This is a genomic window from Pseudomonas sp. DC1.2, assembly GCF_034351645.1.
Taxonomy (GTDB): domain Bacteria; phylum Pseudomonadota; class Gammaproteobacteria; order Pseudomonadales; family Pseudomonadaceae; genus Aquipseudomonas.
The window spans coordinates 407,157-464,562 of record NZ_CP133782.1; the positions used below are offsets into that span (position 1 = coordinate 407,157).

Consider the following 57,406-nt stretch of genomic DNA (forward strand, 5'->3'; position numbering starts at 1 on the left):
GTGCCACCATCCTCAGCAAGGCGCGTGATCTACCGACCTTGCGTCAGGAGGTCAGCGAGATGCGCGCCAAGATGCGCGATAACCTCGGCAGCAAGAGCACGGCGGCCGGCACCGGGGCAAATGCCTTCGAGGCCATGGCGCCGTTCGATCTCAAGCAAGACGCCGGAGGTATCGTCGATATTGAATTTATGGTGCAATACGCGGCCTTGGCGTGGTCACAACAGCACCCGTCATTGCTGCGCTATACCGACAACATCCGCATTCTGGAAGGGTTGGAGCAGGAAGGGCTGATGTCCTTCGATGACGCTCACCTGCTGCGCGAGGCCTATAAAGCCTACCGCTCCGCCGCCCACCGGCAGGCCCTGCAGAAGGACGCCGGGGTGATCGCGGGCGACCAGTTTGCGGATGAGCGACGGCAGGTATTGCGGATTTGGCGTGAGCTGGGATTGAGCTGAACCCCGGTAGTTGCAGCGACGAGATTCAAAGGTGGAAGCGAGCCTGCCGCGAAAGCGCAGTGACAGTCGACATTTATGTTGAAGGTGATGAACTCATCGCGAGCCAACAGACTCCCACAGTGATTCTTGAGGCGGGGAGGCGTATGCCTCCCCGGTTCGTTTTTGGAAACCACATGAAAATTCTGATCGTAGGGCCCAGTTGGGTCGGTGACATGGTGATGGCGCAGACACTGTTTCAGTGCCTCAAACAGCGCCATCCGCAATGCGAAATCGACGTGCTGGCCCCTGAGTGGAGCCGGCCGATTCTTGAGCGCATGCCCGAAGTGCGTCAGGCCTTGAGCTTCCCGCTGGGCCACGGTGCTCTTGAGCTGGCGACCCGTCGGCGCATCGGTAAATCCCTGGCCGGCCAATACGATCAGGCGATCCTCTTGCCTAACTCCTTGAAGTCGGCGCTGGTGCCGTTCTTCGCCGGCATCCCTAAACGCACGGGTTGGCGCGGCGAGTTTCGCTACGGTTTGCTCAATGATGTGCGCCGGCTGAATAAAGAACGTTATCCGCTGATGATCGAGCGCTTTATGGCCCTGGCTTACGAGCCGGGTGCCGAACTGCCGAAGCCTTACCCGCGTCCGGCCTTGCAGATCGATCCGTTGACCCGTGAAGCGGCCATGGCCAAGTTCGGCCTGGCCCTTGATCGCCCGGTGCTGGCGCTGTGTCCGGGAGCCGAGTTCGGCATCTCCAAGCGTTGGCCTTCCGAGCACTACGCCAAAGTCGCCGAAGCGAAGATTCGCGAGGGCTGGCAGGTGTGGCTTTTCGGTTCGAAAAACGATCACGCGGTCGGGGAAGAAATTCGCGCGCGGCTGATTCCTGGCCTGCGTGAAGAATCGGTGAACCTCAGCGGCGACACATCCCTGGCTGAGGCGATCGATCTGCTGTCTTGCGCCGACGCGGTAGTCTCCAACGATTCCGGACTGATGCACGTGGCTGCGGCGTTGAACCGCCCCTTGGTGGCGGTGTACGGCTCGACATCGCCGGGCTTTACGCCGCCGTTGGCCGAGCACGTCGAAGTCGTGCGCCTGGGCATAGAGTGCAGCCCTTGCTTCGACCGCACGTGCCGCTTCGGGCATTACAACTGCCTGCGTCAACTGATGCCGCCGATGGTGACCGAAGCCTTACAGCGGTTGCAGGGCACTGTAGTCGAGGTCAATTAGCTTGCGGGTACTGTTGATTAAGACCTCCTCGCTGGGCGACGTGATTCATGCGTTGCCGGCGTTGACCGACGCGGCGCGCGCGATCCCCGGCATCACATTCGACTGGGTGGTGGAAGAAGGCTTTGCCGAGATTCCGACCTGGCACCCGGCCGTGGGCAAAGTCATTGCGGTGGCCATCCGTCGCTGGCGCAAGAACATCTGGCAGACCCTCAAAAGTGGCGAGTGGAAGCGCTTCAAGCAAAGCATCCGCGCCTCTAAATATGATTTGGTCATCGACGCCCAAGGCTTGTTGAAAAGTGCCTGGTTGACCCGCTACGTAAAAGCTCCCGTCGCCGGGCTGGACAAACACTCCGCACGCGAGCCGATGGCCGCACGTTTTTACTCCCGCCGTTTGGCCGTGGGCCGTGGGCAGCATGCGGTCGAGCGGGTGCGTCAGTTGTTCGCGTTGGCCTTGGGTTACGACTTGCCTAAAGGTCTCGGTGATTACGGGCTGAACATTGAGCGTCTGGTGGAACTGCCGCGCAAGAATCCCTACGTGCTGTTCCTCCACGGCACCACGTGGGACACCAAGCATTGGCCGGAGTCCTATTGGCGTGAGTTGACCGAGCGCGTCGGTCACCTCGGTGTTGCGGTGAAGTTGCCGTGGGGCAACCCGATTGAAAAGGCCCGTGCCGAACGCATCGCCGCCGGCTTTCGGCACGTTGAAGTGCTGCCGAAACTGAACTTGGCGGGTGTTGGCAAAGTATTGGCCGGCGCACAAGCTTGCGTCGCCGTGGACACCGGCCTCGGCCATCTGGCCGCGGCGCTTGATGTGCCGACGCTGTCGCTGTTCGGGCCGACCAATCCCGGCCTCACCGGTGCTTACGGCAAAGCGCAGATTCACCTCGCCAGCGACTTTTCCTGCGCGCCGTGCCTGCAAAAGAAATGCACCTACCAACCGACGGCCCAAGATGCCCGTCAATTTGACTTGAAACGCGAGTGGCCCCTGTGCTTCACGCGTTTGAATCCCCAGCGTGTCGCCAGCCGACTGAGCACGTTGTTACTGGCTGAGGAGCAGCGCTGATGCAATTGGCTTTTGTCTTATATAAATATTTTCCGTTTGGCGGTTTGCAGCGCGATTTCATGCGCATCGCCCTGGAGTGCCAGCAACGCGGTCATCAAATTCGCGTCTACACGCTGATCTGGGAGGGCGAGGTTCCACCGGGTTTCGAAGTGCTGGTGGCGCCGGTCAAGGCGCTTTTCAACCATCGACGTAACGAAAAACTCACCGAGTGGATGAAGGCCGACTTGGCCAAGCGTCCAGTGGACCGCCTGATCGGCTTCAATAAAATGCCGGGTCTCGACGTTTATTACGCTGCCGATGGCTGCTATGAAGACAAGGCGCAGAATTTGCGTCACTCGCTGTACCGTCTCTGGGGCCGTTACCGGCACTTTGCCGAGTACGAACGCGCGGTGTTCGCCAAGGATGCAAAGACCGACGTGCTGATGATTTCCGAAGTCCAGCAGCCGCTGTTCATCAAGCATTACGACACGCCGCTGGCGCGCTTCCATTTGCTGCCGCCGGGGATCTCTCAGGACCGTCGAGCGCCGGCCAATGCCGCCCAGATCCGTGCTGAATTTCGTCGTGAGTTCAACCTCAAAGACGATGATTTACTGTTGGTGCAGATCGGCTCCGGGTTCAAGACCAAGGGCGTTGATCGCAGCCTCAAGGCCCTGGCCGCGTTGCCTGGCGAACTGAAAAAACGCACCCGGCTGTTTGTAATCGGCCAGGACGACCCCAAAGTATTCCAGTTACAGAGCGCCACTTTGGGCCTTGGCGACAACGTGACATTCCTCAGGGGCCGCAGCGATATTCCGCGTTTTCTGCTGGGGGCCGACCTGCTGATCCATCCGGCATACAACGAAAACACCGGGACAGTGTTGCTTGAAGCCGTGGTGGCCGGGTTGCCGGTGCTGGTGAGCGCTGTGTGTGGTTACGCCCACTACATTGCCGAGGCCGATGCTGGCCGGGTATTGGACGAACCCTTCGATCAGGCGCAGCTCACGCAGTACCTGAGCGACATGTTGAATGACGCTCAGGCAAGGGCGGCCTGGAGCCGCAACGGTCTGGCCTTCGCTGAGACGGCCGACCTCTACAGCATGCCGCAGCACGCGGCCGATGTGATTCTGGCGGAGCATGCTCAATGAAGTTGATGCTGGCTGAACCGTTCAAGAGCCTTTGGGCCGGACGCGATGCGTTCACCGAAGTCGAGGACCTCAAGGGCGAGGTTTACCGTGAACTGGAAGCGCGCCGCACGCTGCGCACTGAAGTCAACGGGCATGGTTTTTTTGTGAAGATCCACCGTGGCGTCGGCTGGAGCGAGATCTTCAAGAACCTGCTCACCGCCAAGCTGCCGGTGCTTGGCGCGGGCCAGGAGTGGAAAGCCATTCAGCGGCTACAGGAGGTCGGCGTGCCGACCATGACCGCTGTCGCCTATGGCGAGAAGGGCCGCAACCCGGCGGACCAGCACTCGTTCATCGTCACCGAAGAGCTGGCCCCGACTGTCAGCCTTGAAGATTTCAGCATCGACTGGGTCAAGCAGCCGCCCGAGCCCATGCTCAAGCGAGCACTGATCGCCGAGGTCGCGCGCATGACCGGCATGATGCACCGCGCAGGCGTCAACCACCGCGACTGCTACATCTGCCACTTCCTGTTGCACACCGATAAACCGGTGCTGGCCAATGACTTCAAGCTGTCGTTGATCGACCTGCACCGCGCCCAGACCCGTGCGGCAATTACTCGCCGCTGGCGGAACAAAGACCTCGCCGCGCTGTACTTTTCGGCACTGGATATCGGCCTCACACGACGCGACAAGCTGCGTTTCCTCAAGGGTTACTTTCAGCAGCCACTGCGCCAGATTCTGGCGCAAGAAGCGTCGCTGCTGGCCTGGCTCGAAGGCAAGGCCAACAAACTTTATGCCCGTAAACAGCGATACGGGGACGCGCTCTGATGGCGGGTTGGAACCTGGAACCTGCTTACCGTGATTTGGAACAACAGTTCGGCAGTCTCGATGCAGTGTTTGCGCTGGAGGGCGAACTGCTGGCCCAGGATCCGCTGTCCGAGGTCATTCGTGTGCAGTTCGATGACGTCAACTATTACGTCAAGCGCTACTTGAGTGCGGGTAAAGGTTTGCGGCGCTATGTGGGCAAACCTCGGGTGAGGGCCGAATGGCAGAACCTCAAGCGTTTTGCCACATGGGGCATTCCGACCGCCGAAGTCGTGGCCTGGGGGTTGGAACGTCGTGGCGCAGCTTATGATCGTGGGGCAATGATCACCCTGGAGCTACCGGGGACAGAAGATCTGTCGGCGCTGGCTGAGCGTCGTGACCCGAAACTGGCAGATCGTAGCTGGGTCAATGACATCAGCCGACAATTGGCTGCTTATACCCGGACCATGCACGACCAGCGCTTCACCCATAACGATCTGAAGTGGCGCAACGTGCTGATCGACGACGCCGCCAGGCTATTCCTGATCGACTGCCCCAATGGTCATTTCTGGCGCGGCTTCTGGCTCAAATACCGGATTACCAAAGATTTGGCTTGTCTCGATAAAGTGGCCAAATATCACCTGTCAGCCACCCAGCGCCTGCGCTTCTATCTGCAATACTGCCAGCGCGCTCGGCTCAACATGACCGACAAACAACGCATTCGGCACGTGGTGAAATTTTTTGAGGGACGCGAATGACTGATTTTCTGGCCGCGGAAGACCGTGCGCTGCTTGAGCGTCATGAGCTCGGTACGTTCGACGCCTTGTGGGTCAAACAGCTTGAGGCGGTGGATGAGCCCAACACCGCTGACGGCGGCTGGAGCAGTGTGTTTCGGTTGGACCTTGAAGGCCATGGCTACTACCTTAAGCGTCAGAGCAATTACCTGACACGCACCCTTAGCGCACCGCTTGGCGAGCCGAGTTTCTCCCGAGAATTTCGCAACATCAGCCGTTATCGGGCGCTGGGTATTCCAGCGCTGCAAGCGGCGTTTTTCGGTCAGCGCAAGGTCAATGGTGAGTTCCGGGCGATTTTGCTGACCCGTGCGCTGGACGGCTGGGACGATCTGGATTCACTGTTGCAGCGCTGGGCCCGCTTGAGTGCGACGCAGCACACGGCGATCTTGCAAGCCTGTGGGCAACTGGCGCGGCGCCTGCACGGTGTGCGTCAGGTTCACGGCTGCTTCTACCCCAAACACATTTTCCTCCAGGCCAGCGGCGATGGTTATCAGGCGCAGTTGATCGACCTGGAAAAGACCCGTCCCTTGCTGTTCGGTCAGCGTGACCGGATCAAGGACCTGGAGCCGCTGCTGCGCAGGGCGCCCGAGTGGACCGATGCCCAGTTGCGCGAGTTGCTATCAGCCTATCTGGCTCAACCGCAGGACAGCTCGCGAGTGCGCAGCTGGGTCTCGCGGCTGACTGCACGGCGCAGTCAAAAGGAGACGCGCTGATGCGTTTGTCCGAACTGAAAAGTGCCGGCCGGACCCCGAGCCTGCCGCTGAATATTTCCTTGGCCGATGCGGCGGGGCCTGCGGAGCTCCAGCTGTTAAGCCTGTTGCGGGTGTTGCCGGGGCAACGCTATGTCGGTGCCGGCGTCTGGCGTGGCCGGCCGGTGCTGGCCAAATTGTTGGTGGGTAGCAAGGCCGCGCGGCACTTTCAGCGCGAGCTGGACGGTGTTCGTTTGCTCGCCGCACAAGGCCTGACGACGCCACAGTTATTGGCTGACGGCCTCAAGGACGGCGAGGGTGGCTGGCTGCTCTTTGACTTCCTTGAGGGCGCCGAAAGCCTCGGAGATGCCTGGAGCCAGGTCGAGTATTTGCCAATGCTGGCGGATGAACAATCTGCGGTACTGGGCGATGCTCTGGGTGCGATTGGCCAGTTGCACCGCAAAGGCTTGTGGCAGGAAGACCTGCATCTGGACAACTTGCTGCGTCAACGTGGCCGCTTGTATTTGATCGATGGCGCCGGAATCTGCGCCGAGACACCGGGTCAGCCACTGTCGCGCCCCAAGGTACTGGAGAACCTCGGTGTGTTTTTCGCTCAGTTACCCAAGTCTCTTGAGCCGTTCACCGAAGAGTTGCTGGTGTATTACCTGTTGAGCAACGGCGAGCACGCCTTGCCCATGGAAGCTTTGCAGAAGCAGATCGATAAGGTGCGTCGCTGGCGCTTGAAGGACTTCCTGATCAAGTGCGGCCGCGACTGCACGCTCTTCGGCGTTCGGCGCGGGGCGTTTGGCTTGCGGGCGATTCGTCGCGAGGAGGAAGCGGCAATGCTGCCGGTGCTGGAACAGGCCGATGCCTTGCTTGATCAGGGCCATTTGTACAAGACCGGCGGTGCGGCAAGTGTCGGAAAGGTTGAGGTGGCCGGTCGCACGCTGGTCATCAAGCGCTACAACATCAAGGGGTTTGCCCACTGGCTCAAACGCTTCTGGCGCCCCAGCCGCGCCTGGCACTCATGGCGTGAAGGCAATCGCCTGGCGTTTCTCGGCATAGCCACACCCAAACCGCTGGCCTTGCTGGAAAAGCGTTTTCTGTGGCTGCGCAGCCGGGCGTATCTGGTGACCGAGTACCTGCCTGGGCCTGACATCATCGAGCGTTTTGCGCCTTACGTTGAGGGCGGGGACGCGCCCGAAGCTGAGTTGCTCGCGCTGGATCATTTGTTTGCCGAGTTGATTCGCGAGCGCATCAGTCATGGTGATTTCAAAGGCCATAACCTGTTCTGGCAGCAGGATCGCTGGGCGCTGATTGATCTGGATTCAATGTGTCAGCACGGCTCGGTGGGCAGCTTTGCTCCGGCGTATGCGCGGGATCGGGCGCGCTTTATGCGCAATTGGCCTGAGAGCAGTGCGCTGTATCAAGTCATTGATCAGCGTCTACCTAAAGACATCACCAACGCTGCTTGAGTCGGGCCTTCGGGCCTATTGCGAGCAGGTTGCGCCCACAGGGATTTGGTGTTGAACGTCCATTGGGTGTTCGACGCCAATCAACGGTGTGAGCGAGTCTGTTCGCGATGCAGGTGCTCGGTCCTTCAGTGGATTAAGGCGCGGCAAATAGCGCTGGGTCATTCCCGCCATCTTTACGCTATAATCCCGCCCTTTAGCTGTCTCTCGCCCCTTGCGAGGGCACATTAATTTTTGAGGCGCAGTGCGCCTGAATGCAGACTAAAGAGGCTAGACCCCTGTGGCATTGACGATTCTTGGCCTGTCCGGCGCCCTTAGCCATGATCCTTCCGCAGCCTTGTACATCGACGGCAAGCTGGTGGCGGCGGCGGAAGAAGAGCGCTTCGTTCGCGATAAACATGCAAAGAACCGCATGCCCTACGAATCGGCGAAGTTCTGCCTCGAACAGGCCGGTATCAAGCCGTCCGACGTTGATGTGGTGGCGATTCCTTTTGCCCCTATCAGCTTGTTCGGCAAAGCGCGCTGGCATTACGCCAAGCGTTACTGGTATGCCCCGGACCGTGCGCTTGACGCGATCCTGATGGGCAATCGCCGCTACAAGCGCTATCGCAACAAGATCGTGTTCTGCCTGGAACAACTGGGCTTTGACCCGAAGAAAATCAAGATCGAGCCGGTCGAGCATCACCTGGCACATGCCTCCAGCGCTTACCACTGCTCCGGTTTCAAAGAGAAAACCGCGATCCTCGGTATCGACGGCAAAGGTGAGTACGCCACGACCTTCTTCGGTTACGGCGAGAACGGCAAGATCCACAAGATCAAGGAATTCTTCGATCCTGACTCCCTCGGCGGCCTGTACGGTGCGATCACCGAGTTCCTCGGTTTCGAGATGCTCGACGGCGAGTTCAAGGTCATGGGCATGGCGCCATATGGCGATCCAAGCAAATACGATTTCTCGCGTTTGGCTTCCTTCGAAAACGGCGAGCTGGTGATTAACACGGACTACGCCAACGTCATCGGCCTGCGTCGCTACAAAGAGAAGGGCAAAGGTTTCTACTTCTCGCCGAAGCTGATCGAGTGGTTGGGTCCGAAGCGTGAAGGCGATATCGCTGACGAGCCTTACATCCATTACGCCGCCAGCATGCAAGCGCTGTTCGAAAAGATCTCGCTGCAGATGATCGACCACTACCTGGGCGACGTGCTCAAGGAAACCGGCAAGTTGGCCTTCGCCGGTGGCTGTGCGTTGAACGTCAAGCTGAACCAGAAAATTATCGCCCGTGACGACGTCACCGAGCTGTTCGTGCAACCGGCGTCCGGCGATGCCGGCACCGCGGTCGGCGCGGCGGCTTACGTGTCCCATGCCCGTGGCGTGCCGGTCGAGAAGATGGAACACGTCTACCTCGGCCCGTCGTACAGCAACGAAGACGTGATCGCCGCGTGCGCCCGTCACCCAAGTAAGCCAACCTGGCGCAAGCTCGAGAACATGCCGGAAAACATCGCCAAAATCATGGTCGATGGCAACCCGGTGGCGTGGTTCCAGGGACGCATGGAGTTTGGTCCGCGCGCCTTGGGTGGTCGTTCGATCATCGGTTGTCCGAGCGCCACTGGCGTGGCTGACCGTATCAACCACCAGATCAAGTTCCGCGAGCGCTGGAGGCCTTTCTGCCCGTCCATGCTCGACACCGTCGCGCCGCAGATGATCAAGATCGATCACCCAGCGCCGTTCATGACGTTCACCTTTGAAGTGGCTGAAGAGTGGAAGGCCCGCGTGCCGGAAGTTGTGCATGAAGACGGCACGTCTCGGGCTCAGGTGCTCAAGCGCGAATACAACCCGCGCTATTACGACATGATGAAAGCGCTGGAAGTGCTGACCGGTAACGGCGTGTCGCTGAACACCTCGCTCAACCGCCGTGGCGAGCCGATGATCTGCTCGCCGACCGACGCACTGAACATGTTCTTCGGCTCGGACCTGCAGTACCTGATCATGGAAGACATTCTGGTGGTCAAAGAGGGTGCGAACGCTTATGACACGCTCGGCTGAACGCCATGTGCTGCAGTTTTGTCACGGCTATGACGGGCCGTTCCTTGACTGCGCCCGGCAATACGCCAGCCTGTTCGCAGGGACCGGATATCGGGTGACCACGGTCTTCTTGACCGGGGCCGCCGATGCCGAAGTCGCCGCGGGTTGTGCTTCTGATGAAGTGCTGTTCATGGAATACAGCTCCAAGGCTATTCGTGGATTGAAGCTGGGGGCCATCGGTGATCTGCGCAAGATCGCCGCCTCGCGCAATTTCAGTTTCTGCATCGCGCACCGTTTCAAGCCGACCTACATTGCCCTGCTCGGCACTTCGCTGCCGGTGATGGGTGTGCATCACGCGTTTGGCGATTACAAGCGCCGCACTCGCACACTGTTCGCGCATATTTTTCGCAAGCGCTTGAGCCTGCTTGGGGTTTCCGATGCGGTGCGCGACGACCTGCGGCGTTGCCTGCCGAAATGGTCAGAGGCGCGTATCCAGACGCTCTACAACCGTATCGATGTGCAGGCGTTGCAAGTCACTCAGGTATCGACCCGTGAGGCTCGGGAAACCCTCGGCCTGGCAGCAGACGCCTGGGTGGTCGGTAATGTTGGACGCCTGCACCCCGACAAGGACCAGGCTACGCTGCTGCGCGGTTTCGCCATGGCGCTCTCAGGGTTGCCGGCCAACAGCCAATTGGCGATTCTCGGCACCGGGCGCCTGGAGCAGGACCTTAAGTCACTGGCGCTTGAACTCGGCATTGGCGACCGAGTGTTATTTCTGGGTCAGGTGCCCGAGGCTCGGCGTTACTTTCGCGCCTTCGATGTGTTTGCCCTGAGTTCCGATCACGAACCCTTCGGTATGGTGCTACTCGAAGCCATGGCTGCCGGCGTACCTTTGCTCGCCACCGCATGCGGCGGCGCGAAGGAAGTGGTTGAAGGTGTCGGCATCTTGTTTCCGTTGGGTGATGCCGAACACATGGCTCAGGGACTGCAACATCTGGCGGCGATGGATCAACAACAACGTCACCAGTGCGCCGAACTGATGCTTGATCGCTTGCGTGAGCATTTCTGCGATCGGGCGGTGCGCGATACTTTCTGGCGTTTGCCGGCCGTTATCGATCTGGCGCCGAGGGGCTGATGCTCAAGCGATTTCAAGGCTGGCGCGAGCGTGGCTGGGTGCCGGTTGACGCTTCGACTTATGCACAGGCCTGGGCCCGATTTGGCGGCAGCGTCGCGACGCACCCGCTAGTGGTCGAGCGCTTGGCGCAGTTGGCGGGTATTGCCGTGCGCTACTTGGCCTGGGAGCAGCACGGCGAACTCAAAGCCGCGATCCCGACCTGGGGCCGCGACCTGGCGCTGTCCAAAGACGTGCTCAAACGCTGCGGAAAAAAAGGCCTGTTCGACCTCGGCAATGCCGAATTGATCCTGCCGGCCGCGGCCGATGCCCAGGCGCCCTTGCGTCACCGTGGGCGCTATCTGTCGGCACTCAACGAAGGCCGTTTTACCGGCATCAAGTTACAGGCCGAGCAGTTGGCCATGGCCCGTACTCCCGAAGAACTGTCGAAGAAGTTTCGCTACAACCAGCGCCGTGAGCTGCGTTTGCTGGAAGAAGCGGGCGGGGTGGTACGCCCGGTCAGCGAGTTTTCCAGCCGTGAGCTGGCGGCGATTTACTGCGACCTGTTCCTGCGCCGTTGGGGCTTTACCGCTACCGGTGCGGCGCACATGGGCGAGGTGATCGAGCTGCTGCGTGAGTTCCTGATCGGCTCGGTGATTTTCCTCAATGACGCGCCGATTGCGATTCAGTTGGTCTACCGCGTCGAAGCGCCGCAGTGGATCAGCGTTGAGTACATCAATGGCGGCGTGGACCCTCAAAACCGCGAGTTCAGCCCTGGCAGCGTGTTGAGTTTTCTCAACACCCAAAGCGCTTGGGAGCAGGCGCGAGCCCTGGATAAACCCCTGAGGTTTTCCTTCGGTCGCGCCGACCGTGAATACAAGGACCGCTGGTGCAATCCTGTGCCGGTCTTCACCGTATGAGCCAACCCATGAGCCGCAAACAGCTACTGCTCAAGCGTCACCGTCGCAACAAGCGCATCGGGCTGCTGATCGCGCTGGCGCTGCTGATTATCGTCGGCGTGCTGGTGGCCTGGTGGTTGCCGCTGGTACTTGCGGTGTTGGGGTGGGTCGCCCATGAGGCGTGGTTTGCCGATCACTTGTTCTATTCGCCGAAAGACGACTATCAGTACCGTTTTGCGCCCTACACCCAGCAGCCTAAGGTTCATCTGGTCGGCGAGCACCTGCGGTTGGATGAAGGCGTCATGCTGGTCGACGACGCCACGCTGATCCTGGCGTTGCGGGTAAAGAGTACTTGGCTGGGGCGCTTTATCGACCCGGTGGTCGAGTTGCTGGGAGGGAATCACCCGGACCGGCAAACCTTTGAACGTGGTGTCAACGGCTTGCGCTACCTGAACCTCAGTGGCCAGGCGCATGTCTTGTCGAAAGGTGAGCTGCGTTTGCGCGGGCGTTTCTGCCGATTGCTCGGCGAGCCCGTGCTCTGGGCCTTCGAACAACCGGATTATCACCGTCAGCGGGTGATGGTGATCGCGCCGCACGCCGATGACGCCGAGTTGGCGGCGTATGGTTTGTACAGTCAGGCCGACGAAGCCTGGATTGTGACCCTGACCGCAGGCGAGATTGAAGCCGAGCACTATCAGCAGATGGGTTTGAGCCAAGTTGAAGCGGCGCGGCTCAAGGGCCGTTTGCGAGCCTGGGACAGCATTGCCGTGCCGCGTTGGGCCGGTGTGCCGCAATCCAACTGCGTGCAGTTGGGCTATTTTTGCCTGCAATTGGCGGCCATGCAGGCCGCGCCAACTCAGCCGATGGGGTCGCGCGAAGCGCAGTTGGGCGACACGCGACTGTTCCGCCAGTTGAACCCGTTTACCCTGCCCGGCGATGCCGATGGTGCGCCGACCTGGAACAATTTGTTGGCCGACCTGCGTGAATTGCTGTTGCGAGCACGCCCTGACGTGATCGTACTGCCGCACCCGACCCTCGATCCGCACCCTGATCACATTTGCGCCCAGCAAGCGGTCGTTGAAGCGCTAAGAGGACTGGAGTGGCAGCCGACCTTGCTCGGGTACGCCAACCATCTGCACGACAATGACCGCTGGCCGATGGGCGATGCCGGCCAGGGGGTCGCGCTGCCGCCTGCGTTCGATTCGACGGTGATGATGCAGCCCTGCTGCCTGTCGCTTTCAGTGGAATTGCAGCGTGACAAAGCGATGGCGCTGGGCATGATGCATGACCTGCAACCACCGATGCCGTTCAAGCGTCGTTTGCGTCGGATGATCCAGCGGTTGCTGGCGCGCAGGCAGCCATCTCTTTATGGCGAGAACGAGTTTTTTCGCAAGGCTGTCCGGCGTCATGAGCTTTTGTGGCTTTTGAATTATGGTGAAATACTCCGCCAGGCAGAACTGAAACACAACGCGGCTTAGCATGGCCGGAAACTTTGCATCAGCAGTGAGTATTCTGTGACCAACACGTGCCCGCGTATTCTTTTCCTGATTCCTTTTTTCGGCAAATGGCCGTTCTGGATGCCTTTCTATCTGGAAAGTTGCAGACGCAATCCAAACATCGACTGGCTACTGTTCAGTGACTGTGGCGTCCCCGAGAATCTTCCGCCCAACGTGACCGTCGAGGCCCTGTCATTCAGTGACTATTGCGCCTTGGTGTCCCATCGGTTGAACATCGACTTTCAACCGACTGCCGCCTACAAGCTTTGCGACATCAAGCCAGCCTTGGGCCATATTCATGCCGATCGACTGCAAGGCTATGATTTCTGGGCGTTCGGCGATATCGACCTGGTGTATGGAGACTTGCGCCATTATTTCCCCTCGGACCGGTTGGCTGGTTTTGACCTGTTTTCGACCCATGAACGGCGCGTCGCAGGGCACCTTTGCCTAATGCGTAACACTGCTCGCAAGCGTGAAGCGTTCAAGCAGATCAAGGGTTGGCAACAGCGCTTTACCGATCAGGAACATCACGCGTTGGATGAGGGCGCATTCAGCCGTATCTTCATTTGGCGCAAAAATTTCCCCAAACCGTTGTTTAACCTGTTGGGCAAGTTCAATTCGTGGCGCCGCAGCAGCGAGTTCACTGAGGCCTTTAGCACCCCCGGTGGTTGCATCAAGTGGCATGACGGCACGGACAATTTCCCCTGCCGCTGGTATTGGCGGGACGGTTTTTTGAGTAATGATCGCGATGGCGATCGCCAGTTTCCGTATTTCCACTTCGTTTGCTGGAAGCGCAACGAGTGGTCTCGGTTGCCCCACCCCGACCCTGCCGAGGTCAAGCGCATCGCCGCTGAACCGGCCTGGGTCATCGATGCTACTGGTTTCCACCAGGGAGAGTTATGAGTCAGCGGTCAAAGGTGCTGCAGTTGCAGCCTGACTACAACGTAAAAGCCCATGATTTCGCCGACCTTGCCGAGCAAATCGTCAAGGCGTTGCCCAGTGATCGCTATGAAGTGACCGCCGCGTTTTTGCGGGGCAAGCCAGGCCCTGGCGAAGCCGTGAGTCGTGCCGGCCGCTCGGTCTATTTCGAGTTTTCTGACAAGTCGCTCAAGGGCATGCGCCTGCGGGCAATGTGGCAGCTCTATAAGTTCTGCCGTGCAGAAAAATTTGACGTGGTGATCTGCAACCGATTCAAACCGGTGAACATGATGCTCATGCTCAACCGTTGGTTGAAGGTGCCTCTGTGCATTGGCATCTCTCACGGTTTTGGTGAGTACGACCGGTTTTACCGGCGTCGCCAGACCCAGCGCCTGATTGATCGTCACTGGCGCTTCGTCGGCGTATCGCCGGCGGTCAAACAGTACCTGCTGGACTGTGGTTGTGGCTTCACCGACTCAAACACTTACGCAATCACCAATGCCATCGACATCGAACAGGCCGAAGGCTTGCAGCACAGTCGTGAGCGGGCCCGCGAGTTGCTGGGTATCGACCCGTCGGTAAGGTTGATCGGCGCACTGGGGCGGCTGGTGCCGGTCAAGGGTCATACCTATCTGTTGCAGGCCTTTGCCGCACTCAAGGACAAGTACCCGAACACTCAATTGGCGATCATTGGAGCCGGGCGCGAAGAGTCGCGTCTGGCTGCCGAGATCGAACGCCTGGGCCTAAGTGGGCGGGCGCATCTGCTGGGGTTCAAGGACATTGCTTTGCAGTACATCCGTGCGTTCGACATTTGGACCATGCCGTCCCTGGCTGAAGGCTTGGGGCTGGCGCTGCTCGAAGGCATGAGCGGGCACTTGCCGGTGATCGCCTCGAACGTGCCGGCCATGTTGCCGCTGATTGGCGGTGCGGGCGGCTTGGCGATAACACCCGCCGATGTACCAAGCCTGGTAACGGCGCTGGATCATTATCTTGGGCTGTCGGATGACGAACTCCGGGCCAAGGGCGAGCAGGCCTATCGTTATCTGCAGGAGCAGCACGACATCGAAGTCTTCCGCCAGGAATATTTGAACCTGATTGACTCAGGCCTGGACCAAGCCCGCAAGGAACAGCCATGAGCGACGCGCAACCCCTCGTCACCGTCATCATCGCTTCGTACAACCATGGTCCCTATATCGAGGAAAGCATTCTCAGCGTCCTCAACCAGACCTATCGGAACATCGAATTACTGGTCATCGATGACGGCTCCAGTGATGACAGTGTCGAGCGCATCAACGTGTTGCAGGCGCAGTACGGGTTTGATTTCCGGGTGCAGCAGAATCAGGGATTGACCAACACCCTCAACGGCGCGATTGCCCGCTCGACGGGCAGCCTGGTCGTACCGTTCGGTTCCGACGACATCATGCTGGCGGAGCGGATTGCCATTCAGGTGGCGTATATGAACGGCAAACCGGAGGTCGGCATCTGCGCGGGCAACATCGAGCTGATCGATGCCGAGGGCAATCTGTACCCTGAGAAGCGGCAGCGCCGCGATGTACCGTTTCGTCGTCTGGACTTCGATGACATGTTTCTTGAGCGCAAGCCCTATCCCCCGGCACCGACCCTGATGATCCGCCGCGAAGCGCTGGAGAAGGTGGGCGGTTTCGACCCGAACATCCGTCTGGAAGATCTGCTGATTGAACTGAAAGTCACCCGCGCCGGTTACTTCATCGACGGCCTGAATGTGCTGATGGCGCGCTATCGCAAACACGCCACCAACTCCTATAAAAACCACCGTTTCATGATCGATAACATCCTGCGCTCCTACGCATTGTTCAGCGACCATCCGCTGTACGACGAGGTGCGTTACAAGTTTCTCAGCTCCATGTTCCTCAAAACCTCCAACCGTGACCGCACGCTGGCTCGCGAACTGTTGGCACAGATTCCGTTCAAGGCCTGGAACAAGAAAACCTGGCGCGGTTTGGGGCGGTTGTATTTTTCGCCATTGGAAAGAGATTGAGGTATGGGTTGGATTCAACGGTATCGGGAAAAACGCGCTAAACGGGCGATTCGCACGTTGCCGAAAATCGAGCGCGGGGCGGCGCGTTTCAAACTGTTATATCCGCAGTACACCTTCGGCCGTGGCAGTTATGGCGTACCGCACGTCCATGACTGGAAGGAGGGTTCGACGCTGAGCATCGGCGCGTACTGTTCGATCGCTGAAGGCGTGCAGATCTTTCTCGGTGGGCATCACCGTGATGACTGGGTGACCACTTTTCCATTCCCCGCGATGGTTGCTCAGGCCTCGCACATCGGTGGTTACAGCGGCACCAACGGCAATGTAGTGATTGGCAACGATGTGTGGCTCTGCTCCAACAGCACCCTGTTGTCGGGCGTAACGGTGGGGGATGGCGCAATCGTTGCCGCAGGGTCGCTGGTGACTCGCGATGTCGAGCCCTACGCAGTGGTAGGCGGTAATCCCGCGCGCTTCCTGCGTTGGCGCTTTCCGGAAGAGCAGCGATTGCTGCTCCGTCAGAGCGCCTGGTGGGACTGGCCAGAGGCTGAGTTGTATGGCTTGGCCGACAAACTGTGCAGCGATGATATCGACGGCTTTATCACGTATGCCCGACAGCGGCAGGGCTAATAATCGTGCTGCTTTATTGCGCGATTTTCCCCGACAGATTTTTTTGATTGATCCTTCTTTGACGTATCCACAGCAGCGTTTTCTTGCCTGCGTTGATACCCGGCTTCTCGATGTAGAGAAATGTCAGGCTGCTGACGATGATCAGCAGGCAGGCGCATAACGCCATCAAGGGCAGGAATGTCCAGGTTTCGCGGGTATCGATCGGCAACAAATGGGGCAAGCGCTGCACCAGCAGCCAAAGCAGGAAGCCGTGCAGCAGGTAGGTGCTGTAGCTGATTTCGCCGAGCCAGCGAATGCTCGGCGGCTTCAGGGCTCCGAACAGGTTATTGCCTGATGCCACGATGACGAAAAACCCCGAAAGTAGCAGCAGCGGTATCAGGTCGAACGCACGGTTGAAGGCGGTAAACGCAATGACCAGCGCCAGCAAGGCGATGACCCCGGCCCACTTCGTCTGGCCCCACGCTACAAGTAGTGGGCGACGAACCCAGTACGCCGCCGCGATGCCGCCGAGGAAACTGGCCAGGAAGTGTTTTTTCAACGAGTGGTCCCAGCCCATCAACTGGTACAGAGCGTAGATGCCGATCAGGCAGAGCACGACTTGCAGCCAATGGCGGCGATAAATGAACACGCACGCGGCCAGGGGCAGCGCCAGATAGAAAAACACCTCGTAAATCAGTGTCCAGGTAACGTTGGAGATCAGCAGGCCGGTGCGCGGATACAGGTTGACGTCAGGCCGCTCGAACGTCAGCCAGCCTAAAAACTGCCCAATAATGCGGAGGCCAGGCTCCTTGAGTTCCCAGTTTTGCAGTTGGAATACGGACAAAAACACGATCAGCATCAGTGGCAAATACAGCGGGTAGAGACGAAACAGGCGCGATACCGCGAATGCCAGCCAGTCGTGATCACGGCGCTGGGTCAGCAACCGGCTCCAGAACAAAAAGCCAGTGATCATGAAAAACAGGGCAACGCTGCCCTGACCGAGTTGGGCGTAGAAATTACTCGGAGGGAAATCGATGACACCGGTGCGTAAAAAGATCCAGGTAATGATCGAGTGATGCACGAATACGCCGAAGGCCAGATAGCCGCGCAGGCCATCGATGCTGGCATAGCGGCTTTCACCGGAATGTTTCAGGTGTCGGGCGATTTTCGGAACGGCGCGCAATAGCAGCGCAGCGGTGACGATGGCCAGCAGGTACGCGACCAGCGCAATAAGCGGATTGGTTTCGCTCATCCGTGTGCCTGAGCCGTATGACTGGCGGCCAGTACTTGCCTGTGCAAATTGTTGACTGCGGATTTTGACGCCATGACGGCATAGCCCTGGAGCAGCGCTTCAAAATGTTCTTCGAACAGCCAGCGTCGGTCCTCTGTGTAGCGTTGCATATGGCGCAGATTGCGTTGGCGCAGGGACAAGCTCAAGGGCGATGGGTAGATGTGCAGGTCGGCGAGATCAATCAGGCCGAACTCGCCATCGCTCAGTACCAGTACGTTACCCAGGTGCAAGGAGCGGAAGTAAACGCCTTGCTCATGCAGTTGCGCGATGAACTTGCCGAAACGTTCTACCAGCGCCTGACGCACTGCCGGAGCGGTAATGCCTTGCAGAACCTGGCGCAGGGTGTGGCCTGGCAGCGGTGAGTAATGCACGGCGCTGCTGCCGTCTTGAAGACGGTAAAGGTCAAGAATTTGCGGTGTCGGAATGCCTTGCGCGCGCAACTGCTCGCTGTTCGCGGCAAAGCGCTCCGAGTAGGGGTTGAAGCGGCCTGAGGTGTACCAGCGGCGGCGGCGGAACAGCTTGAGAAAAGTACCGTCGTTCAGGCGCAGGACCTTGGGCCCCAGGCCATCCTCTTCAATCACTTGAGCATTGGCCGTCATCTGCTGCACAGCGTTAGGCGTCAATATTTTGATCGGCATGGCCTGCGAGCGGGCGGCGCGTTGCTTGATGGTCAGCGCGGCAATCAGGGCCAGAGGAATCCACAGCAGGAACCAGTGCTCCTTGGGCCGTGAGAGGATACCGCCACCTTCGGTCAGGCCTGCGCCGATACCAAATACCAGCCAGGTCGATGCCATGATAAAGAGTGGTTGCAGACGATGGCGCCAACTGCTAAGCAGGGCCCAGGCTTGAAAAAACAGCCAGGGGATCAGGCCGAAAATACCCACGTAATAGAGCACGCCCAGAGCGAAGCTGTGAGGCTCCTGCAGGGTATAGCCGATGCCGGGATCGAGGTGCAGGTCCGCGTTGAAGCCATGACCAATCCACGGGTGATCGGCAATTTGCTGCAAGACCAGTTGCCAGATTTCAAAGCGATAAGAATCACCGCGTTCGATGATCATGTGTGAAAACACCACGGCGATCGCGGCGCCACCGACAAACAAGCTGCCCAGCAGCACCAGCGAGCGTCGGTTCCAGCAAGTGAAGCTCAGCCATAGTGCCGCCATCGTCAGGGCGACCAGAGGGGTTCTGGAGCCGGTGGCGATCACCGCCGTAAACATGATCATCACCGCCGGAATACTGAGCCAGAGTATTTTTCGACGTTTGCAGGTCATGCTTAGGCTCAGCCAGTAAGTACAGAAAAAGCCAAAGACGTGGGAGCTGAGCAGTGGGTTGTCAAACGCGCCGCCGCCGATCAAGCGCAGGCCCGGCTGATAGACATGGTCGAACATCAGCAGGTTGTAGACCGACGCAATCAGCCCGACGATCGCGGCGCTGAACAGCAAGGGCTGGACGATTTCGCCGCGATAGCGCACCAGCAGGTAGGACCCGACGAACAGCAGCAACGTGTGCAATGCCGGCTTGAACTGGTTGAGCGCGCCCTCTTCATCGGGTGGCCCCCAAGCCAAGCTCAGCATGGCCCAGACGACGAACAGCAGCAGCGCTATCACTACCGGCTCGCGCAGCAACACCTTGATCTCGCGCGGGTGCAGGCACAGGGCGATCAGCGATGGAATGCTGAAAAGGCCATAAAACAGTTTGTGGTGAAGGCTGCGTCCCGGCAGAAAGAACAGGGCGCACAGAAGCACGAAATAGCCGAGTGGAAGAATCCACAGACAAATGAAATCGAAGGTTCGATTGGAGGCACTGTTGAGACCGCTGAGTTGCATGTTGAGTGATTCAATCCTGAAGTTGATCAACCATTTCGGTTTGATGGCTATTTGGTGCTTGTTAACCCGCCTAACAATAACAGCCTTTAGCTGATTGCCAGAACCCTGGAGAAGCTGTGCTAAAGTCAGCGTCCTTTTTATCGACATTCGCGTGATATGACCGACTCCAGTCTCTCCGCAAGCCCCTCGAGCTTGAAAATCTACTTCCGTTTGCTCGGCTATGTCCGGCCGTATATCAGTCTGTTCCTGATAAGCATTGTCGGCTTTCTGATTTTTGCCTCGACGCAGCCAATGCTCGGCTACATCCTCAAGTACTTTGTCGATGGGCTTTCCAACCCTGAGGCCGTGCTGTTTCCGACGGTGCCTTACCTGCGAGACTTGCAGCTTCTGCAGGCGGTGCCGCTGCTGATCGTGTTGATCGCAGCATGGCAGGGGCTGGGATCTTATCTGGGCAACTACTTCCTGGCCAAGGTTTCCCTTGGGCTCGTTCATGACCTGCGGGTGCAACTGTTCAATAATCTGTTGGTTTTGCCCAATCGGTACTTCGATAAGCATAACTCGGGTCATCTGATTTCACGTATCACCTTCAACGTGACCATGGTCACGGGGGCGGCCACCGATGCGATCAAAGTCGTCATCCGTGAAGGCATGACGGTGATCTTCCTCTTCGCTTCGCTGTTGTTCATGAACTGGCAGCTGACGCTGGTCATGATTGCGATCCTGCCGTTGATCGCCATCATGGTGCGCACCGCGAGCAAGAAATTCCGCAAACAAAGCAAAAAGATCCAGGCGGCCATGGGTGATGTGACTCATGTGGCGTCGGAAACCATTCAGGGCTACCGCGTGGTGCGCAGCTTCGGTGGCGAACTCTACGAAGAGAAGCGCTTCTTCGAGGCCAGCCAAGGCAACACCGACAAGCAACTGCGCATGACCCGAACCGGGGCTATCTACACGCCGCTGCTGCAACTGGTGATCTACACCGCCATGGCAGTGTTGATGTTTCTGGTGCTGTACCTGCGTGGTGACGCTTCCGCGGGTGACATGATTGCCTACATTACGTTGGCCGGTCTGCTACCTAAGCCGATCCGTCAACTCTCAGAAGTCAGCTCGACCATCCAGAAAGGTGTGGCCGGTGCCGAGAGTATTTTCGAGCAGTTGGACGTCCCGCCAGAAGTCGATACCGGCACCATCGAACGTGATGCGGTCAGCGGTCGTCTGGACGTGCGCAATCTGAGCTTCACCTACCCGGACACTGATCGTAAGGTGCTCGACGACATCAGCTTCTCGGTCGAACCAGGACAAATGGTTGCGCTGGTGGGGCGCTCGGGCAGTGGCAAATCGACCCTGGCCAACCTGATTCCGCGTTTCTATCACCACGATAAGGGCGAAATCCTTATCGATGGCGTTGAGGTGGAGCATTACAAACTGCTCAACCTGCGTAAGCACATCGCCCAAGTGACCCAGCATGTGACACTGTTCAGCGATACGGTGGCCAACAATATCGCCTATGGCGATTTGGCCGGCGCGCCTCGTGAAGACATCGAGAAAGCGGCAAAAGACGCTTATGCGATGGACTTCATCGCGCAGTTGCCAGACGGCCTGGATACGCAGGTTGGTGAGAATGGCGTATTGCTTTCCGGCGGTCAGCGTCAGCGTTTGGCGATTGCCCGGGCACTGCTGAAAAATGCACCGTTGCTGATCCTCGACGAGGCCACCTCTGCTCTTGACACTGAGTCCGAGCGCCACATTCAGGCGGCATTGGATCAGGTTATGAGTGGTCGCACGACCCTGGTGATCGCGCACCGATTGTCCACCATCGAGAAGGCAGACCTGATTCTGGTGATGGATCAGGGCCGAATTGTTGAACGTGGTACACATTCTGAGCTTCTTTCGCAGAACGGTTATTACGCTCGTTTGAACGCCATGGGCATTGATGCTCCGGCTGCAGGCCTTGCCTGACGGGCTTCGAGGGTGAGCCCAGCTCACCCTCGCGCGCTGCCGGCGTGCAATGCGCTCGGTGGTTTGTATCAAAAAACTTACTCTTCTTGACCAACCTTGAATAAATCTTCGCATCGCGCTTGCTAAAGTCATTTCACGAATCTTTGGCATGAGTCGAGGGGACAACCCCTTCGTGCGGGTATTGCGATGTTGCAACGTTATCTATGGAAGCTTTTGCCCAAGTCGCAGCGTGCTTTTCTGCTCGATCGCCTATCGGTCGTGGATCGGCAGGCGGTCAACAAGTCGCTGTCTGCCAACGTGCGCTTTGCGCAGGCATTCAAGCAGCATGAGTGCCTGTTCATTCATGTCCCCAAATGTGCCGGGAGCAGCGTATGCGAAGCCCTGTTCGATGGCTGGCGGCCTGGGCATCTCCCGTTGTATTGGTACGAGCACCAATTTCCCGAGCAATATGCAGCGAGCTTCAAGTTCGCCTTTGTTCGCGACCCCCTCGAAAGGGCCTACTCGGCTTACGCGTTCCTGCGAAGTAACAAGCTGGGCTCTCGCGATCAAGCGGCGCAGAAATTGGTCAGTCACTACCGTGATTTTGACGATTTCGTTGCTCGCTGGCTGCACCCCGAGACCATCCACCGACAACTGCATTTCGCAGCGCAAACGGACTTTCTCACCGATTCGCTTGGGCATCTTGCCCTGGACTTCATGGGTTATCACGAGCATCTGGAGCGCGACTTTGCGCATGTCTGCGAGCAGTTGAGGCACCCTGTGGTACTGCCTCATATCAACAGCTCACAGCATCGTCACGCTGAGCTTGCCCGTGATTTCTGTACGGTTCGGACCCGCCGCCTGGTTAGGCGGGTGTATCAACGTGACTACGAGATGCTTGGTTATGAATAAAGTCCTCCCGATGTTCCCGCCTATGCCCGATATCCGCCCCTACGGCCTGTCGCTGTCGAATGAGGCCCGGGCCGCGATCAAGTCGCAGCGTCCGCGTTGTATCTGGCTGACCGGCTTGTCCGGGTCCGGCAAGTCAACGCTGGCCAACGCCCTTGAGGTGCAGCTCAATCAGCGTGGGCTTCACACGTTTTTGCTGGATGGTGACAACGTGCGTGCCGGACTGTGCAGCGATTTGGGCATGGGGGCGCAATGCCGCCGGGAAAACATCCGGCGCATGGCCGAGGTGGCGCGCCTGATGGTCGATGCCGGGTTGATTGTGATTGTCGCGGCGATTTCACCGTTTCGTGTCGAGCGTGATACAGCACGTCGTTTGTTTGCCGAGGGTGATTTCATCGAAATCTATGTGAGCACGCCGTTCGAGGTGTGTGCGCAACGTGACACCAAAGGTTTGTATCAAGCAGCGCTACAAGGTCGGATCAAGGATTTCACCGGCGTCGACAGCCCTTACGAGGCGCCGCTGGCGGCAGAATGCGAGATCGACACCCAGAACCTGAACCTGGAAGAAGCCTGCGCGCGGCTCTCGGCGGTTTTACTTAACAAGTGAGTAGAAACCCCAGTCTATTCATCCTGTTGCAGGCGCTGCGCAAGCCAGCGCCAACCCTGTGTTAATATCGCGGCCCTGTTCATTTTGTATGTGGGTTGCTCCATGAAGTTGTCCATGCCGCGATTCGATCAAGCCCCTGTCTTGGTGGTCGGCGATGTCATGCTCGACCGTTACTGGCATGGTGGTACCTCACGGATTTCCCCTGAGGCGCCGGTGCCGGTGGTCAAGGTCGAGCAAATCGAGGACCGCCCGGGCGGCGCAGCCAACGTTGCGCTGAACATTGCCGCCCTAGGGGCTCCGGCCTTGCTGGTCGGTGTGACCGGCGATGACGAAGCCGCCGATAGCCTGGCTAATAGCCTGAAGGGTGCCGGTGTACGTGCCTTTTTCCAGCGCATCGCGCATCAGCCGACCATCGTCAAGCTACGGGTCATGAGCCGTCACCAGCAATTGCTGCGTATCGATTTCGAACAGCCTTTCGCCACGGACGCGCTGGCACTGGGTGCGCAAGTCGATGAGTTGCTCGAAGGCATCAAGGTCCTGGTGTTGTCCGATTACGGCAAGGGAGCTTTGAGGAATCATCAGATTCTGATCCAGGCCGCCCGTGCCCGTGGCATTCCAGTGCTGGCCGACCCGAAGGGCAAGGATTTCTCGATTTACCGTGGTGCCAGTCTGATCACGCCCAACCTCAGCGAGTTCGAAGCCATCGTCGGCGGGTGTGCCGATGAGCACGAGCTGGTGAGTAAAGGCGCAACGTTGATGCATGATCTCGACCTCGGCGCCTTGCTGGTGACCCGTGGTGAGCACGGCATGACCCTGCTGCGCCCCGACCATCCGGCGTTGCATCTGCCCGCTCGTGCCCGCGAAGTGTTCGACGTGACCGGTGCTGGTGACACCGTCATTTCGACCCTGGCGGCAGCGATTGCTGCCGGTGAAGAACTGCCCCACGCAGTGGCCTTGGCCAATCTGGCGGCGGGCATCGTGGTCGGCAAACTCGGCACGGCAGCCATCAGTGCCCCTGAGTTGCGTCGCGCCATTCAGCGCGAAGAAGGTTCTGAACGCGGCGTGCTGGGCTTGGAGCAGTTGCTGCTGGCGGTCGACGATGCGCGTGCGCACAAAGAGAGAATCGTTTTCACCAACGGTTGCTTCGACATTCTGCATGCTGGCCACGTGACCTACCTTGAGCAGGCGCGTGCCCAGGGTGATCGCCTGATCGTGGCCGTCAACGATGATGCCTCGGTCAGTCGTCTGAAAGGGCCAGGTCGTCCAATCAACAGTGTCGACCGGCGGATGGCCGTGCTGGCGGGGCTGGGCGCGGTGGACTGGGTGATCAGCTTCGCTGAAGGCACGCCGGAAAACCTGCTGCGCGAGGTCAAGCCGGACGTACTGGTCAAGGGCGGGGATTACGGGATCGACCAAGTGGTCGGTGCGGACATCGTCACCGCTTATGGCGGGACGGTGAAAGTGTTGGGGTTGGTGGAAAACAGCTCCACGACCGCGATTGTCGAGAAGATCCGCAATAACTGACTGATATGATCGTTCCTACGCTCAAGCGTAGGAACGGTCGATCAAGAGCTGATTTTCTTGCGCGGTACGATCTTTTTCAGTAGTTGCGTGGCTTTCCCACGTAGCCGCGCCAAGCCTGAGTCTTTCCCCGGCGGCGCCAGCCCTTGCTGGCGCACCCAGTCCTTCCAGCGAATCCGCTCATCGCGCACCAGCCAACCTTCCTGCTGGGCAAAACTCTCTGCCAAGTACAATCCCCGCGTACTTGCCGGGTACAACTGATCTTTTTTCAAGGTATAGAGTTCGGCCATCGGCTGCCCGTCCTGCAGGGGCATCAAGTACAAGTCCGGGCGCTTGCGATCAAGCCGTGCCACCAATTGGTCGCCTTCCAGTCGTTCATCGACATGGAACAGGCTCAGGGATTTGGCTTCCTTCGGTACATCCAGGCGCAAGTCGTAGATCAATTGAAGCGATGCGGTCGGCAAATGCACGTAAGCCCTGGGACGCTCGATCAATTGCATGTTGGCGCAACGCACCGGTCGCGCCGAGCCCGAGAGCGGTGACAGGCGAAACGGCAGCGCTTCGCGGTAATGCAGCGCGGTCGAGTAGGGCGCTGGCAGCCACGTGTCGTTGAAGCGGCCGCTGAGCCAGCCTTCCGGGGTTTCCAGCAGGCACTCCTCAGCAATCTCCTGGATTGCCGTGTGCAGTGGCAGGTTCAGTTCATGGGCGGGTACGTAGCCGGAAATAAGCTTGAGTACCACGTCGCCGCGATCTTGACGCCGTTGGCGCACTAACACCCAGTAGTCGCGATTCTGCCAGTGCAGGGTCAGACGCACCGACACCCCAAGGTTTGCCAGCTCAAGGGCAAATCGTTCGTTGTCGGGCACCGTCACGGGACGGCGCCGTTGCAGTGTTTGAGAAAAATTAAGCGGCATCCCGACGCTTTGATAGCTCAGGCCTTCTGGCGTCGCTTCGACATGTAGCGGCAGGGTCTTGAAGTTGTTCGGGTTCTTTCTTATGAGCGTACGCGGCATGTCGGCTCCTGCTTAAGGCCGCGTGGGCGGCATCAGTTTCTACGTAGGACCCTGGCAACGGTCGCGACGTTATGGGCGAGGTGCAGCGGATTGATGGTCCCGACAATAGCACTGGCAACACCCGGATGTTCAAACAACAACTCGAAGCTGGCACGCACCGGATCCACGCCGGGGCTCAGGCAGACATGACCGCTGGCCAGTGCTTTCTTGACCAGGATGGCTTTACCGTGAGCCGCCGCGTATTCAATGACCGGCCTCTCGTTCTGCTCGTTGAGATTGTAGGTGACCATGGCGCAGTCCCCTTGTTCCAAAGCTTTCAATCCACCTTCGACGGTTTTTCCGGAAAAACCGAAGCCGCGAATCTTGCCCGCGCATTTTAACTCGGCCAGCGTCGCGTAGACCTCGCTGTCATTGAGAACCGCCAGATCGTTTCCGTCAGAATGCACCAGCACCAGGTCGATAAAGTCTGTCTCCAGGCGTTTCAGGCTGCGTTCCACCGACAGGCGTGTGTGTGCGGCGCTGAAATCGTGGCGGGACTGACCGTCGGCGAACTCTTCGCCGACCTTGCTGACGATCACCCAATCCTGGCGCTGACCACGCAACAACGGGCCGAGTCTCTCTTCGCTGCGGCCATACGCCGGTGCCGTATCGATTAGGTTGATGCCCATTTCCTGTGCGAGTTTGAGCAGTCGGCGGGCGTCATCGTCATCAGGGATCTGAAAACCGTTGGGGTACTTCACGCCTTGGTCGCGGCCGAGTTTTACCGTGCCCAGGCCCAATGGCGAAACCATCAAGCCAGTGCTACCCAACGGGCGACGTAGTTCGTGCAGGGTCGGCTGGCTCATGGCAGCAGTTGCTCCCAGGCCGGGATGCCCATCGGTGGTTTTGGCAGGTCGTCGGGTAACGGCGCCAGAGGGGTTGGCTGGATGCCGTCGCGGGTAAGGCTGGCGATTACCCGGTCGGCGAAGTCCGGCGCGAGGGCGAGTTTGGTCGGCCAGCCCACGAGCAGCCGACCCTCCTCGGCAAGGAACGCGTTGTCTGGACGGCTTAGGCCTGATTGCAACGGCTCGGCCCGATCGACGCGCAAGGTCGCCCATTGCACCGTGCTCAGGTCGATCCATGGCAGCAACTGGCTGAGCTCTTTTTGCGCGGTGGCGATTTGCTCCGCTGGCTCGCGGGCTACGCCTTCGGCTTCGGCGATGTCGCCGCCCAAGTACCAGACCCACTGGCCATCGGCCGACGGGTGGGTGGTCACGGTCATGCGCGGCTTGGTACCGCCCCCCAGGCAATGGGCGTACAGCGGTTTCAGGCTTGGGCCTTTGGCGATGATCATGTGCAAGGGACGGCGTTGCATGGCGGGTTGGCTCAGCCCCAATGTTTCGAGCAGCGCCGCTGTGCCGGCGCCGGCGCTGAGGACGATGCGCTGGGCTCGAATCGGGCGTTTATCAACCGTCAGCCCGACCAGAATCCCGCCTTCCAGTAGCGGTTCGATCTGCTGCCCGGCGAGCAAGCCATCGCCCGCCAGGTCTGCGAGGCGCTGGATCAGGCTCGGCACGTCGACCACTAATTCGGCCAAACGATAGACCTTGCCCTTGAAGCGCTTGTCTTGCAGAGCTGGCGGCAGCTGGTCGCCCTTGACCTGATCGACGCGGCCGCGCACTGCCTTGCTGGCGAAGAAGCTGGTGAGGTTGCCGGCGAGCGTGCCGGGGGACCAAAGGTAATGCGCTTCGGACAGCAGGCGCACCCCTGACAGGTCCAGCTCGCCATCGCCGTCGAGGGCTTCACGCCAGCGCCGTGGCATGTCGGCGATGGCTTCCGAGGCGCCCGTCAGCGCGCCGTGCAACGCGTACTTGGCGCCGCCATGGATGATGCCCTGCGACTTCACGCTCTGCCCGCCGCCGAGACTGGCGCTTTCCACCAACACGGTCGAAAAACCCTGGCGACGCAGACGCGCGTTAAGCCAGAGGCCGGCGACACCAGCGCCGACAATCAGAACGTCGGTGGAAATAACGGATGGCATGCAACGACCTCAGTGTTCAAGACGAGGGCGCAGTATACAGACTCGATGCGGAGGGGATTTGTCAGTGATCAAACTGTGGCAGCGAGCAGGCTCGCTCCCACAACGGATTGCAGGCAGTTAGTGCCCCGCAGTTTTTGAGAACAGTTGGATCACTACCACGCCCAGAACAATTAAGCCCATCCCCAACATGGCCGGTACGTCCAGCTTCTGCCCATAGATGAACAGCGCCGCGATGCTGACCATCACAATCCCCATGCCCGCCCATACCGCGTAAGCCACGCCCACAGGGACGGTGCGCACCACCAGGGTCAGCATCCAGAACGCGATGCCGTAACCGATGATCACCAGCGTCAGCGGCAGCGGGGTGCTCAAGCCCTTGACCGCTTTCATCGATACAGTCGCCATTACTTCGGCGCAGATGGCGATGGCCAAGTAGTAGTAGGCGGTCATGGGTCAATCCTCAAATATTGCGTTGCGTGGTGAGGTCGGCATTTTAGCGATTAACCAAGTGCGGTAAAGTCATTACCTATCTTCCATAGAGATAGGTTGCGTCATGAGCGTGCAATGGAGTCTGGAACACCTGCGCCTGTTTGTCAGTGTCGCGGAGCGGCGTTCGTTTTCCGCCGTCGCGCGGGATCAGCGCAAGGCGCAGTCAGCGATCAGCAGTTCGATTGCGCTGCTGGAAGATGACTTGGGCGTGAGCCTGTTCGACCGCAGCAGCGGCCGTCAGCCGAAACTCACTGAGGCCGGCGCTGCATTGTTGGAGGAGGCGCGAGAAGTGTTGCGCCAGTGCGAACGCCTGAACGGCCGCGCACTGGCGATGATGCGTGGCCAGGAAGCTCGCCTGCGCCTGGCACAGGATGAGGCAATGCCTTATCAGCCAATCATTGAAAGCTTCGAAGCGCTTGCCGAGCAATTCCCCAGTCTGGAAGTGCAGTTGACCAGCGCCGCCCAAGGCGATGTGGCGCGTAAGTTGGTGGAGCGCCAGGCCGATCTAGGCTTGCTGTTTTATCACGACCAGATACCTGAGGCGCTTGAGCGCCGGGTGCTGGGTAGCGTCGAGATGGTCACGGTGTGCGGCGTCGGGCATCCGTTGGCGACGCAGCGTGCGGTGGACTGCCAGCAACTGGCGCAGCATCGACAGTTATTGATGTCCACTCAGTCCAGCGTTTATCCCGGCAGCGAGCCTGCCAGCCCGCAGGTTTGGCGGGCTGACAGTTTCTACGTGATGGCCGAATGGCTAGTGCGTGGCCTCGGTTGGGCCTGGCTGCCGCGGCACGTGGTGCAATACCCGGCCTATCAGGGCCTGATGGTCGAACTGGCCAGCGAGTGGACGCCGCCAGCGCTGGTGGTGGAGCTGGTCTGGCGGCGCGATGAGCCCTTGGGCCCGGCCGCGCGTTGGCTGGCGGAACGTTTTGCTGTGCATTTGCAGGCGATCGGCTTAAAAACCGATAAACTCCGGCGCCATGAATAGAACTCTCTATACCGCACTGTTTTATCTGGGGCTGCCATTGGTAGTGATTCGGCTGTGGCTGCGCTCGCGCAAGGCGCCGGCGTATGCCCAGCGCATTGGCGAGCGGTTTTCCCTCGGGCTACCGGCGATGAAGCCGGGCGGCCTCTGGGTACACGCGGTGTCCGTGGGCGAAAGCATTGCTGCCGCACCGATGATTCGTGCCTTGCTGCAACGTTATCCACAGTTGCCGATCACAGTGACCTGCATGACGCCGACGGGCTCGGAGCGTATTCGGGCGCTGTTTGCCGATGAGCCGCGCGTCCAGCACTGCTATTTGCCTTACGACTTGCCCTGCGCTGCGGCGCGATTCCTCGATCGGGTCCGGCCGAAGCTGGCGGTAATCATGGAAACCGAACTGTGGCCCAACCATATCCACCAATGCGCCAAGCGCGCGATTCCCGTGGCGTTGGCCAATGCGCGATTGTCCGAGCGTTCTGCCAAAGGCTATGGCCGCTTTCATAAACTGACCCAGCCAATGCTGGCGCAGATGAGCCTGTTCGCGGTACAGACCGAGGCCGAGGCACAGCGTTTTCGCTCGCTCGGGGCACGGGCAGAAGCGGTCGAAGTGACCGGCTCAATCAAATATGACCTGACCATCGACCCGCAACTGCTCCAGCGCGCCGCCGAGCTGCGTGGCCAGTGGCAAGCGCTGGAGCGCCCGGTGTGGATTGCAGCGAGTACCCACGAAGGGGAAGACGAAGTGGTGCTGGCGGCGCATCGTCAGCTACTCGCCAATCATCCCGATGCATTGCTGATCCTGGTGCCGCGCCACCCTGAGCGTTTCAACGCGGTGTTCGAACTGTGCAAGCAACAGGGATTTGCCACGGTGCGCCGCTCCACGGGCGACGCGGTGATCGCGAACACTTCGGTGCTGTTGGGCGACACCATGGGTGAGTTGCTGTTTCTTTATGCCTTGGCCGACAGCGCCTTTGTCGGCGGCAGCCTGGTGCCGAACGGCGGGCACAACCTGCTGGAACCGGCTGCGCTGGCCAAACCGGTATTGAGTGGCCCGCACGTGTTCAACTTTCTTGAAATCGCCGCGCAGTTGCGCAACGCCGGGGCGTTGGTCGAGGTCGAGGATGCAGAAAGTCTAGCGGTGGCGGTGCAGCGGTTGTTCGAGTTGCCGCGTGATGCGCAACGGATGGCCGAGGCGGGGTTGAAGGTGATGCGCGCCAATCAAGGCGCGCTGCAACGGTTGCTGGACGGGTTGGGGCGTTTGATCGACAAGGCATGAGCCTGGCGCCTCAACGTCTGGCGGTTAAGGCCGGGCTTTGAGTTGTTCCGCTGCCGCCTTGGCCAGGTCCGGTGGGAGAAAGTCCTTGTCCGGGTTGTAGTCGGCCTTGAGGTAGCGGGTCAGGTCCTGCAAATCGCCGGGGTTCAACGTGCCGGCTGCCTGCTTCAAACGCAGGTTGTCGAGGATGTAGTCGTAGCGCGTGTTGTTGTAGTTACGCACCGAGGTGTACAGCTGACGCTGCGCATCAAGTACATCGACAATGTTGCGCGTTCCTACCTGATAACCGATTTCGGTGGCTTCCACCGCGCTCTGGTTGGAAATGATCGACTGCTTGCGCGCCTGCACCTGCTCGACGTCGGTGTTCACCGCACGGTGCAGGTTGCGGGTGTTTTCCACCACCTGACGGCGCAGGCCTTCACGCTGTTGCTCACTCTGATCCAGGCGCGAATAGGACTCGCGCACTTGTGAACTGGTGAGGCCGCCGCTGTAGATCGGGATATTCAGTTGCAGCGCCAGCGTGCGCTGCTCGACATTGCCGCCGTAAGGCTGGCCAAAGGCATTCGGGTTGGCGAAGCCCAGCGCATCGTTGTCACCTTTCTCATACTTGGCCACGGCGTCCACGGTTGGCGCATGGCCGGCCTTGCGTTGCTTGAGGGTTTCTTCAGCGGCGCTGACCGCGTAATTACTGGCCAGCAGATTCAGGTTCTGTTTGGCCGCGGTGTCGACCCAGGCCTTGGCGTCGTTAGGCGTCGGCGGCAAGATTGGCAGCGTATGGACGATCCCCCAGATCGAGTTGTACTGGCGGTTGGTCAGGGTAATCAGCGCTTCGAACGCGTCATCGACCTGGCGCTGAGCGAGAATCCGGTTGGCGCGGGCGGTGTCGTAACTGGCCTGCGATTGCAGCACGTCGGTCTTGTCCGACAGGCCCACATCGAAGCGTTCGTTGGACTGGTCGAGCTGACGCTTGAACGCGGCTTCTTCAGCTTTGGTCGAGGCCAGGTTGTCCTGGCTGCGCAGCACGTTGAAGTAGTTTTCGGCGGTTTGCAGGATCAGGTTTTGTTCAGTGGCCGAGAGTTGCAGCGCAGCTTGTTCGTTGACGTCCTTGGCGGCCTGGAATTGGAACCAGCGGTCTGCTCGAAACAGTGGCTGGGACAAGGTCGCCTGGTAGGAGTGGGCGCTGCGGTTGGCGATGGCCGAAGGTTGATCTATCGAGGTGCGCACATCGGCCACTTCGGCACCGCCAGAAATATTGGGCAGCAACCCGGCGCGGGCTTGTGGCACGACTTCTTTTTGCGCGCCATATTGAGCGCGGGCAGCCGCCAGGTCGGCGTTGTTGTCCAGCGCTTCTTGATAGACGCTGACCAGGTCGGTTTTGGTCGATAAGGGCGCTTCTTCTGCCCAGGCCATTCCATTGGACGCACAAGACACGGCAAGGGCCAGTGAGAGTTTGCGCAGCATGAGGCCATCCCTAAAAATTACACTGATAATTTGAGCGCCAAAGGTACGGCGCTGTGTCGTACAGCGTCAAGGCGCGGCGTAGCGAGTGTAGTTGCGCACGCAGGCGGCAACAATCCTGTAATTACGCCATTCATCATGGCGTTTGCCGCGGTGTTGGCGTTCTTGAGCCGTTGTGTCTAGACTGGCCGGGTTCTTGTCGGGGTGCCTTGCTATGAGGCTGAGATCGAATAATTTCGGATCCCGTTGAACCTGATCAGGTTAGCGCCTGCGTAGGGAACAAGATTTCTCGTCACCCGGCGAGTCCTCTTGTGCTTCGTCCGGGATGTTGTTCGACAATCGAACACCCCTCGAGTACAGAGCACAGCACGGCTGGTTTTCCCTGCGCCCGTGCGTCCATTCGATTACAGGTTCGCTCCGACAAAAATCCACTGCCTGGATGTGTTCGGAGAGCCCGTGATGACGATAAAACTAAAAAATACGACGAACCTGAGTGACTCTGCCCAAGTCGATCAACAATCGGTTCAGCCGTTTACCCGCTCGCAAAAAATCTATGTTCAGGGTTCCCGCCCGGACATCCTCGTGCCCATGCGCGAAATCAGCCTTGATGTGACCCCGACCGACTTCGGCGGTGAGATCAACGCGCCGGTCGTTGTGTACGACACCTCGGGGCCCTACACCGACCCCAACGTCATCATCGACGTGCGCAAAGGCCTGGCCGATATTCGTTCGCCGTGGATCGAATCCCGTGGCGATACCGAACGCCTGAGCGGCCTGAGTTCGAACTTCGGCCAGGAACGTCTCGCCGACGCCGAGCTGACCAAGCTGCGTTTCGCTCACGTCAACAACCCGCGCCGAGCCAAGGCCGGGGCTAACGTCAGCCAGATGCACTACGCGCGCAAAGGCATCATCACCGCCGAGATGGAATACGTCGCCATCCGCGAAAACATGAAGCTCGAAGTGGCCCGTGCCGCTGGGTTGCTGGACGTGCAGCACGCGGGTTACAGCTTCGGCGCCAGCGTGCCGAAAATCATCACCCCTGAATTTGTCCGTGACGAGATCGCCCGTGGTCGCGCGATCATTCCGGCCAACATCAACCACACCGAACTGGAACCGATGATCATCGGCCGTAACTTCCTGGTGAAGATCAACGGCAACATCGGTAACAGCGCGCTGGGTTCGTCCATCGAAGAAGAAGTGGCGAAACTGACCTGGGGCATTCGCTGGGGTTCGGATACGGTCATGGACCTGTCCACCGGTAAACACATCCACGAAACTCGCGAGTGGATCATCCGCAACTCGCCAGTACCAATCGGCACGGTGCCGATTTATCAGGCGCTGGAAAAAGTCGACGGTGCGGCCGAAGACCTGACTTGGGAGCTGTTCCGCGACACACTGATCGAGCAGGCCGAGCAGGGCGTTGATTACTTCACCATCCACGCCGGCGTGTTGCTGCGCTACGTGCCACTGACCGCCAAGCGCGTCACCGGCATCGTTTCGCGTGGCGGTTCGATCATGGCCAAGTGGTGCCTGGCGCACCACCAAGAGAATTTCCTCTACACCCATTTCGAAGATATCTGCGAAATCATGAAGGCCTACGACGTCAGCTTCTCGCTGGGCGATGGCCTGCGTCCGGGCTCGATTGCCGACGCCAACGACGCCGCACAATTCGGCGAGCTGGAAACCCTCGGCGAGCTGACCAAGATTGCCTGGAAGCATGATGTGCAGTGCATGATCGAAGGCCCGGGCCACGTACCGATGCAGTTGATCAAAGAGAACATGGACAAGCAGCTGGAATGCTGTGACGAGGCGCCGTTTTATACCCTCGGTCCGTTGACCACCGACATCGCGCCGGGCTACGACCACATCACCTCCGGTATCGGTGCGGCGATGATCGGCTGGTTTGGTTGCGCGATGCTTTGCTACGTCACGCCGAAGGAACATTTGGGCTTGCCGAACAAGGATGACGTTAAGACCGGGATCATCACCTACAAGATCGCCGCTCACGCGGCGGACTTGGCCAAGGGGCATCCTGGCGCGCAGATTCGCGACAATGCTTTGAGCAAGGCGCGCTTCGAATTCCGCTGGGAAGACCAGTTCAATCTGGGCCTCGATCCGGACACTGCACGCTCATACCACGATGAGACCCTGCCGAAGGACTCGGCCAAGGTTGCGCACTTCTGCTCGATGTGCGGGCCGAAATTCTGCTCGATGAAAATCACCCAGGAAGTCCGTGAGTACGCGGCCAACCAACGGATTGAAACGGTCGATGCCGAAGTCGCCAAGGGACTGGCTGAGCAGGCTGAGCGGTTCAAGCAGGAAGGCAGCCAGCTTTACAAGAAAGTTTGATCTGACCCGAAAGGGTGGGGCCTGAAAAGGCCTCTTCGCGAGCAGGCTCGCGCCCACACAGGATCTGTGTTTTTTACACCGTCCCTGTGGGCGCGAGCCTGTTCGCGAAAGCGATCAATACAACAACAAATGTCCCTCTGAGATAACACCCTTGAGCATTCAAACCAGCACTTACTCCCCTGATATCGCGGTGCCCACCGACAAGCGTGTGTTTGGCGGCCGTGATCTGTTTTCCCTGTGGTTCTCCCTCGGCATTGGCCTGATGGTGTTGCAGACTGGCGCTTTGCTCGCTCCTGGCCTGGGCCTGTCGGGTTCATTGCTGGCGATTTTTCTCGGCACGCTGGTCGGCGTGCTGCTGTTGGCAGCGGTTGGCGTGATCGGTAGCGACACGGGCCTTTCGTCCATGGCGGCGCTCAAACTGAGCCTTGGCAAACATGGCGCGAGCCTGCCGGCGGTGCTCAACCTGTTGCAACTGATCGGTTGGGGTTCGTTCGAAATCATCGTCATGCGTGACGCCGCCAGCCTGCTCGGCGCCCGTGCGTTCAGCGAAGGCAGTCTGTTGACCAGTCCACTGCTCTGGACCCTGGTGTTCGGCGCACTCGCCACCCTGCTCGCCGTCAGCGGTCCCTTGACGTTCGTGCGCAAAATCCTGCGCAAATGGGGCATCTGGCTGCTGTTGGCAGCGTGCCTCTGGCTGACCTGGAATCTGTTTTCCAAAGCCGACCTGGCTGCGTTGTGGGCCAAATCCGGTGATGGTTCGATGCCGTTCGCCGTGGGTTTTGACATCGCCATCGCCATGCCGCTGTCGTGGCTACCACTGATTGCCGATTACTCACGTTTTGGCAAACGTGCGAAAAATGTCTTTGGCGGCACTGCGCTGGGTTTCTTCATCGGTAATTTCTGGCTGATGAGCCTGGGCGTGGCGTACACCCTGGCGTTCGCGCCGAGCGGTGAAGTGAATGCCTTGCTGCTGGCATTGGCCGGTGCCGGTCTTGGGATACCGCTGCTGCTGATCCTGCTGGACGAGTCGGAAAACGCTTTTGCCGACATTCATTCGGCCGCCGTGTCGAGCGGGATTTTGTTGCGCTTGAAAGTCGAACACCTGGCCTTGGCCATCGGCGTGATCTGCACACTGATTGCGTGCCTGGCGCCTTTGGCCCAGTACCAGAACTTTCTGTTGTTGATCGGTTCGGTGTTTGCACCGCTGTTCGGCGTGGTGCTGGTGGATCACTTCATCCTGCGCCAACGCAGGCGCCAAGTGGCTTCAGCGGCGCTGCGCTGGCCGGCGTTGCTCGCCTGGCTGGGCGGGGTGACCACTTATCATTTGCTGGCTAATCTGTATCCAGACATCGGCGCAACCCTGCCGTCTCTGGTACTGGCAGGGCTGCTGCAGTTTGTGCTCGGTCGAGCCTTCAGTGACGGCCGGGAAACAGCTCAGGCTTGAGAATGCCGTTCAGGCGTGTGTAGGGGATGGTCAGTTCGATATTGCCCAGCGCGTATGGCGCAATGGTGCTCACGTCGTACTTGAGCAGTACCCCTGCGGACGTCAGCGCCACGTTTGGGGTTTTCTGGAACGGCCAGGTCTTGATGTATTCCTGTTCCTGATCGAGGCGGGTGGCGATCAGCCAATTGTTGTGCGTGACCCGCGCCGCCTTCCAGAGCATCTCCTCCTGCCCCGGCAGCAACATGTCCGCCACACTCAACACTTTGTGCTGCTGGCGCGAATAGTTGATGAAACCACGGCCGGGTTTGCCGTGTTCTTCGCCGGTGTCCAGGTAACTGGCCAGCTCAATGATCACCAAGCCGTCATGCTGCTCCCGTACTTTGGCTTGCAGGTAGCTGCCGTAACGCGGGGCGGCATCGCGCAAAAACTGTTCGCGGTAGGCTGCCAGCGTCGGTGCCACGGGGGCATCGGGCGACGTGCGGGTCATTTGCAGCAGGCGTTTTTCGACGATGCCATCCAGCGCAGGCTCGGTCGGGAAGTGCAGGGTATCGATGTTCACCAGCGGGCAGTCCGGGGTGGTGCAGCCCGGTTTCAGCTGTTCCGAGGCGTCGTTGGTGGAGGGCAACGGCGTCAGGTAATTGGGTTGGAACAGGCTCTGGCAGGCACCCAGAGTCAAAGCAATTGCGGCCACTGAGGCGATTTTAAAAAGCGACATGGGCGTCCTTCATAAACCAGGGGAAGACGAAAAGTTACGGCTTCGACTCTCAACGAAGCCGTCCGTTCGCCACTGCGCTAATTAGAGATGTTTACAGTCGCGCCGTCTATCCCGCTGACAGGAAAGGGGCTGCATCAAACGTTGCGAGCGCGTTAGGATGGCGCGAAGTCGAGGTTGGAGCCTCGTATTGGATTCGCCGTAAACGAGGATGTTCATGACTGATTTTGCCAACGCTGTTCCGACCACCGTTGATATCGTTAGCCGGGAAACCTGCTTCAAGGGTTTCTACAAGCTTGAGCGTGTGGTGCTGCGCCACGAACTGTTTGCCGGTGGCATGAGCCGCGAGATCAACCGCGAAGTGTTCGTTCGGCACGATGCCGTGTGCGTGCTGCCTTACGACCCGCAGCGCGATGAAGTGGTGCTGATCGAGCAATTTCGCGTCGGGGCCATGGGCAAGACCGACAACCCGTGGCTGGTGGAACTGGTCGCTGGTCTGATCGACAAGGACGAAGAACCGGAAGAAGTTGCTCACCGCGAAGCGCAGGAGGAAGCTGGGCTGATGTTCGGGGCGCTGTGGCCGATGCTCAAGTATTTTCCGTCGCCGGGTGGCAGTAACGAATTCGTGCATTTGTACCTGGGGCGCTGTGATACCAATGGAGTAGGGGGGCTGCATGGACTGGCAGAAGAAGCGGAAGATATTCGCGTGACGGTCTGGGCGCTCGAAGATGCCCTGCAGGCCGTGCGCGATGGACGAATTGCCAACGCGGCCAGCATCATTGCTTTGCAATGGCTTGCTTTGAACCGTGCTGAAGTGAGGGGGTTATGGTCGTAAACAAGCTGCGCGATCGCTATCGGGTGGACCTCGTGGGGCTACAAGCTTCCTGCGAGGCGAATTACGCGCGACTGATGCGATTGCTGCCTGACATGCGCAACGAGCCAGCGGCTCGGCGCATTGCGGTGACTCAGGGCGACCAGATGCTCGGCGTCCTCGCGCTGGAAGTCCTGCAGGCCTGCCCTTACACCACCACTTTGCAGGTGCGTCAGGAGCACAGCCTGCCTTGGCTGCCGGTGCCACAACTGGAAGTGCAGGTCTACCACGACGCGCGCATGGCCGAAGTTATCAGTGCCGAGCATGCGCGACGCTTCCGGGGCATCTATCCTTACCCGAATGCGGCGATGCACCAGCCGGATGAAAAAGCGCAGCTCAATCTGTTCCTGGGAGAGTGGCTGAGTCATTGCCTGGCCTGCGGGCACGAGTACGCAGTGGTTCGCTAAGTGGTCCCGTTGTGAACTGCGTCCGGTTCACAGGTTTCCTCTTTTGATCGTCCCCCAGCATAATTGCGGCACCTACCCATTTTCGTGATCCAGCCCTGGGAGAACGCCTTGCCGAGCGTATCCACATTGACCACCGCCGACACGGCGTTGCTGGTGCAACTGTCCGACAGTCACCTGTTTGCCGAAGCGAACGGCACGTTGGTGGGCATGAATACTCGTGACAGCCTGCAAAGCGTTATCGAATTGGTGAAGCGTCAGCAGCCGCAGATCGACTTGATTGTGGCCAGCGGCGACCTGTCTCAAGATGGAACGCTGGAGTCTTATCAGCAGTTTCGTGACATGACGCAGCACATCGATGCCCCGGCACGCTGGATTCCGGGCAATCACGACGAGCCCCACGTCATGGCTGAAGCCGCAGTGCAGAGTGCGCTGCTGGAACCGGTGGTGGACATCGGCAACTGGCGAATCACGCTGCTCGACTCGGCGGTGTCGGGCTCGGTGCCAGGGTATTTGCAGGATGAGCAGTTGCAGTTGTTGGCGCGCGCCTTGAGCGAAGCGCCCCAGCGGCATCATTTGGTGTGCTTACATCATCACCCGGTGTCGATCGGGTGCGCGTGGATGGAACCTATCGGTTTGCGCAATCCTGAGGCGCTGTTTGCGGTGCTGGACCGGTTCCCCCAAGTGCGGGCGGTGTTGTGGGGGCATGTGCATCAAGCGTTCGATCAGTTGCGTAATGGCGTGCGGCTGATGGCTTCGCCTTCGACGTGCATTCAGTTCGAGCCGGGCAGTGAGCATTTCAAGGTGGGCGAGCAGGCACCGGGGTATCGGTGGTTGCGGTTGTTACCGGATGGGCAACTGGAGACGGCTGTGGAGCGGGTGACCGGCTTCGACTTCAAGATTGATTACGCGTCGGGCGGCTACTGATGGATCAAGCGTTCGGCCTCTCGATCTCGCCCTCCGCAACGCCCCGGCAATTGGCGTTATGGCGAGGGTGGAATAACCGGGTTCGTCGGTATCGGAGCGCCTAACCCAGAATAGGCCGTCTCCAGCCATCGGCTATCCCCGATTTCTCAGACTCCCTGTAAACTGCGGCTCTTTGCCCGACGCACAGGGAGCTCAAATGTCTGGTTCGATCCTTTATATCCACGGTTTCAACAGCGCCCCGGCCTCGAAAAAGGCCTGTCAGTTGATTAATGTGATGGACCGTCTTGGCTTGAGCGATCAGTTGCGAGTGCCGGCCCTGCACCACCACCCGCGTGAGGCCATCGGTCAGCTGGAGCAAGCGATTGGCGAACTCGGTCGGCCTCTGCTGGTCGGCAGCTCACTCGGCGGCTACTATGCCACTCACTTGGCCGAGCGCCATGGCCTCAAGGCCCTGCTGATAAACCCTGCCGTCAGTCCGCATCGCCTGTTTGACGGGTATCTGGGGGCGCAGAAAAACCTGTATACCGATGAGACCTGGGAACTGACCCACGACCATGTAACGGCCCTGGCCGATCTGGAAGTGCCGGCGCCCCAGGATCCTCAGCGCTATCAGGTGTGGTTGCAGACCGGCGATGAAACGCTGGACTACCGCTTCGCCCAGCAGTATTACCGGGCCTGTGCCTTACGCATCCAGGCCGGCGGCGACCATGGTTTCCAAGGGTTTGCCGAGAAATTGCCGGCCATGTTGAGTTTTGCCAGCATCGGCGCCGATGTGTATCAGTCGATCGATTTCACCGCACTGTGAATCATTGCCCCCTATTTCACGAACACTGACGACGAGACCCCATGGCCACTCCCAGCGCTAGCTCTTATAACGCAGACGCCATCGAAGTCCTCTCGGGCCTCGACCCGGTGCGTAAGCGCCCCGGCATGTATACCGACACCAGTCGGCCGAACCACCTCGCCCAAGAAGTCATCGACAACAGCGTCGATGAAGCCTTGGCTGGGCATGCGACGTCGGTGCAGGTCATCCTGCACGCCGATCACTCCCTGGAAGTCAGCGATGACGGCCGTGGCATGCCGGTGGATCTTCACGCCGAAGAAGGCGTGTCTGGCGTTGAGCTGATCCTCACCAAGCTGCATGCGGGTGGTAAGTTTTCCAACAAGAACTACCAGTTCTCCGGCGGCCTGCATGGGGTGGGTATTTCGGTGGTCAACGCCTTGTCGACCGAAGTCCGGGTGCGCGTAAAGCGTGATGGCAACGAATATCAGATGACCTTCGCCAATGGTTACAAGGCCACCGAGCTGGAAGTGATCGGTACCGTCGGCAAGCGCAACACCGGCACCAGTGTGTTCTTCGCGCCGGACCCGAAATACTTCGATTCGCCGAAATTTTCCATCAGCCGTCTCAAGCATGTACTCAAGGCCAAGGCCGTACTGTGCCCTGGGCTGCTGGTCAGTTTTGAGGACAAAGCCACCGGCGAGAAAGTCGAATGGCATTACGAAGATGGCTTGCGCTCCTACCTGGTCGACGCGGTTACTGAATTCGAGCGCCTGCCGGACGAACCGTTCTGCGGCAGCCTGGCCGGCAATAAAGAAGCGGTGGATTGGGCGCTGCTGTGGTTGCCGGAAGGCGGCGAGAGTGTGCAGGAAAGCTACGTCAACTTGATCCCGACGGCTCAGGGCGGTACGCATGTCAACGGTTTGCGTCAGGGCTTGCTCGACGCCATGCGTGAGTTCTGTGAATTCCGCAGCTTGCTGCCGCGCGGCGTGAAGTTGGCACCGGAAGACGTGTGGGAGCGCATTGCGTTCGTGCTGTCGATGAAGATGCAGGAGCCGCAATTCTCCGGTCAGACCAAAGAGCGCCTGTCGTCACGCGAAGCTGCGGCATTTGTCTCCGGTGTGGTCAAGGATGCTTTCAGCCTGTGGCTCAACGCCAACCCGGAAACCGGCATGCTGCTGGCGGAACTGGCGATCAACAACGCCGGCCGTCGTCTGAAGGCCAGCAAGAAAGTTGAGCGCAAGCGCGTCACCGCGGGGCCGGCGCTGCCGGGCAAACTCGCCGACTGCGCCGGGCAGGACCCGATGCGTTCCGAACTGTTTCTGGTGGAAGGTGATTCCGCTGGCGGCTCGGCCAAGCAGGCGCGGGATAAAGAGTTTCAGGCGATCCTGCCGCTGCGCGGCAAGATTCTGAATACCTGGGAAGTGGACGGCAGCGAAGTGCTGGCCAGCCAGGAAGTACACAACATCGCCGTCGCCATTGGTGTCGATCCAGGCTCGGCGGACATCACCCAACTGCGCTACGGAAAAATCTGCATCCTCGCCGACGCCGACTCCGACGGTTTGCACATCGCTACGTTGCTGTGCGCCTTGTTCGTCCAGCATTTCCGTCCGTTGGTGGATGCCGGCCATGTGTACGTCGCCATGCCGCCGTTGTACCGCATCGACCTGGGCAAAGAGATTTATTACGCCCTGGACGAAGCCGAGCGCGATGGCATCCTCGACCGACTGGTGGCTGAGAAGAAACGCGGCAAGCCGCAGGTCACCCGATTCAAAGGCTTGGGTGAAATGAACCCACCGCAATTGCGAGAAACCACCATGGACCCGAACACTCGGCGTCTGGTGCAGTTGACGCTGGAAGATTACGACGCTACCGCAGAAATGATGGACATGCTGCTGGCGAAGAAACGCGCCGGTGATCGCAAGTCCTGGCTGGAATCCAAAGGCAACCTGGCCGAGGTTCTAGGCTGATGCGTTTCGGCTTTGCCTTGGCGTGTGCGTTGCTGCTGACGTCGCTTGGGCTCTGTGCCGAGCCGGCGCCGCAGTTGCGCTTGGTGTCCGAGCATCCTGTGGACGGTATGCGCGGCGGCAATTTGTCGGGTCTGGCCCTGTGCGGTAAGGACCTGTGGGCAGTGTCTGATCGCGACGATGATCAAATTTATCGCCTCGACACCACCGACACGGTCTGGAAAGCCGAAACTGTGCGCATCGAGGTACCGCCCGTACCTGACAGCGGCTTGCCCTTGGGGCTGAGTTCGCGTAACTGGGCTGCGTCTTTCGTGCGCGGTGGCGATCTGGATTTCGAAGGCATTTCCTGTGACAACGCCGGTAATCGCTACATTGTCAGCGAAGGCCACGCGGCCGTGCTGCAAGTGTCGCCGCACGGGACTGCGTCGTGGCTGAAAATATCGCCGATGCTGGTTCGCGAAGCACGGGCCAGCGGCATGCTTTTGCAATTCAATGCGCTGTTCGAAGGCTTGGCGATCAACCCGGCGGGCGATGAAATGTGGCTCGCCGCCGAGCGTCAAAGTCGTGGTTTGCTGCGGATCAAGCGCAAACAGACCGTGTGGGACTGCGACGGTGGCTGCGTGCTGTTGAGCGAAGCCGGGCTGGAAATGCAGCCGGCACAGTTTCCCAATGCTAAAGCCGTGCCCAGGGATTTTTCCGATTTGTCCTTGTTCAACGGCAAGCTGTTTACGCTTGAGCGCAATGCCTATCAGATCTGTCGCCGCGACCCGCAAACGGCCAAAGTAGAGCGCTGCTGGTCCTACGCCGTCGAGTTGCTGCAGGAAAAGCGTCGTTACTCACAGAGCTATGGGCTGGAAGAGGCGTTGGTCATCGACGCTGACGGTGCCTGGATTGGTGTCGACAACAATTTCGGTGCCCGCGCCGATGGCGAGGCCCGGCCGATTGTCTGGCGCTTCGCCGCGCCGCAAGGTGGCTGGAGCGCCAAACCGTGAGTCAACAACCACCAGGTAAGCGCGCCGGCCGGGTGTTCATGATCTTGGCCTGGTGTGCGGCGTTGTTTTTGGCGACGCGGTTTTTCGGGCAGTGGGAAGACCGTCAGCAAAACCCTAATGCGGTGGTCAGCTCACAGCAGGGCGAAGGGTATGTCGAAGTGAAACTGGTCGGTAACCACCAGGGTCATTTTGTCGCCAGCGGCCATATCAACGGCCAGCCGGTGGATTTTATGTTGGACACCGGGGCGACCGATGTGTCGGTCCCGCAGGAATTGGCCGAACGGCTGAAACTGGATAAAGGCTTTGGGGTGACCCTGAGCACGGCCAACGGTTTGAGCCAAGGTTATCGAACCCGCATCGACCGGTTGCAACTGGGCGATATCGTGCTGCGTGATGTTCGCGCGCTGGTCGCGCCAGGCCTGGAAGGCGATCAAGTGCTGCTCGGTATGAGCGCATTGAACAAACTTGAATTTACCCAGCGCGGTGGCACCATGCTGCTGCGCCAGACCACGAAATAATGAGGCCCGCATGAGCGACTCCCTTGATCTCAGCCTGGACGGTGTAGAGCGCCGGTCACTGGCTGACTTCACCGAAAATGCCTACCTCAACTATTCCATGTACGTAATCATGGACCGTGCCTTGCCGCATATCGGCGACGGCCTGAAACCGGTACAGCGGCGCATCATCTATGCGATGAGCGAGTTGGGGCTGGACGCTGATTCCAAGCACAAGAAGTCGGCGCGTACCGTCGGTGACGTATTGGGTAAGTTCCACCCGCACGGTGATTCGGCCTGCTACGAAGCCATGGTCCTGATGGCTCAGCCGTTCAGCTATCGCTACACGCTGGTTGACGGTCAGGGTAACTGGGGTGCGCCGGATGATCCCAAGTCCTTCGCCGCTATGCGTTACACCGAAGCGCGGCTGTCCCGTTACTCCGAAGTGCTGCTCAGCGAGCTGGGTCAGGGCACGGCGGACTGGGGGCCGAACTTCGACGGCACGTTAGACGAGCCGCTGGTGTTGCCGGCGCGGTTGCCGAACATTCTGCTCAACGGCACCACGGGGATTGCCGTGGGCATGGCCACCGACGTACCGCCGCACAACCTGCGCGAAGTCGCGACGGCGTGCGTGCGTTTGCTCGACGAGCCAAAAGCCACGGTCGAACAGCTCTGTGAACACATCCAGGGCCCGGATTACCCGACCGAAGCGGAAATCATCACGCCGCGCGCCGACCTGCTGAAAATGTACGAAACCGGCAAGGGTTCGGTGCGCATGCGCGCCGTGTATCACATCGAAGACGGCGACATCATCGTCACCGCGCTGCCGCATCAGGTCTCCGGTGCCAAGGTACTGGAGCAGATAGCGGCGATGATGCAGGCCAAGCCGTCCAAGGCTCCGCAAATCACTGACCTGCGCGACGAGTCCGACCACGAAAACCCGTGCCGGATCGTGATCATCCCCGGCGCGCGCAAAAACTTTGACCACGATGCGCTGATGCAGCATTTGTTCGCCAGCACCGAGCTGGAATCGAGCTACCGGGTCAACATCAACATCATTGGTCTGGACGGCAAACCGCAGTTGAAGAACCTGCGTGCATTGCTGGTCGAGTGGTTGGAGTTCCGGGTTCAGACAGTTCGTCGTCGCTTGCAATTCCGTCTGGACAAGGTCGAGCGTCGCTTGCACCTGTTGGACGGTTTGTTGATTGCTTACCTCAACCTCGATGAAGTGATTCACATCATTCGCACCGAGGAGCACCCGAAAGCCAGCCTGATCGCACGGTTCGCGCTGAGCGAAATCCAGGCTGACTACATTCTTGACACCCGTTTGCGTCAGTTGGCGCGACTGGAAGAAATGAAGCTGCGTGCCGAGCAGGATGAACTGCTCAAGGAACAAGCCAAGTTGCAAGCCTTGCTGGGCAGTGAAGCCAAGCTGAAGAAGCTGGTGCGCACCGAGCTGATCAAGGACGCCGAAACCTATGGCGACGACCGTCGTTCGCCCATTGTCGAGCGTACTGAAGCCAAAGCCCTGACAGAGCACGACCTGCTGCCGAACGAAAAAGTGTCGGTCGTGCTGTCGGAAAAAGGCTGGGTTCGTTCCGCTAAAGGTCACGAAATCGACGCCACAGGGCTTTCCTACAAGGCTGGGGACGGTTTCAAAGCCCTGGCAGCCGGGCGTTCCAACCAGTTTGCAGTGTTTATCGACTCTACCGGTCGCAGCTATTCGGTCGCCGCGCACACCTTGCCATCAGCTCGTGGCCAAGGTGAGCCGTTGACCGGTCGTCTAACGCCGCCGCCGGGCGCAACGTTTGAATGCGTGCTGATGCCGGAAGACGATTCGCTGTACGTGATCGCCTCCGACGCCGGTTACGGTTTTGTGGTCAAGGGTGAAGACCTGCAAGCCAAGAATAAGGCCGGTAAAGCGCTGTTGAGCCTGCCAAACAACGCCAAGGTGATCCTGCCGCGCGCGGTTGCAGATCGTGAGCAGAACTGGTTGGCTTCGGTCACTACCGAAGGTCGCCTGCTGATTTTCAAAATCAGTGATTTGCCACAATTAGGTAAAGGTAAAGGCAACAAGATCATCGGGATCTCCGGTGAGCGGGTGGCGAGTCGCGAAGAATATGTCACGGACATCGCGGTTCTGCCGGACGGAGCCACGTTGGTGTTGCAGGCAGGAAAACGGACTTTGTCGCTGAAAGCAGACGACCTTGAGCACTACAAAGGTGAGCGTGGGCGTCGTGGCAACAAGTTACCAAGGGGCTTTCAGCGGGTTGATGCACTACTGGTAGAAACTCTCAATTAAGCGTGCTAGAGCGCTCGATCTACGATTTAACGCGTAGATCGGCGCTTTGGCGCTGGAGTCGGAACGCATATTCACGGATGATATGGCCTTTCAAACGTCGGCGTGGCCGAGCGTTCTTCATATTTATTGAGTATTTTTACTGTGGTTAGCCTTAAGGCCGCCACTTGGATGGGACGATGACTGCTCTGCGCCTTCCTTTAATTTTGTTGCTCGCTGGCGTTCTTGGCCTGGCGGGTTGCAGCGTACATCAGCCAGTGTCGCTGTATCAGCTGGACAGCGGAAGTCCGGCTCAGCCTGCGCAAAGCGCTGGTATGGCGGTATTGTTGGGGCCGGTAACGATTGCCGATTACCTGCAACGCGAAACCCTGTTGCAGCGTCAGCCTGATGGTAGCTTGCAAGCGTCTACCGATGGTCGCTGGGCCGGGAGCCTGTCTTCCGATATCGATCAATTGTTGCTGCGTCAGGTCGCCGGTCATCTGGACAGCCAGCGCGTTGTGCTCGCACCCGCCACCTTGGGCTTTGCGCCGGACGTGCAAGTTCTGCTGACAATTACGCGCCTGGATTCGGGCGAGTCGCAACCGGCCATCCTTGATGCCCAATGGCGTCTGATCGACCGTCGTGGCCAGGTTCGCGATAACCGCATTATTCACCTGCAAGAACCGCATACCTCTGGTACTGCGGCGCAGGTTCAGGCCCAGGGCGTATTGCTGCAGCGTCTGGCCGAGCAGTTATCGGTGGCGCTCAAGCCGCTGGCCAATCAGCCGCCGATTGCTGACGTACCGCGCAAACCGGCGGCCAAACCGGCGGCGCCAGCGGCGGAGCAGGGCAAGCAACCGAAGATGCCGATGGCCTCGCCGATTCGTACTGATATGGAAGTGTTCAGGTTCTAAGCCGGACGTGATCCAAAGCAAAGCCCGCAGAGATGCGCAATGCTGTTCACTTAAGCCGTAGTCTGGAAGTTTTTGATTTCCGACTCTATAGCGAAAGCCAAGAAAAACGCCGCTTCTCCATTTAGGGGTAAGCGGCGTTTTTCCTTAAGTGAACAGCATTGCGCCTAGTGCGGGCTTTCTTGTTTCTGGCTATCTACAATTGTCTCTCCCTATACTTCCCACCGTGTATGCCCCTGTGTATGCCTCATGAAAAATTGAACCCGAGGCATACAAGACGTGAAGCGCTCAGAAATCAAGCGCCGCCCACTCGCCGACACCACCCTGTCAGGCCTTGAGCCCGAGGTAGGCGTCTACCGCGAGCTTGACGGTGCCGGTCTGTACTTTCGCGTCAAACCGAACGGACAGAAGTCGTGGGAGCTTCGATACAAGAAAGCCGACGGCAAATGGTCCTGGCTCGGTCTCGGCGGCTATCCGGAAGTGAGCGGCGCACTGGCCAGGTCAAAAGCTGGCGAGCTGCGCGCCGACGCCGCCGAAGGCAAGAACCCGATGGCCACAAAGCTGGCGCGCAAGGCCGCCGAAGTTGTGGCCGCTAACGATACATTTGAAGCTCTGGCCCGCGAGTGGCACAGCTCACGCATCAGTAGTTGGGATGCAGGTATCTAAGGGCACACGACTGATACGCAAACCGGTGGTACGCAACCTGGTACGCAAGAAAAATGCGCACTTAGCGCCGGGGGCTGGATGGTTTCCATCGTCGAGGTTTCCACTCTGGTTTCCACGGTATCGCCGACATTCCGTGCATGTCCCTCGGTGGGGCTAGCGTCACGGTTACGCCGCAGCTTCAAACCTTCGTAGTAGACTTGTCGGCGGACTGATAAGGATGACGAGGCATGACGAGGCATGACGACAGGGAACTACAAAGGGCATCATTGCGAGCAGTGTTATGACTTCACGATGGAAAACGCCCGGAGAGCGCGAACCAAAGCGGCACAAGCTCAAAAGGAGGCGCTCCGTTATCAAGCGCTATGGATGAGCAAGCAAGGCTGGTCGCAGAACGGCAGCGGCTGCGCCTAGCGCCGTCACCAACACCACCACCTCAGCCTACAAAAGCACCATCTCCGCTGCTCAGAGGCTGCGTGTTCGCCAAGCCGTGCGCATTACCGGACGGCGAGATTAATTACAGCAACCCCGGTGGCTACGTGCCGCTCGATTTGCTGAAAGACTACGGCGCGTATGCGGTGCTCGGAGGCAGTGGGGCGGCATCGGCTACCGGTACGGCGCTGCAATGGGTGGGCGGCTCGGGCAGCGCTTCGGAGCTGGCCAAACGTCTGGGAGGCACCTTGGCGGCAATGGCGCCGACGCATATCAAAGTGCTTGTTGGCGTGCTGCTGCCGAACACCACTTCAGCCGATAGTGCGTTCTATACCTCTGAGCAGTACGCCCAATTAACCGAAGGCAACACACGGGTACGACTGAACGTCAAACAGTTGCCCGATGGCTCGGTGGACCTCTACGGTTTTTATACCGGGACCAAAACCGAATGGCAGCGAGTGCCGGTGATTACCGCCACGCCTGAAGGCGACCAACTGGTGGCCGACATGGGCGACGGGATCAAAATCACGTGGACTCCGGCAGTAGACCCCAGCTCAGTGATGGGCATTCCGGCACTGGAAGGTGTGACACTCAAGCCTGCCGTGTGGGTGTTTCCGCCAACCGAAAACGCTGCAAAAATCTTGGTCAATCCGATCTATCCACCGGATTACCAAGACGCGATTATCTGGTTTCCGAGTCAGCCGCAAATCGCGCCGATCTATCTATCATTGAGCGCCCGTTACGAGCCCGGCGGCGTGACTGGTATCGGCAAAGATGTTTCCGGTATCTGGCTCGCGGGCGCAGGCACAGGCCTCGGTTCGCCGATCCCGACGCGGATTGCCGATAAGCTGCGCGGGCGGGAATTTTCAAGCTTTGATAGGTTCAGAGAGGCGTTTTGGGAAGAGGTCGCGAGGGATGCCGCGCTGCTTAGTCAGTTCAAACCGAACAACCAAGCCCTGTTGCTGAAAGGGAACTCACCATATGCACCAAAGACCGAGCGCAACGGAGAAAACACACGGCATGAGATACACCATATCGAACATATCCAGCATGGCGGCGCGGTCTATGACGTTGACAATCTCTCCGTAATGACGCCTAAGCGACATGCTGAAATCCACAAGGAATATCGGAAACAACCATGAAAGCAAATTTCTCCGACTACACCGAAAGCGAATTCGTAGACTTGCTCAAGCGCATCGTTAGCAGTGAGGGCAGCGAAAAAGAAGTGGATGCGCTTGTGTTCCACTTTGAAAAGATCAGCGAACACCCCTCCGGGTCAGACTTAATTTTCTACCCTGATGATGGAGAAGACGACTCGCCAGAAGGCATCACCGGAACAGTCAAAAAATGGCGAGCGTCCAAAGGGTTACCGGGTTTCAAGCAGTAGGTAGAGGGCGACCATACTGAATCGTGTGCCGGAGGTTCTCCGGTTTGAAACCGGGAAACCTCAGATGGCCAAGCCGCGTTTGAAACGCGACTTCGCCAGCCGTTTCACCATCCTCCGTTTCAAACCGGAGAAATGCGGCAGGGTTGTTGTCGCTTGAACCGAGAGCAAGATCGATCGTTCGCGCACCTGGTCATGCCCTCCTGTTTCTACATACCCTGAAATCCGGGTATGTAAAACCGACCAGACCACAAGCGGCAGTCAGACCATCGGTCTTTTTGGCCTATCTCATTGTTTTTGCTTAACTTCTGCAAAACTTCGGAATTGATTTCAGATGCCGCGCCGTCGGCGTCGAAAGCATGAAAACCCCACCCGAAAGCACAATGCTGTTCACTTAAGCCGTAGTCTGGAAGTTTTTGATTTCCGACTCTATAGCGAAAGCCAAGAAAAACGCCGCTTCTCCATTTAGGGGTAAGCGGCGTTTTTCCTTAAGTGAACAGCATTGCGCAGAGATGCGGGCTTTGTTGTTTCTGTGGGTTGAGACTTCCATGGCCTGTCCTGACCCCTTCGCGGGCAACCCCGCTTTCACAGGGCGACGGCACTGATCAAATGGGGGCGCTGCCGGCAACAAAAAGCCCGCAGGCGAGTGATCATCTGCGGGCTTGTCTCGGTATCAAGGCTTACGCCCGGCGTTCGTGCATCCGTGCCAGTTGCCGCTCCAGCATTGATGGGTAAGGCTCCATCAATCGCTCAACACAGCAAGCGCCTTCAGGGCTGGCGATCGGACGAATACGCGCACGTTGACGAATCAGCACGTCGTCGCTGATCTTGCGCTCTACCAGCAGCAGGTTGCGACTGTGTTGTGACAGGGCCAGGGCGTCCTGAGCTGACTCTGTCAGCAGCAGGTCGATCTGGCTCAGGCCATACAGCTCGTCACCCAAGGTCAGGCCAAGCTGCAATTGCAGGGTGATGCCGCTGTCGGCGACTTCGATTTGCAACTGATGGCCCAGTGCTCGCAGCAGTTCGCCACAGCAGATAGCGTTGGTCAGGTAGTCATCGCCACTGTCTTCGGTGTGGAACAGCATCAACGTACTGCCGTCGTTCAGCGTGTGCAGTTCGCTTTGATAGAGCGAGGCGGCCTGGTCCAGGCAATCACGATAGCGCTTGAGCAGTTCTTCCAGGCGGGCCCGGGGCAGGCGACGCAATTGGTCCTGAGCGCCTAACTGCACGGCCAGGACCGCGCTGTGCTGTGGCACGTTCGAAACCGGTGGCTTGACCAGTGGTTTTGGCACGTTGTCTGCCGACTCGTCGCGCAGGTCGGCGAATGGATCTTCGTCGTCATTGTCATCTTCGACGGTGCTGACGATGTGCCGGGGAGCAGGCTTGAGGCCGGCCACCGGTTTGCTTTCATCGAAGCTCGGGTCTCTCAGGTTACGCACTTCGAAGGTCGGCTCGTGTTCTTCGGGGTCTGCGTAGTCGCTGTCGTCGTATTCCGGTTCAGGTGCAGGCTGTGGCTCGATCCGCTCCGGGGCGAAATTAGCGTGCAGTTGACGCGCCAGATCACCAATTTCGTCCTGGCGCTCGGTGGCCGGGGTGTACTCGTCGATATTGCGCAGCCAGACGCGCAATTGCAGAAGCGGCGTGGAGATGTGCCGGCCCAGGCGCAGACTCAAGGCCAGGGACAGGGCCAGCAGAATTGCACTCAGAATCCCCATGCTTTGCAGACTGATGGTCATCGGTTGCTGGAATTGATCCATGTCCAGGCTGATGCGCAGTTGCCCGGCGGTCACGTCCTGGAAGGTGATTTTGCTCTCATACATACCATCGGCTGCGCCTAACAGGCTGTGCTTGGGGCGCTGGCCGGACTCGGCGAGGATGCGGTTGTCCACGCTGTAGATGGCGGCGTGGGCCACCAGCTTGTTTTTGGTCAGGTTGTTGAGCAGCACGTTGAGGCTGAGGATGTCGTTGGACACCAACAGCTCGGTGGCCGAAGTGGCGGTCTGCGTGGTCAGGCTTTCGCCCAGCGCATCAGCCTGCTCATGCATGGCCTGCTTGAACTGCAAGCCCATCACGCAGGCATAAATGACCAGGGCCAGGGCGACCAGGATCACGTTATGGCTGGCAATGCGTAATGCAATCGGTACACGGCGATGGCGCAGTGCCCGGAAGATCAGCAGAAAGAAGTTATCGGTTTTTACTGGCGTGGGCCGGTTCACTGTGAGCTCGGCTCTTTTGTCCGTGAAGTTGACGCGCAGTATAGCGACAGGCCCTAGACCGGCAAAGCGCTCACGGTGCCCGATGGTCACTGAAAGTGGGTAGAATGCGGTTTTTTTCCACCTGCGGGGGTGCGCCTTGCGCGAAATTGTCCTGATAAACATCACGGGAGTCGACCGTCCGGGTCTGACGGCAGCCATTACCGGCGTTCTTGCGCAGGGTGGCGTGAACATTCTCGACATCGGTCAGGCGGTGATTCACGACACCCTGTCGTTCGGCATCCTGGTTGAAATTCCGGATACCGAGCCAGGCCAGTCGGTGCTCAAGGACATCCTTTTCACGGCGTACAAGCTCGATCAGCAAGTGCGTTTCACGCCGGTGTCCGAAGAGGACTACCAGCAGTGGGTCGGCAATCAGGGCAAAAAACGCCACATCGTTACCCTGTTGACCCGCAAGGTAACCGCCGAGCAATTGCAGCGTGTGAGCTCGATTACCGCCAATTACGGCTTGAACATCGACCACATCGATCGCCTCTCCGGGCGCATGCCGCTGGACACTCCGGCCGACAAGGGCAAGGGCTGCATCGAGTTCTCTGTGCGTGGCGAAGCCGCTGATCCGCAGGCGTTGCGGGCCGAGTTCCTCAGCGTGGCGCAGGAGTTGAACGTCGACATCGCGTTCCAGGAAGATTCTCTGTTCCGCCGTAACCGGCGCCTGGCGGTGTTTGACATGGACTCGACGCTGATCGAGGCCGAAGTCATTGACGAACTGGCCAAGGCTGCCGGCGTCGGCGACCAGGTGTCGCAAATCACCGAGCGGGCCATGGCTGGCGAACTTGATTTTCGCGAAAGCTTCAAGGAACGCCTGGCCTTGCTCAAAGGGCTGGACGTCAGCGTTCTGGACTCAATTGGCGCCTCTCTGCGCCTGACCGAAGGCGCCGAAACCCTGTTCGCCGAGCTTAAGCGCCTGGGCTACAAGACCGCGATCCTGTCCGGTGGCTTCACCTACTTTGCAAAGCAATTACAAGCCAAACTGGGCATCGACTACGTGTTCGCCAACGAACTGCAAGTGGTGGACGGCAAGGTAACTGGCATCGCGGTAGAGCCGATTGTCGATGCCCAACGCAAGGCCGATCTGCTGCGTGAGCTGGCCCACAAGGAAGGCTTGCGTCTGGAACAGACTATTGCAGTCGGTGATGGCGCCAACGATTTGCCGATGCTGGCGATTGCCGGGCTGGGTGTGGCATTCCGCGCCAAACCGCTGGTGAAACAGTCGGCGAAGCAGGCGATTTCCACGCTGGGTCTGGACGGCGTGCTGTACCTGCTGGGGTTGCGCGATCGTGATGGTCAGCTCTGACATCCGGATCGTCTGAACCGGTGACTTCGCCAGCACGCCTCGCGCCCACATCGATCCAATGTGGGCGCGAGGCGGTTCGTGAAGGCTTGGCAGCGGGCTCACAGATTCAAAGCAAGTTCCACAACGAATCAAAATCCTCTTGCGCAACCACCGCGTCGGTCCCGACGACGGTTTCGCTTTTGGCTGTCTCTAGCGAGCGATAGGCAAACTGGTTGAAGCTGTTGGTGCTTGCCACTCGTCGATCCAGTCCGGCGCGGCGTTCAGTACCGTTGGTGTTGATCATCACGTTGTTGCCTTCCTGGAACGGCAGGCGCGGGGCAAGCAGTGTGGCGGGTAGGTCGATGGCGCTGATTTCCGGTAGCAGTAGGCCGCGCAGATACTGACTGTGATCGTCCCGGGTCCGCACCAGTTGCAGGCCGCAAGGCTCGGCATGCGGCGCAACTTGTTCAATACCCATTTGCGTACCGCCACCGCGTACCTGACGAATCCAGCGCACCACGGCAATGCTCCAGCCTTGTCCGGTCGTGTCTTCGATACCCACCATCTCGCCGGCTTGTAGCTCCGCGGGCACTTCGCCGGGCCATGCCAGGCAATAGCCGCCAGGGCTGTGGTTAATCACCGGTAGGACATAGGTCGGAAAATGCCGATTGCTATCGGACGCTTCTTGGCTGTCGTCGCTTTGAAGCTGCGGGTATTCGATTTCTTCGTAAGGCAGCATATTGTCGGCGTTGCCGAGTGCCGCGGCGTCGAAGGCCTGACTCCAGTTGTCTTGGCGGCCGGCCACTGGGGTCGCTGAGAACTGCGCGGGGCGCACGGCAGGGTTTTTCAGGATGTCGCTGAACGAACGTTGTCCGCCCAGATAAAAGTGCAAGGCGCTCATGCCCACGCACAAGGTCAGGCTGCCCTGGCTGGGCGTGCGCTGGAAACTGCGTTCGGCGGCCTGGCCCCAGGCGGCATGTAAGTGTTGCAGCGTGTCTGTGCTCAGACCTGCCGGTATTGGCAGGGTCAAAGAGGTGTCGGTCGGCTGTTGCAGATAAGCCTCGATGGCGACTACCAGCGGCTGGGGACTAATTCCCAGCAAACCGTCCTGTTGCTCTGCCCGGAACTTGTTGCGGTAGCGCGGCCCGCTGTCGAGGTCTGGCGCGACGGCGAATAGTTCATTGCCGCCGCTGCCGGGTTGCAGCGAAATCCACTTGCTCCAGGGCTCAAGCACTTCGGCGAGCCGGGCGATTTGGTTCTGGCGCAGTTGATTGCAGCGCGAAGCGCCGAGCAGCAGGGCGGCCACGTAGGTCTGCTCGATGCTCAGGTCCGACGTCTGGCTGGCCAACTCATCGCGCACGCTAAGGTTTTGTAACTGATGCTCACAGCCAATGCGATACAACTGGTGCAGCTCCAGCCACACACCTTCCGGCACCGGGCAATACAGTTGTGTCGCGCGGGTCAAGGGGCCGTTGAGGCAATGGATCGCCCGCTGCAGGGCTTGGGTAAGCAGGGTCGCACGGTCCTTGCGAAAGCGCGGAGCGATGCGCATGACGATCTGTTTGTAGCCAATCGCCAAATGGCTTTGCAGCGCCTGACAGAGGTTGGCGATTTTGCGTGAGCGTTCATCAAGAACAATAGCCTGATGCAGAAAATGCCGCTCCAGGTGCTTGCAGACGTAATACACCTCGGGTCTTAACAGCTCCAGCATCTGTAGCCGATTGTCACTGGGTGTGAGCAATTGATTGAGTTCGCCCAGGCCTTGGTAGAGCAGGCGGGCGGTTTCACCAATGTTGGCTTTGGGCAGGTTGGCAATCCAGCGCTTGAGGTCGCGGGGGGTAGGCTCACAAAACGACAGGCGAGATTGTGTCGGGATAGGGGCGCGTAATAGCAAGTAGGGACTGGTCTCATTCATGCCGAAGACAAACTCTGAGCGGACAATGGGCAGTGAATTTGCTGACTGTATCACTTGCGAGCTTTTACCGTTTGTCTGTCAGACGGGTGAGGGGCGGACGTACTACTAATCTGACAGACGTGCGACTGGATACGCACAGTCGTGCGGCCTGTTGCCTAAATAGCGCAGGTCTCTTGCAACTTCAAGGAGATGAGGTTCATGTCTAGATACGTAGTGGCAAATCAATGGGGCGGGAGTTCGGCACCCTGGCATCCGGGTGGAGACTGGACGTTAGGCGCGCGGGATAACCAGAAAGTTGTCGCGATCGAGATCAAATCGGGCGACGGCGGCAAGAGCTTCACCGGCACCATGACCTACTCGGGTGAAGGTCCCATTGGCTTCAAGGCTCAGCGCACAGGTCAGAACCAGTACAACGTTGAAAATCAGTGGGGCGGTAATGATGCCCCGTGGCATCCGGGTGGCAAATGGGTCATCGGCGGCCGAGACAATCAGAACGTTGTGGCGTTGAGCGTGACCTCCAGTGATGGAGGGAAAAACCTCAGTGGTACCAATACCTACGCCAATGAAGGGCCGATCGGCTTTCGTGGGCAGATAGAGTAGCGGTAGCGGAATGTCCGACCCCGCGAAGACGTTCGCGGGGTTCGGACCGCGGCATCAGGCGTTAGGTAACCCCAAGGCCTGTCCCATCTGTACTGGCGAAAGAGCGCCCAGCCCTTGTGCCCACTTCACTTGATCCGGCCCGAACAGCACGACAGCGGTCGATCCCAGCTTAAAACGACCCAGTTCTGCACCTTTCTCCAGATGGATCGGCGCACGGGCGGCTTCGTCGTAGCGGAAGGTTTTCAGCTCGCGTTTCGGCGGCGTGACGAGCCCGGCCCACACGGTTTCAATCGACGCCACAATCATTGCGCCGACCAATACCACGGCCATTGGCCCGCGCTCGGTGTCGAAAATGCACGCCACACGCTCGTTACGGGCAAACAGTTCCGGAACGTTTTCGGCCGTGGTCTGGTTGACCGAAAAGATTCGGCCCGGGATGTAGACCATTTCGCGCAAGGTGCCGGCCAGCGGCATGTGTACGCGATGGTAGTCCTTTGGCGACAGGTAAATGGTGGCGAAATCACCGCCCATGAACGGCGCGGCATTGGCCGCATCACCGCCCAGCAATTCCAGCACGCTGAAACTGTGCCCCTTGGCCTGGAATACTCGGCCGTGTTCAATCGGGCCTAGTTGGCTGACGGCACCGTCGGCCGGGCTGAGGATCGCCCCGGGGGTTTCGTCCAGTGGGCGAGCGCCGTCTTTCAAGGCGCGGGTGAAAAACGCGTTGAAATGCTCGTAGGCCGTCAGGTCTTCGACCAGGGCCTGGGACATGTCCACTTGATAACGTTTGGCGAACCAGGCGGTGAAGGCATTTTTGAACCAGCGCACGCGACATTCCGCAATGCAACCGGCCAGCCGCGAGAGCAAGTGATGGGGCAGCAGGTATTGGCTGAGGATAAACAAACGCTTATTCATTGACTGTCCTTGAAAAACTTAAATCTCTACAGGGGTGTCGGGATGGTTGCCCCATTCGCCCCAGGAGCCAGCGTAGCCTTTGACCCGCGGATAACCGAGAGCTTTGGCCACCAGGTAGGTAAAGCCAGAACGATGGTGGGTCTGGCAGTGGGTAATCACTTCTTTATCTCTGCTGATGCCCAGCTGTTCGAGGATCTGTGGCATGTCCGAACGGATGCGTAGGTTGCGCGCCTGATCCATGCCAGCGGTCCATTCGAAATTCACCGCGCCGGGGATATGTCCGGCCTTGGCCGCCAGGACTTTTTCACCGGAGTATTCCAGCGGCCCGCGCGCGTCCCAGATCGCCAGGTCGGCGGCGCCGAGACGGCTTTGCAGGTATTCGCGGGTGGCAGTGGGTTCGTCGTGCAGCGTCAGAGCCATCGGACCGCCTACCGGGGTCGGGACCTCGGTGGACAGCGGCAAGTCTTGCGCCAGCCACGACAGCAGGCCGCCATCAAGGTAGTGGTAGTGGGTGTGGCCTATGACATCCAGCAGCCAGATGAATCGTCCGGCCCAACCGCCGCCTTCGTCGTCATACACAACGTAGACCGCGTCCTTGTTGTGGCCCAGCTCACCGAACAACGCTTCGAGTGCGGCCGTGGCCGGCAGCAAGCCTGGCGCCGGTGGCAGGCCCAGTTGCGTGCGTTTAGGGTCGACAAAACGCGCGCCGGGGATATGGCCCTCGGCATAGCGGGCGCTGCTGGTCAGGTCGACCAGAATCAATTCACGGGCATCGAGGCGGCTGAGCAGGTCGCTCGGCTCGATCACCAGCGCCAAGCCAGAGAAATCAGGCATGTGAGGTCTCCAGAGCACAAAGGGAAGGATTGTAGCGCAGCGTCATGAAGCCCCGTCATCAATTATTTCCCGCGCCACGGCGGACCTGAGCCTTCAGGTTGCACCTGAGCGTGCGACAGGCACTCAGTGATCACGGGCTCTAGCGCTGGCTAAAGCTGTGCAAGGCTTTCTCGATGCACTGCGCCGTTTTGCCGAAGGCTTGCAGGGTAATTTCCGAGAACGGACCGCCGCCCTGATCCGCGGCCACAATCATGATCACCCGGCCATTGTTGACCAGTGAACGCAACAGCAGGTGGTCGCCGCCGAACTGGTTGCGCAGGCTGGCGGGCAACAGCGCCGAGAACTGCGCGTTGTTGGCCGGGGTCAGCCGTACCTGGGCTTGTTGCGCGAGCAGGCGTTGCAATACGGTGCTCTGGCTGACCACCAGATTCAGTTCGGCTGCCTCCTTGGGCAGGCCGGCCGTCTGATGGACTCTGAGTTTGGCGTGAGTCCGATCAGCCATCAGAATCATCACCCGGCGCATGCCGCAGGCGACCAGTGCATCCCGTGCGGAGGTGGTCAAGTGCATGGCGTTGGTGAAACGGCTCGGCTCCACCAGCAGCTCGGCACATTGTTTGCGCCACTTGCCGAGGTCTTCTGTGCTCGGCGCCGGGGCGGGTAGCAAACCGGCGTGGAGGCGGTGGGTGCCCCACGGCCAGAGCAGCGAGATCGCCGGGTGCCAGAGGTCCGGCATGGCGTGTTGGCGCGCACTGTTGGCCGACTGTTGATGCAGTTGCTGTTGTACTTGATCCATCGGCATTTGCAGATAGAGGCTGGTCAGGTACTGCCAGCGCTGGCTGTGTGGGCTGTCCCAGGCATGTTGTGCCGACAACGCCAGACCATTGGCCAGCAACACGGTATTGGCCGGTTGATTGAGCCAGTTGCGCAGGCTCGGATCATCATCGAGGCTATTTTGCTGGCGCAGCGGGTGATTGCTGTCGCGGGCAATTCGCAGAACCTTCACCAGCTCACGCTG

General features: G+C 59.3%; 50 protein-coding genes, 1 pseudogene and 1 riboswitch (2 of these 52 only partly in view). Of the genes and pseudogenes, 38 read left to right on the plus strand and 13 right to left on the minus strand.

Translation table 11 applies throughout. The features are described 5' to 3' along the window. The 16 genes from glnE to RHM68_RS01905 all read left to right on the plus strand — a co-directional run. Positions 1-455, plus strand: partial view of a bifunctional [glutamate--ammonia ligase]-adenylyl-L-tyrosine phosphorylase/[glutamate--ammonia-ligase] adenylyltransferase gene (glnE, locus tag RHM68_RS01830; RefSeq protein ID WP_322220251.1) — the end only. 2,485 nt of this gene lie to the left of the window's left edge; the window shows 455 of its 2,940 coding nt (coding positions 2,486-2,940); its start codon lies beyond the left edge, outside the window; it ends in the stop codon at positions 453-455. 173 nt (positions 456-628) lie between these two features. Continuing rightward, positions 629-1,663 carry a lipopolysaccharide heptosyltransferase II gene (waaF, locus tag RHM68_RS01835; protein WP_322220252.1) on the plus strand — a complete coding sequence of 345 codons (1,035 nt, stop codon included), beginning with the start codon at positions 629-631 and terminating at the stop codon, positions 1,661-1,663. Between the two features lies 1 nt (position 1,664). Then, positions 1,665-2,726, plus strand: coding sequence for a lipopolysaccharide heptosyltransferase I (gene waaC / locus RHM68_RS01840; RefSeq protein WP_322220253.1), 1,062 nt, complete (start codon positions 1,665-1,667; stop codon positions 2,724-2,726). Further along, entirely contained in the window at positions 2,726-3,850 is a 1,125-nt protein-coding gene (locus RHM68_RS01845; protein WP_322220254.1) for a glycosyltransferase family 4 protein, read from the plus strand. Before waaC ends, RHM68_RS01845 begins: the two co-directional genes overlap by 1 nt. After that, entirely contained in the window at positions 3,847-4,653 is an 807-nt protein-coding gene (rfaP, locus tag RHM68_RS01850) for a lipopolysaccharide core heptose(I) kinase RfaP (protein WP_322220255.1), read from the plus strand. The genes RHM68_RS01845 and rfaP overlap by 4 nt, the downstream gene beginning before the upstream one ends. Then, the gene (locus RHM68_RS01855) at positions 4,653-5,387 is read left to right on the plus strand and encodes a lipopolysaccharide kinase InaA family protein (protein ID WP_322220256.1); all 735 of its coding nucleotides are present in this window, start codon (positions 4,653-4,655) and stop codon (positions 5,385-5,387) included. Before rfaP ends, RHM68_RS01855 begins: the two co-directional genes overlap by 1 nt. Continuing rightward, positions 5,384-6,136, plus strand: a complete 753-nt coding sequence (locus tag RHM68_RS01860) for a lipopolysaccharide kinase InaA family protein (RefSeq protein ID WP_322220257.1) — start codon at positions 5,384-5,386, stop codon at positions 6,134-6,136. The genes RHM68_RS01855 and RHM68_RS01860 overlap by 4 nt, the downstream gene beginning before the upstream one ends. Continuing rightward, positions 6,136-7,587, plus strand: coding sequence for a lipopolysaccharide kinase InaA family protein (locus RHM68_RS01865; protein ID WP_322220258.1), 1,452 nt, complete (start codon positions 6,136-6,138; stop codon positions 7,585-7,587). The genes RHM68_RS01860 and RHM68_RS01865 overlap by 1 nt, the downstream gene beginning before the upstream one ends. A 277-nt stretch (positions 7,588-7,864) precedes the next feature. Continuing rightward, entirely contained in the window at positions 7,865-9,622 is a 1,758-nt protein-coding gene (locus RHM68_RS01870; RefSeq protein WP_322220259.1) for a carbamoyltransferase, read from the plus strand. Continuing rightward, on the plus strand, positions 9,606-10,736 hold the full coding sequence (locus RHM68_RS01875; RefSeq protein WP_322220260.1) for a glycosyltransferase: 1,131 nt from the start codon (positions 9,606-9,608) through the stop codon (positions 10,734-10,736). The genes RHM68_RS01870 and RHM68_RS01875 overlap by 17 nt, the downstream gene beginning before the upstream one ends. Next, positions 10,736-11,632, plus strand: coding sequence for an antimicrobial resistance protein Mig-14 (locus RHM68_RS01880; protein WP_322220261.1), 897 nt, complete (start codon positions 10,736-10,738; stop codon positions 11,630-11,632). Before RHM68_RS01875 ends, RHM68_RS01880 begins: the two co-directional genes overlap by 1 nt. Positions 11,633-11,640: 8 nt before the next feature. After that, the gene (locus RHM68_RS01885; RefSeq protein WP_322220262.1) at positions 11,641-13,089 is read left to right on the plus strand and encodes a PIG-L deacetylase family protein; all 1,449 of its coding nucleotides are present in this window, start codon (positions 11,641-11,643) and stop codon (positions 13,087-13,089) included. A gap of 36 nt (positions 13,090-13,125) precedes the next feature. Continuing rightward, positions 13,126-14,010: a DUF6625 family protein gene (locus RHM68_RS01890; protein WP_322220263.1), complete on the plus strand. Its 885-nt coding sequence runs from the start codon at positions 13,126-13,128 to the stop codon at positions 14,008-14,010. Beyond that, positions 14,007-15,161 carry a glycosyltransferase family 4 protein gene (locus RHM68_RS01895; protein ID WP_322220264.1) on the plus strand — a complete coding sequence of 385 codons (1,155 nt, stop codon included), beginning with the start codon at positions 14,007-14,009 and terminating at the stop codon, positions 15,159-15,161. Before RHM68_RS01890 ends, RHM68_RS01895 begins: the two co-directional genes overlap by 4 nt. Next, entirely contained in the window at positions 15,158-16,042 is an 885-nt protein-coding gene (locus tag RHM68_RS01900; protein WP_322220265.1) for a glycosyltransferase, read from the plus strand. The genes RHM68_RS01895 and RHM68_RS01900 overlap by 4 nt, the downstream gene beginning before the upstream one ends. A 3-nt stretch (positions 16,043-16,045) precedes the next feature. Continuing rightward, complete coding sequence (locus tag RHM68_RS01905; protein WP_322220266.1) at positions 16,046-16,666, plus strand: CatB-related O-acetyltransferase; 621 nt, start codon at positions 16,046-16,048, stop codon at positions 16,664-16,666. A 13-nt stretch (positions 16,667-16,679) separates the two neighbouring features. Here the strand turns inward: RHM68_RS01905 and RHM68_RS01910 are convergent, their stop codons facing one another. Both RHM68_RS01910 and RHM68_RS01915 read right to left on the minus strand, forming a co-directional pair. Continuing rightward, entirely contained in the window at positions 16,680-17,897 is a 1,218-nt protein-coding gene (locus RHM68_RS01910; RefSeq protein ID WP_322220267.1) for an acyltransferase, read from the minus strand. Then, positions 17,894-19,762 carry an O-antigen ligase family protein gene (locus tag RHM68_RS01915; protein ID WP_322220268.1) on the minus strand — a complete coding sequence of 623 codons (1,869 nt, stop codon included), beginning with the start codon at positions 19,760-19,762 and terminating at the stop codon, positions 17,894-17,896. The genes RHM68_RS01910 and RHM68_RS01915 overlap by 4 nt, the downstream gene beginning before the upstream one ends. Before the next feature lie 156 nt (positions 19,763-19,918). Between RHM68_RS01915 and msbA the strand changes: the two genes are divergently transcribed. The 4 genes from msbA to hldE all read left to right on the plus strand — a co-directional run bounded on the left by msbA (position 19,919) and on the right by hldE (position 24,740). Further along, complete coding sequence (msbA, locus tag RHM68_RS01920; RefSeq protein ID WP_322220269.1) at positions 19,919-21,721, plus strand: lipid A export permease/ATP-binding protein MsbA; 1,803 nt, start codon at positions 19,919-19,921, stop codon at positions 21,719-21,721. A 186-nt stretch (positions 21,722-21,907) separates the two neighbouring features. Next, entirely contained in the window at positions 21,908-22,612 is a 705-nt protein-coding gene (locus RHM68_RS01925; RefSeq protein ID WP_322220270.1) for a sulfotransferase family 2 domain-containing protein, read from the plus strand. Then, positions 22,605-23,216 carry an adenylyl-sulfate kinase gene (gene cysC / locus RHM68_RS01930; protein ID WP_322220271.1) on the plus strand — a complete coding sequence of 204 codons (612 nt, stop codon included), beginning with the start codon at positions 22,605-22,607 and terminating at the stop codon, positions 23,214-23,216. The genes RHM68_RS01925 and cysC overlap by 8 nt, the downstream gene beginning before the upstream one ends. A 102-nt stretch (positions 23,217-23,318) precedes the next feature. After that, positions 23,319-24,740, plus strand: coding sequence for a bifunctional D-glycero-beta-D-manno-heptose-7-phosphate kinase/D-glycero-beta-D-manno-heptose 1-phosphate adenylyltransferase HldE (gene hldE, locus RHM68_RS01935; protein ID WP_322220272.1), 1,422 nt, complete (start codon positions 23,319-23,321; stop codon positions 24,738-24,740). A gap of 41 nt (positions 24,741-24,781) precedes the next feature. Here hldE and RHM68_RS01940 read toward each other — a convergent pair whose 3' ends face one another. The 4 genes from RHM68_RS01940 to RHM68_RS01955 all read right to left on the minus strand — a co-directional run bounded on the left by RHM68_RS01940 (position 24,782) and on the right by RHM68_RS01955 (position 28,220). Beyond that, positions 24,782-25,750, minus strand: coding sequence for a metal ABC transporter ATPase (locus RHM68_RS01940; protein ID WP_322220273.1), 969 nt, complete (start codon positions 25,748-25,750; stop codon positions 24,782-24,784). Positions 25,751-25,782: 32 nt separating this feature from the next. Continuing rightward, positions 25,783-26,595, minus strand: a complete 813-nt coding sequence (locus tag RHM68_RS01945; protein ID WP_322220274.1) for an aldo/keto reductase — start codon at positions 26,593-26,595, stop codon at positions 25,783-25,785. Then, positions 26,592-27,770, minus strand: coding sequence for an NAD(P)/FAD-dependent oxidoreductase (locus tag RHM68_RS01950; RefSeq protein WP_322220275.1), 1,179 nt, complete (start codon positions 27,768-27,770; stop codon positions 26,592-26,594). Before RHM68_RS01950 ends, RHM68_RS01945 begins: the two co-directional genes overlap by 4 nt. Before the next feature lie 117 nt (positions 27,771-27,887). Then, positions 27,888-28,220, minus strand: a complete 333-nt coding sequence (locus RHM68_RS01955) for a multidrug efflux SMR transporter (RefSeq protein ID WP_322220276.1) — start codon at positions 28,218-28,220, stop codon at positions 27,888-27,890. Positions 28,221-28,323: 103 nt separating this feature from the next. On the opposite strand from RHM68_RS01955, the gene RHM68_RS01960 reads away from it, so the two are divergent. Then, positions 28,324-29,244, plus strand: coding sequence for a LysR family transcriptional regulator (locus RHM68_RS01960; protein WP_322220277.1), 921 nt, complete (start codon positions 28,324-28,326; stop codon positions 29,242-29,244). Next, the gene (gene waaA / locus RHM68_RS01965; RefSeq protein ID WP_322220278.1) at positions 29,237-30,517 is read left to right on the plus strand and encodes a lipid IV(A) 3-deoxy-D-manno-octulosonic acid transferase; all 1,281 of its coding nucleotides are present in this window, start codon (positions 29,237-29,239) and stop codon (positions 30,515-30,517) included. The genes RHM68_RS01960 and waaA overlap by 8 nt, the downstream gene beginning before the upstream one ends. A 24-nt stretch (positions 30,518-30,541) precedes the next feature. Here the strand turns inward: waaA and RHM68_RS01970 are convergent, their stop codons facing one another. Further along, positions 30,542-31,975 carry a TolC family outer membrane protein gene (locus tag RHM68_RS01970; protein WP_322220279.1) on the minus strand — a complete coding sequence of 478 codons (1,434 nt, stop codon included), beginning with the start codon at positions 31,973-31,975 and terminating at the stop codon, positions 30,542-30,544. Between the two features lie 187 nt (positions 31,976-32,162). Then, a riboswitch (TPP riboswitch) is annotated at positions 32,163-32,268 on the plus strand. A 163-nt stretch (positions 32,269-32,431) separates the two neighbouring features. Here RHM68_RS01970 and thiC point away from each other — a divergent pair. Next, entirely contained in the window at positions 32,432-34,321 is a 1,890-nt protein-coding gene (thiC, locus tag RHM68_RS01975; RefSeq protein WP_322220280.1) for a phosphomethylpyrimidine synthase ThiC, read from the plus strand. Between the two features lie 151 nt (positions 34,322-34,472). Then, complete coding sequence (gene cytX, locus RHM68_RS01980) at positions 34,473-35,765, plus strand: putative hydroxymethylpyrimidine transporter CytX (RefSeq protein WP_322220281.1); 1,293 nt, start codon at positions 34,473-34,475, stop codon at positions 35,763-35,765. On the opposite strand, the gene RHM68_RS01985 is transcribed toward cytX, so the two are convergent. After that, positions 35,734-36,480: an RsiV family protein gene (locus tag RHM68_RS01985; protein WP_322220282.1), complete on the minus strand. Its 747-nt coding sequence runs from the start codon at positions 36,478-36,480 to the stop codon at positions 35,734-35,736. The genes cytX and RHM68_RS01985 overlap by 32 nt on opposite strands. A 214-nt stretch (positions 36,481-36,694) precedes the next feature. On the opposite strand from RHM68_RS01985, the gene RHM68_RS01990 reads away from it, so the two are divergent. The 12 genes and pseudogenes from RHM68_RS01990 to RHM68_RS02045 all read left to right on the plus strand — a co-directional run bounded on the left by RHM68_RS01990 (position 36,695) and on the right by RHM68_RS02045 (position 48,584). Continuing rightward, a complete protein-coding gene (locus tag RHM68_RS01990; protein ID WP_322220283.1) occupies positions 36,695-37,312 on the plus strand; it encodes an NUDIX domain-containing protein in 618 nt (205 codons plus the stop codon). Beyond that, the gene (locus RHM68_RS01995; protein WP_322220284.1) at positions 37,303-37,755 is read left to right on the plus strand and encodes a DUF1249 domain-containing protein; all 453 of its coding nucleotides are present in this window, start codon (positions 37,303-37,305) and stop codon (positions 37,753-37,755) included. The genes RHM68_RS01990 and RHM68_RS01995 overlap by 10 nt, the downstream gene beginning before the upstream one ends. A gap of 108 nt (positions 37,756-37,863) precedes the next feature. Further along, complete coding sequence (gene cpdA / locus RHM68_RS02000) at positions 37,864-38,679, plus strand: 3',5'-cyclic-AMP phosphodiesterase (protein WP_322220285.1); 816 nt, start codon at positions 37,864-37,866, stop codon at positions 38,677-38,679. Between the two features lie 196 nt (positions 38,680-38,875). Continuing rightward, on the plus strand, positions 38,876-39,484 hold the full coding sequence (locus RHM68_RS02005) for a YqiA/YcfP family alpha/beta fold hydrolase (protein WP_322220286.1): 609 nt from the start codon (positions 38,876-38,878) through the stop codon (positions 39,482-39,484). 41 nt (positions 39,485-39,525) lie between these two features. Further along, a complete protein-coding gene (gene parE / locus RHM68_RS02010) occupies positions 39,526-41,430 on the plus strand; it encodes a DNA topoisomerase IV subunit B (RefSeq protein ID WP_322220287.1) in 1,905 nt (634 codons plus the stop codon). Then, positions 41,430-42,419: an esterase-like activity of phytase family protein gene (locus RHM68_RS02015; RefSeq protein WP_322220288.1), complete on the plus strand. Its 990-nt coding sequence runs from the start codon at positions 41,430-41,432 to the stop codon at positions 42,417-42,419. Before parE ends, RHM68_RS02015 begins: the two co-directional genes overlap by 1 nt. After that, positions 42,416-42,937 carry a retropepsin-like aspartic protease family protein gene (locus RHM68_RS02020; protein WP_322220289.1) on the plus strand — a complete coding sequence of 174 codons (522 nt, stop codon included), beginning with the start codon at positions 42,416-42,418 and terminating at the stop codon, positions 42,935-42,937. Before RHM68_RS02015 ends, RHM68_RS02020 begins: the two co-directional genes overlap by 4 nt. Before the next feature lie 10 nt (positions 42,938-42,947). Next, positions 42,948-45,215 carry a DNA topoisomerase IV subunit A gene (gene parC / locus RHM68_RS02025; RefSeq protein WP_322220290.1) on the plus strand — a complete coding sequence of 756 codons (2,268 nt, stop codon included), beginning with the start codon at positions 42,948-42,950 and terminating at the stop codon, positions 45,213-45,215. A gap of 176 nt (positions 45,216-45,391) precedes the next feature. After that, a complete protein-coding gene (locus RHM68_RS02030; RefSeq protein ID WP_322220291.1) occupies positions 45,392-46,105 on the plus strand; it encodes a PqiC family protein in 714 nt (237 codons plus the stop codon). A 276-nt stretch (positions 46,106-46,381) separates the two neighbouring features. Beyond that, a pseudogene (locus tag RHM68_RS02035) lies at positions 46,382-46,762 on the plus strand (Arm DNA-binding domain-containing protein); the annotation flags it as partial. A 479-nt stretch (positions 46,763-47,241) separates the two neighbouring features. Next, on the plus strand, positions 47,242-48,339 hold the full coding sequence (locus tag RHM68_RS02040; protein WP_322220292.1) for an S-type pyocin domain-containing protein: 1,098 nt from the start codon (positions 47,242-47,244) through the stop codon (positions 48,337-48,339). Further along, positions 48,336-48,584, plus strand: a complete 249-nt coding sequence (locus RHM68_RS02045; RefSeq protein WP_322220293.1) for a bacteriocin immunity protein — start codon at positions 48,336-48,338, stop codon at positions 48,582-48,584. The genes RHM68_RS02040 and RHM68_RS02045 overlap by 4 nt, the downstream gene beginning before the upstream one ends. Before the next feature lie 677 nt (positions 48,585-49,261). On the opposite strand, the gene RHM68_RS02050 is transcribed toward RHM68_RS02045, so the two are convergent. Beyond that, positions 49,262-50,797 (minus strand): AhpA/YtjB family protein, encoded by a 1,536-nt coding sequence (locus RHM68_RS02050; RefSeq protein ID WP_322220294.1) that lies wholly within the window; start codon positions 50,795-50,797, stop codon positions 49,262-49,264. Between the two features lie 136 nt (positions 50,798-50,933). Here RHM68_RS02050 and serB point away from each other — a divergent pair, with 136 nt between their 5' ends. Then, on the plus strand, positions 50,934-52,148 hold the full coding sequence (gene serB, locus RHM68_RS02055) for a phosphoserine phosphatase SerB (protein WP_322220295.1): 1,215 nt from the start codon (positions 50,934-50,936) through the stop codon (positions 52,146-52,148). 106 nt (positions 52,149-52,254) lie between these two features. Here serB and RHM68_RS02060 read toward each other — a convergent pair whose 3' ends face one another. Next, positions 52,255-54,042: a molecular chaperone gene (locus tag RHM68_RS02060; protein WP_322220296.1), complete on the minus strand. Its 1,788-nt coding sequence runs from the start codon at positions 54,040-54,042 to the stop codon at positions 52,255-52,257. Between the two features lie 198 nt (positions 54,043-54,240). On the opposite strand from RHM68_RS02060, the gene RHM68_RS02065 reads away from it, so the two are divergent. Continuing rightward, positions 54,241-54,642 (plus strand): lectin OAA, encoded by a 402-nt coding sequence (locus RHM68_RS02065; protein WP_322220297.1) that lies wholly within the window; start codon positions 54,241-54,243, stop codon positions 54,640-54,642. 54 nt (positions 54,643-54,696) lie between these two features. On the opposite strand, the gene asd is transcribed toward RHM68_RS02065, so the two are convergent. The 3 genes from asd to RHM68_RS02080 all read right to left on the minus strand — a co-directional run. Continuing rightward, entirely contained in the window at positions 54,697-55,557 is an 861-nt protein-coding gene (gene asd / locus RHM68_RS02070; protein ID WP_322220298.1) for an archaetidylserine decarboxylase, read from the minus strand. 18 nt (positions 55,558-55,575) lie between these two features. Continuing rightward, positions 55,576-56,391: a thiosulfate sulfurtransferase gene (rhdA, locus tag RHM68_RS02075; RefSeq protein ID WP_322220299.1), complete on the minus strand. Its 816-nt coding sequence runs from the start codon at positions 56,389-56,391 to the stop codon at positions 55,576-55,578. 139 nt (positions 56,392-56,530) lie between these two features. Beyond that, on the minus strand, positions 56,531-57,406 hold the 3' portion of the coding sequence (locus tag RHM68_RS02080; RefSeq protein WP_322220300.1) for an HDOD domain-containing protein. Its footprint extends 657 nt past the window's final position; the window shows 876 of its 1,533 coding nt (coding positions 658-1,533); the start codon falls outside the window, past its right edge; it ends in the stop codon at positions 56,531-56,533.

Bases quoted from the DNA above. Each gene is read 5' to 3' on its own strand.
- RHM68_RS01905 (WP_322220266.1), top strand. From the start codon at position 16,046: ATGGGTTGGATTCAACGGTATCGGGAAAAACGCGCTAAACGGGCGATT.
- hldE (WP_322220272.1), top strand. From the start codon at position 23,319: ATGAAGTTGTCCATGCCGCGATTCGATCAAGCCCCTGTCTTGGTGGTC.
- RHM68_RS01855 (WP_322220256.1), top strand. From the start codon at position 4,653: ATGGCGGGTTGGAACCTGGAACCTGCTTACCGTGATTTGGAACAACAG.
- RHM68_RS01940 (WP_322220273.1), bottom strand. From the start codon at position 25,750: ATGCCGCGTACGCTCATAAGAAAGAACCCGAACAACTTCAAGACCCTG.
- RHM68_RS01970 (WP_322220279.1), bottom strand. From the start codon at position 31,975: ATGCTGCGCAAACTCTCACTGGCCCTTGCCGTGTCTTGTGCGTCCAAT.
- thiC (WP_322220280.1), top strand. From the start codon at position 32,432: ATGACGATAAAACTAAAAAATACGACGAACCTGAGTGACTCTGCCCAA.
- RHM68_RS02045 (WP_322220293.1), top strand. From the start codon at position 48,336: ATGAAAGCAAATTTCTCCGACTACACCGAAAGCGAATTCGTAGACTTG.
- RHM68_RS01900 (WP_322220265.1), top strand. From the start codon at position 15,158: ATGAGCGACGCGCAACCCCTCGTCACCGTCATCATCGCTTCGTACAAC.
- parE (WP_322220287.1), top strand. From the start codon at position 39,526: ATGGCCACTCCCAGCGCTAGCTCTTATAACGCAGACGCCATCGAAGTC.
- RHM68_RS01910 (WP_322220267.1), bottom strand. From the start codon at position 17,897: ATGAGCGAAACCAATCCGCTTATTGCGCTGGTCGCGTACCTGCTGGCC.
- RHM68_RS01895 (WP_322220264.1), top strand. From the start codon at position 14,007: ATGAGTCAGCGGTCAAAGGTGCTGCAGTTGCAGCCTGACTACAACGTA.
- cysC (WP_322220271.1), top strand. From the start codon at position 22,605: ATGAATAAAGTCCTCCCGATGTTCCCGCCTATGCCCGATATCCGCCCC.
- asd (WP_322220298.1), bottom strand. From the start codon at position 55,557: ATGAATAAGCGTTTGTTTATCCTCAGCCAATACCTGCTGCCCCATCAC.
- RHM68_RS01945 (WP_322220274.1), bottom strand. From the start codon at position 26,595: ATGAGCCAGCCGACCCTGCACGAACTACGTCGCCCGTTGGGTAGCACT.
- RHM68_RS01915 (WP_322220268.1), bottom strand. From the start codon at position 19,762: ATGCAACTCAGCGGTCTCAACAGTGCCTCCAATCGAACCTTCGATTTC.
- RHM68_RS01925 (WP_322220270.1), top strand. From the start codon at position 21,908: ATGTTGCAACGTTATCTATGGAAGCTTTTGCCCAAGTCGCAGCGTGCT.
- RHM68_RS01955 (WP_322220276.1), bottom strand. From the start codon at position 28,220: ATGACCGCCTACTACTACTTGGCCATCGCCATCTGCGCCGAAGTAATG.
- RHM68_RS02015 (WP_322220288.1), top strand. From the start codon at position 41,430: ATGCGTTTCGGCTTTGCCTTGGCGTGTGCGTTGCTGCTGACGTCGCTT.
- RHM68_RS01845 (WP_322220254.1), top strand. From the start codon at position 2,726: ATGCAATTGGCTTTTGTCTTATATAAATATTTTCCGTTTGGCGGTTTG.
- RHM68_RS01860 (WP_322220257.1), top strand. From the start codon at position 5,384: ATGACTGATTTTCTGGCCGCGGAAGACCGTGCGCTGCTTGAGCGTCAT.
- RHM68_RS01990 (WP_322220283.1), top strand. From the start codon at position 36,695: ATGACTGATTTTGCCAACGCTGTTCCGACCACCGTTGATATCGTTAGC.
- RHM68_RS02065 (WP_322220297.1), top strand. From the start codon at position 54,241: ATGTCTAGATACGTAGTGGCAAATCAATGGGGCGGGAGTTCGGCACCC.
- RHM68_RS01950 (WP_322220275.1), bottom strand. From the start codon at position 27,770: ATGCCATCCGTTATTTCCACCGACGTTCTGATTGTCGGCGCTGGTGTC.
- msbA (WP_322220269.1), top strand. From the start codon at position 19,919: ATGACCGACTCCAGTCTCTCCGCAAGCCCCTCGAGCTTGAAAATCTAC.
- parC (WP_322220290.1), top strand. From the start codon at position 42,948: ATGAGCGACTCCCTTGATCTCAGCCTGGACGGTGTAGAGCGCCGGTCA.
- RHM68_RS01995 (WP_322220284.1), top strand. From the start codon at position 37,303: ATGGTCGTAAACAAGCTGCGCGATCGCTATCGGGTGGACCTCGTGGGG.
- RHM68_RS01885 (WP_322220262.1), top strand. From the start codon at position 11,641: ATGAGCCGCAAACAGCTACTGCTCAAGCGTCACCGTCGCAACAAGCGC.
- RHM68_RS02005 (WP_322220286.1), top strand. From the start codon at position 38,876: ATGTCTGGTTCGATCCTTTATATCCACGGTTTCAACAGCGCCCCGGCC.
- RHM68_RS01875 (WP_322220260.1), top strand. From the start codon at position 9,606: ATGACACGCTCGGCTGAACGCCATGTGCTGCAGTTTTGTCACGGCTAT.
- RHM68_RS02060 (WP_322220296.1), bottom strand. From the start codon at position 54,042: ATGAATGAGACCAGTCCCTACTTGCTATTACGCGCCCCTATCCCGACA.
- RHM68_RS01865 (WP_322220258.1), top strand. From the start codon at position 6,136: ATGCGTTTGTCCGAACTGAAAAGTGCCGGCCGGACCCCGAGCCTGCCG.
- RHM68_RS01960 (WP_322220277.1), top strand. From the start codon at position 28,324: ATGAGCGTGCAATGGAGTCTGGAACACCTGCGCCTGTTTGTCAGTGTC.
- waaF (WP_322220252.1), top strand. From the start codon at position 629: ATGAAAATTCTGATCGTAGGGCCCAGTTGGGTCGGTGACATGGTGATG.
- rfaP (WP_322220255.1), top strand. From the start codon at position 3,847: ATGAAGTTGATGCTGGCTGAACCGTTCAAGAGCCTTTGGGCCGGACGC.
- RHM68_RS01985 (WP_322220282.1), bottom strand. From the start codon at position 36,480: ATGTCGCTTTTTAAAATCGCCTCAGTGGCCGCAATTGCTTTGACTCTG.
- RHM68_RS01880 (WP_322220261.1), top strand. From the start codon at position 10,736: ATGCTCAAGCGATTTCAAGGCTGGCGCGAGCGTGGCTGGGTGCCGGTT.
- rhdA (WP_322220299.1), bottom strand. From the start codon at position 56,391: ATGCCTGATTTCTCTGGCTTGGCGCTGGTGATCGAGCCGAGCGACCTG.
- RHM68_RS02030 (WP_322220291.1), top strand. From the start codon at position 45,392: ATGACTGCTCTGCGCCTTCCTTTAATTTTGTTGCTCGCTGGCGTTCTT.
- waaA (WP_322220278.1), top strand. From the start codon at position 29,237: ATGAATAGAACTCTCTATACCGCACTGTTTTATCTGGGGCTGCCATTG.